Source organism: Ruoffia halotolerans (assembly GCF_014049385.1).
GTDB lineage: Bacteria > Bacillota > Bacilli > Lactobacillales > Aerococcaceae > Ruoffia > Ruoffia halotolerans.
In genome coordinates, this window is record NZ_JACAOA010000007.1 from 1 (window position 1) to 57,671 (window position 57,671).

General features: G+C 36.9%; 57 protein-coding genes, 1 tRNA gene, 1 pseudogene and 1 other annotated feature (1 of these 60 running past the window's edge). Of the genes and pseudogenes, 24 read left to right on the forward strand and 35 right to left on the reverse strand.

Features of this window, described 5'->3' with window-relative positions:
- Positions 1 to 101: 101 nt before the first annotated feature.
- The 7 genes from fba to HW423_RS03710 form a co-directional block, all read right to left on the reverse strand.
- Positions 102 to 959: a class II fructose-1,6-bisphosphate aldolase gene (gene fba, locus HW423_RS03680; RefSeq protein WP_218930600.1), complete on the reverse strand. Its 858-nt coding sequence runs from the start codon at positions 957 to 959 to the stop codon at positions 102 to 104.
- Positions 960 to 1,478: 519 nt separating this feature from the next.
- Positions 1,479 to 2,756 (reverse strand): MFS transporter, encoded by a 1,278-nt coding sequence (locus HW423_RS03685; RefSeq protein WP_218930601.1) that lies wholly within the window; start codon positions 2,754 to 2,756, stop codon positions 1,479 to 1,481.
- A 78-nt stretch (positions 2,757 to 2,834) separates the two neighbouring features.
- Positions 2,835 to 3,473 (reverse strand): orotate phosphoribosyltransferase, encoded by a 639-nt coding sequence (pyrE, locus tag HW423_RS03690; protein WP_218930602.1) that lies wholly within the window; start codon positions 3,471 to 3,473, stop codon positions 2,835 to 2,837.
- A 25-nt stretch (positions 3,474 to 3,498) separates the two neighbouring features.
- On the reverse strand, positions 3,499 to 4,215 hold the full coding sequence (gene pyrF, locus HW423_RS03695; RefSeq protein WP_218930603.1) for an orotidine-5'-phosphate decarboxylase: 717 nt from the start codon (positions 4,213 to 4,215) through the stop codon (positions 3,499 to 3,501).
- 257 nt (positions 4,216 to 4,472) lie between these two features.
- Positions 4,473 to 6,086, reverse strand: a complete 1,614-nt coding sequence (locus HW423_RS03700; RefSeq protein WP_218930604.1) for a CTP synthase — start codon at positions 6,084 to 6,086, stop codon at positions 4,473 to 4,475.
- Between the two features lie 155 nt (positions 6,087 to 6,241).
- A complete protein-coding gene (rpoE, locus tag HW423_RS03705; RefSeq protein WP_218930605.1) occupies positions 6,242 to 6,907 on the reverse strand; it encodes a DNA-directed RNA polymerase subunit delta in 666 nt (221 codons plus the stop codon).
- 40 nt (positions 6,908 to 6,947) lie between these two features.
- The gene (locus tag HW423_RS03710; RefSeq protein ID WP_218930606.1) at positions 6,948 to 7,367 is read right to left on the reverse strand and encodes a DUF1934 family protein; all 420 of its coding nucleotides are present in this window, start codon (positions 7,365 to 7,367) and stop codon (positions 6,948 to 6,950) included.
- A gap of 99 nt (positions 7,368 to 7,466) precedes the next feature.
- Between HW423_RS03710 and HW423_RS03715 the strand changes: the two genes are divergently transcribed.
- A complete protein-coding gene (locus HW423_RS03715) occupies positions 7,467 to 8,321 on the forward strand; it encodes a lipoate--protein ligase family protein (protein WP_218930607.1) in 855 nt (284 codons plus the stop codon).
- Positions 8,322 to 8,331: 10 nt separating this feature from the next.
- Complete coding sequence (locus HW423_RS03720) at positions 8,332 to 9,729, forward strand: HD domain-containing protein (protein ID WP_218930608.1); 1,398 nt, start codon at positions 8,332 to 8,334, stop codon at positions 9,727 to 9,729.
- A gap of 253 nt (positions 9,730 to 9,982) precedes the next feature.
- Here HW423_RS03720 and HW423_RS03725 read toward each other — a convergent pair whose 3' ends face one another.
- From HW423_RS03725 to HW423_RS03745, 5 genes are all read right to left on the reverse strand, one after another.
- On the reverse strand, positions 9,983 to 11,173 hold the full coding sequence (locus HW423_RS03725; RefSeq protein ID WP_218930609.1) for a M20 metallopeptidase family protein: 1,191 nt from the start codon (positions 11,171 to 11,173) through the stop codon (positions 9,983 to 9,985).
- Between the two features lie 38 nt (positions 11,174 to 11,211).
- Positions 11,212 to 12,084, reverse strand: a complete 873-nt coding sequence (locus HW423_RS03730) for a MetQ/NlpA family ABC transporter substrate-binding protein (RefSeq protein WP_218930610.1) — start codon at positions 12,082 to 12,084, stop codon at positions 11,212 to 11,214.
- A gap of 104 nt (positions 12,085 to 12,188) precedes the next feature.
- On the reverse strand, positions 12,189 to 13,097 hold the full coding sequence (locus tag HW423_RS03735) for a MetQ/NlpA family ABC transporter substrate-binding protein (RefSeq protein WP_218930611.1): 909 nt from the start codon (positions 13,095 to 13,097) through the stop codon (positions 12,189 to 12,191).
- A gap of 23 nt (positions 13,098 to 13,120) precedes the next feature.
- Positions 13,121 to 14,038, reverse strand: a complete 918-nt coding sequence (locus HW423_RS03740; protein ID WP_218930612.1) for a MetQ/NlpA family ABC transporter substrate-binding protein — start codon at positions 14,036 to 14,038, stop codon at positions 13,121 to 13,123.
- A gap of 25 nt (positions 14,039 to 14,063) precedes the next feature.
- Positions 14,064 to 14,990 (reverse strand): MetQ/NlpA family ABC transporter substrate-binding protein, encoded by a 927-nt coding sequence (locus HW423_RS03745; protein WP_218930613.1) that lies wholly within the window; start codon positions 14,988 to 14,990, stop codon positions 14,064 to 14,066.
- Positions 14,991 to 15,089: 99 nt separating this feature from the next.
- Positions 15,090 to 15,354: a binding site (T-box leader), on the reverse strand.
- 101 nt (positions 15,355 to 15,455) lie between these two features.
- On the opposite strand from HW423_RS03745, the gene HW423_RS03750 reads away from it, so the two are divergent.
- Entirely contained in the window at positions 15,456 to 16,625 is a 1,170-nt protein-coding gene (locus tag HW423_RS03750) for an aminotransferase class I/II-fold pyridoxal phosphate-dependent enzyme (RefSeq protein ID WP_218930614.1), read from the forward strand.
- A gap of 161 nt (positions 16,626 to 16,786) precedes the next feature.
- Here the strand turns inward: HW423_RS03750 and HW423_RS03755 are convergent, their stop codons facing one another.
- A complete protein-coding gene (locus HW423_RS03755) occupies positions 16,787 to 17,938 on the reverse strand; it encodes an NADH-dependent flavin oxidoreductase (RefSeq protein WP_218930615.1) in 1,152 nt (383 codons plus the stop codon).
- A gap of 30 nt (positions 17,939 to 17,968) precedes the next feature.
- Positions 17,969 to 18,973 carry an MsnO8 family LLM class oxidoreductase gene (locus tag HW423_RS03760; protein WP_218930616.1) on the reverse strand — a complete coding sequence of 335 codons (1,005 nt, stop codon included), beginning with the start codon at positions 18,971 to 18,973 and terminating at the stop codon, positions 17,969 to 17,971.
- Positions 18,974 to 19,149: 176 nt separating this feature from the next.
- Between HW423_RS03760 and HW423_RS03765 the strand changes: the two genes are divergently transcribed.
- The 3 genes from HW423_RS03765 to HW423_RS03775 all read left to right on the forward strand — a co-directional run bounded on the left by HW423_RS03765 (position 19,150) and on the right by HW423_RS03775 (position 21,235).
- Complete coding sequence (locus tag HW423_RS03765; RefSeq protein ID WP_218930617.1) at positions 19,150 to 19,869, forward strand: YebC/PmpR family DNA-binding transcriptional regulator; 720 nt, start codon at positions 19,150 to 19,152, stop codon at positions 19,867 to 19,869.
- A 158-nt stretch (positions 19,870 to 20,027) separates the two neighbouring features.
- On the forward strand, positions 20,028 to 20,480 hold the full coding sequence (locus HW423_RS03770; protein ID WP_218930618.1) for a hypothetical protein: 453 nt from the start codon (positions 20,028 to 20,030) through the stop codon (positions 20,478 to 20,480).
- 158 nt (positions 20,481 to 20,638) lie between these two features.
- On the forward strand, positions 20,639 to 21,235 hold the full coding sequence (locus HW423_RS03775) for a nitroreductase family protein (RefSeq protein ID WP_218930619.1): 597 nt from the start codon (positions 20,639 to 20,641) through the stop codon (positions 21,233 to 21,235).
- 44 nt (positions 21,236 to 21,279) lie between these two features.
- On the opposite strand, the gene HW423_RS03780 is transcribed toward HW423_RS03775, so the two are convergent.
- Positions 21,280 to 22,614 carry an MATE family efflux transporter gene (locus HW423_RS03780; protein ID WP_218930620.1) on the reverse strand — a complete coding sequence of 445 codons (1,335 nt, stop codon included), beginning with the start codon at positions 22,612 to 22,614 and terminating at the stop codon, positions 21,280 to 21,282.
- A gap of 154 nt (positions 22,615 to 22,768) precedes the next feature.
- Positions 22,769 to 23,794 (reverse strand): alpha/beta hydrolase, encoded by a 1,026-nt coding sequence (locus HW423_RS03785; RefSeq protein WP_218930621.1) that lies wholly within the window; start codon positions 23,792 to 23,794, stop codon positions 22,769 to 22,771.
- Between the two features lie 117 nt (positions 23,795 to 23,911).
- Here HW423_RS03785 and HW423_RS03790 point away from each other — a divergent pair.
- The 3 genes and pseudogenes from HW423_RS03790 to HW423_RS03800 form a co-directional block, all read left to right on the forward strand.
- Positions 23,912 to 24,031: pseudogene (locus HW423_RS03790) on the forward strand (30S ribosomal protein S14); the annotation flags it as partial.
- Between the two features lie 18 nt (positions 24,032 to 24,049).
- On the forward strand, positions 24,050 to 24,163 hold the full coding sequence (locus HW423_RS03795) for a putative metal homeostasis protein (RefSeq protein WP_218930622.1): 114 nt from the start codon (positions 24,050 to 24,052) through the stop codon (positions 24,161 to 24,163).
- A 197-nt stretch (positions 24,164 to 24,360) separates the two neighbouring features.
- Positions 24,361 to 25,971 (forward strand): peptide ABC transporter substrate-binding protein, encoded by a 1,611-nt coding sequence (locus HW423_RS03800; protein WP_218930623.1) that lies wholly within the window; start codon positions 24,361 to 24,363, stop codon positions 25,969 to 25,971.
- 101 nt (positions 25,972 to 26,072) lie between these two features.
- Here HW423_RS03800 and HW423_RS03805 read toward each other — a convergent pair whose 3' ends face one another.
- Positions 26,073 to 26,918: a glycerophosphodiester phosphodiesterase family protein gene (locus HW423_RS03805; protein WP_218930624.1), complete on the reverse strand. Its 846-nt coding sequence runs from the start codon at positions 26,916 to 26,918 to the stop codon at positions 26,073 to 26,075.
- Positions 26,919 to 27,426: 508 nt separating this feature from the next.
- On the opposite strand from HW423_RS03805, the gene HW423_RS03810 reads away from it, so the two are divergent.
- Positions 27,427 to 28,596, forward strand: a complete 1,170-nt coding sequence (locus tag HW423_RS03810; RefSeq protein ID WP_218930625.1) for an ABC transporter substrate-binding protein — start codon at positions 27,427 to 27,429, stop codon at positions 28,594 to 28,596.
- A gap of 115 nt (positions 28,597 to 28,711) precedes the next feature.
- Here the strand turns inward: HW423_RS03810 and HW423_RS03815 are convergent.
- A tRNA-Leu gene (locus tag HW423_RS03815) sits at positions 28,712 to 28,797 on the reverse strand.
- A gap of 163 nt (positions 28,798 to 28,960) precedes the next feature.
- Between HW423_RS03815 and HW423_RS03820 the strand changes: the two genes are divergently transcribed.
- From HW423_RS03820 to HW423_RS03845, 6 genes are all read left to right on the forward strand, one after another.
- Positions 28,961 to 29,920: a Rossmann-fold NAD(P)-binding domain-containing protein gene (locus HW423_RS03820; protein ID WP_218930626.1), complete on the forward strand. Its 960-nt coding sequence runs from the start codon at positions 28,961 to 28,963 to the stop codon at positions 29,918 to 29,920.
- 275 nt (positions 29,921 to 30,195) lie between these two features.
- Positions 30,196 to 30,786 carry a DUF624 domain-containing protein gene (locus HW423_RS11525; protein WP_408014882.1) on the forward strand — a complete coding sequence of 197 codons (591 nt, stop codon included), beginning with the start codon at positions 30,196 to 30,198 and terminating at the stop codon, positions 30,784 to 30,786.
- Positions 30,783 to 32,087 carry an ABC transporter substrate-binding protein gene (locus HW423_RS03830; RefSeq protein ID WP_218930627.1) on the forward strand — a complete coding sequence of 435 codons (1,305 nt, stop codon included), beginning with the start codon at positions 30,783 to 30,785 and terminating at the stop codon, positions 32,085 to 32,087. Before HW423_RS11525 ends, HW423_RS03830 begins: the two co-directional genes overlap by 4 nt.
- 127 nt (positions 32,088 to 32,214) lie before the next feature.
- Positions 32,215 to 33,156, forward strand: coding sequence for a carbohydrate ABC transporter permease (locus tag HW423_RS03835; protein WP_218930628.1), 942 nt, complete (start codon positions 32,215 to 32,217; stop codon positions 33,154 to 33,156).
- 1 nt (position 33,157) lies between these two features.
- On the forward strand, positions 33,158 to 34,066 hold the full coding sequence (locus tag HW423_RS03840) for a carbohydrate ABC transporter permease (protein ID WP_218930629.1): 909 nt from the start codon (positions 33,158 to 33,160) through the stop codon (positions 34,064 to 34,066).
- Between the two features lie 130 nt (positions 34,067 to 34,196).
- Positions 34,197 to 35,141 (forward strand): magnesium transporter CorA family protein, encoded by a 945-nt coding sequence (locus tag HW423_RS03845; protein WP_218930630.1) that lies wholly within the window; start codon positions 34,197 to 34,199, stop codon positions 35,139 to 35,141.
- Between the two features lie 90 nt (positions 35,142 to 35,231).
- Here the strand turns inward: HW423_RS03845 and HW423_RS03850 are convergent, their stop codons facing one another.
- The 4 genes from HW423_RS03850 to HW423_RS03865 form a co-directional block, all read right to left on the reverse strand.
- Positions 35,232 to 35,612 carry a PH domain-containing protein gene (locus tag HW423_RS03850; protein ID WP_218930631.1) on the reverse strand — a complete coding sequence of 127 codons (381 nt, stop codon included), beginning with the start codon at positions 35,610 to 35,612 and terminating at the stop codon, positions 35,232 to 35,234.
- Positions 35,613 to 35,676: 64 nt separating this feature from the next.
- Positions 35,677 to 36,324 carry a pyroglutamyl-peptidase I gene (pcp, locus tag HW423_RS03855; protein ID WP_218930632.1) on the reverse strand — a complete coding sequence of 216 codons (648 nt, stop codon included), beginning with the start codon at positions 36,322 to 36,324 and terminating at the stop codon, positions 35,677 to 35,679.
- A gap of 16 nt (positions 36,325 to 36,340) precedes the next feature.
- Positions 36,341 to 37,267: a DUF979 domain-containing protein gene (locus HW423_RS03860; RefSeq protein ID WP_218930633.1), complete on the reverse strand. Its 927-nt coding sequence runs from the start codon at positions 37,265 to 37,267 to the stop codon at positions 36,341 to 36,343.
- Between the two features lie 12 nt (positions 37,268 to 37,279).
- Positions 37,280 to 37,960, reverse strand: coding sequence for a DUF969 domain-containing protein (locus HW423_RS03865; protein WP_218930634.1), 681 nt, complete (start codon positions 37,958 to 37,960; stop codon positions 37,280 to 37,282).
- A gap of 177 nt (positions 37,961 to 38,137) precedes the next feature.
- On the opposite strand from HW423_RS03865, the gene HW423_RS03870 reads away from it, so the two are divergent.
- Both HW423_RS03870 and HW423_RS03875 read left to right on the forward strand, forming a co-directional pair.
- Positions 38,138 to 38,677: a GNAT family N-acetyltransferase gene (locus HW423_RS03870; protein WP_218930635.1), complete on the forward strand. Its 540-nt coding sequence runs from the start codon at positions 38,138 to 38,140 to the stop codon at positions 38,675 to 38,677.
- A gap of 17 nt (positions 38,678 to 38,694) precedes the next feature.
- Positions 38,695 to 39,339 carry a phosphatase PAP2 family protein gene (locus tag HW423_RS03875; protein WP_218930636.1) on the forward strand — a complete coding sequence of 215 codons (645 nt, stop codon included), beginning with the start codon at positions 38,695 to 38,697 and terminating at the stop codon, positions 39,337 to 39,339.
- A 64-nt stretch (positions 39,340 to 39,403) separates the two neighbouring features.
- Here HW423_RS03875 and HW423_RS03880 read toward each other — a convergent pair whose 3' ends face one another.
- Positions 39,404 to 40,765 carry a polysaccharide deacetylase family protein gene (locus tag HW423_RS03880; protein ID WP_218930637.1) on the reverse strand — a complete coding sequence of 454 codons (1,362 nt, stop codon included), beginning with the start codon at positions 40,763 to 40,765 and terminating at the stop codon, positions 39,404 to 39,406.
- 179 nt (positions 40,766 to 40,944) lie between these two features.
- Between HW423_RS03880 and HW423_RS03885 the strand changes: the two genes are divergently transcribed.
- Positions 40,945 to 41,847 (forward strand): diacylglycerol/lipid kinase family protein, encoded by a 903-nt coding sequence (locus HW423_RS03885; protein WP_218930638.1) that lies wholly within the window; start codon positions 40,945 to 40,947, stop codon positions 41,845 to 41,847.
- A gap of 77 nt (positions 41,848 to 41,924) precedes the next feature.
- On the opposite strand, the gene HW423_RS03890 is transcribed toward HW423_RS03885, so the two are convergent.
- From HW423_RS03890 to HW423_RS03905, 4 genes are all read right to left on the reverse strand, one after another.
- Positions 41,925 to 43,100 (reverse strand): MalY/PatB family protein, encoded by a 1,176-nt coding sequence (locus tag HW423_RS03890; protein WP_218930639.1) that lies wholly within the window; start codon positions 43,098 to 43,100, stop codon positions 41,925 to 41,927.
- 40 nt (positions 43,101 to 43,140) lie between these two features.
- Positions 43,141 to 44,229 (reverse strand): aminotransferase class I/II-fold pyridoxal phosphate-dependent enzyme, encoded by a 1,089-nt coding sequence (locus tag HW423_RS03895; protein WP_218930640.1) that lies wholly within the window; start codon positions 44,227 to 44,229, stop codon positions 43,141 to 43,143.
- 1 nt (position 44,230) lies between these two features.
- Positions 44,231 to 45,157 carry a homoserine O-succinyltransferase gene (locus tag HW423_RS03900; RefSeq protein WP_218930641.1) on the reverse strand — a complete coding sequence of 309 codons (927 nt, stop codon included), beginning with the start codon at positions 45,155 to 45,157 and terminating at the stop codon, positions 44,231 to 44,233.
- 412 nt (positions 45,158 to 45,569) lie between these two features.
- On the reverse strand, positions 45,570 to 46,127 hold the full coding sequence (locus HW423_RS03905) for a GNAT family N-acetyltransferase (protein WP_218930642.1): 558 nt from the start codon (positions 46,125 to 46,127) through the stop codon (positions 45,570 to 45,572).
- A gap of 352 nt (positions 46,128 to 46,479) precedes the next feature.
- On the opposite strand from HW423_RS03905, the gene HW423_RS03910 reads away from it, so the two are divergent.
- From HW423_RS03910 to HW423_RS03925, 4 genes are all read left to right on the forward strand, one after another.
- Positions 46,480 to 46,803, forward strand: coding sequence for a rhodanese-like domain-containing protein (locus HW423_RS03910; RefSeq protein ID WP_218930643.1), 324 nt, complete (start codon positions 46,480 to 46,482; stop codon positions 46,801 to 46,803).
- 169 nt (positions 46,804 to 46,972) lie between these two features.
- Positions 46,973 to 48,250, forward strand: a complete 1,278-nt coding sequence (locus tag HW423_RS03915; RefSeq protein WP_218930644.1) for a M20/M25/M40 family metallo-hydrolase — start codon at positions 46,973 to 46,975, stop codon at positions 48,248 to 48,250.
- Positions 48,240 to 49,049, forward strand: a complete 810-nt coding sequence (locus HW423_RS03920) for a DUF3100 domain-containing protein (protein WP_218930645.1) — start codon at positions 48,240 to 48,242, stop codon at positions 49,047 to 49,049. The genes HW423_RS03915 and HW423_RS03920 overlap by 11 nt, the downstream gene beginning before the upstream one ends.
- Positions 49,039 to 49,527, forward strand: coding sequence for a hypothetical protein (locus HW423_RS03925; RefSeq protein ID WP_218930646.1), 489 nt, complete (start codon positions 49,039 to 49,041; stop codon positions 49,525 to 49,527). The genes HW423_RS03920 and HW423_RS03925 overlap by 11 nt, the downstream gene beginning before the upstream one ends.
- 50 nt (positions 49,528 to 49,577) lie before the next feature.
- Here the strand turns inward: HW423_RS03925 and HW423_RS03930 are convergent, their stop codons facing one another.
- The 7 genes from HW423_RS03930 to HW423_RS03960 form a co-directional block, all read right to left on the reverse strand.
- The gene (locus HW423_RS03930; protein ID WP_218930647.1) at positions 49,578 to 50,591 is read right to left on the reverse strand and encodes a CehA/McbA family metallohydrolase; all 1,014 of its coding nucleotides are present in this window, start codon (positions 50,589 to 50,591) and stop codon (positions 49,578 to 49,580) included.
- Positions 50,588 to 51,037, reverse strand: a complete 450-nt coding sequence (locus HW423_RS03935) for a hypothetical protein (RefSeq protein WP_218930648.1) — start codon at positions 51,035 to 51,037, stop codon at positions 50,588 to 50,590. The genes HW423_RS03930 and HW423_RS03935 overlap by 4 nt, the downstream gene beginning before the upstream one ends.
- 83 nt (positions 51,038 to 51,120) lie before the next feature.
- On the reverse strand, positions 51,121 to 51,777 hold the full coding sequence (locus HW423_RS03940; RefSeq protein ID WP_218930649.1) for a glycerophosphodiester phosphodiesterase: 657 nt from the start codon (positions 51,775 to 51,777) through the stop codon (positions 51,121 to 51,123).
- A complete protein-coding gene (locus tag HW423_RS03945; RefSeq protein ID WP_218930650.1) occupies positions 51,762 to 52,601 on the reverse strand; it encodes an ABC transporter permease in 840 nt (279 codons plus the stop codon). Before HW423_RS03945 ends, HW423_RS03940 begins: the two co-directional genes overlap by 16 nt.
- Positions 52,602 to 52,612: 11 nt before the next feature.
- Positions 52,613 to 53,584, reverse strand: coding sequence for an ABC transporter ATP-binding protein (locus tag HW423_RS03950; RefSeq protein ID WP_218930651.1), 972 nt, complete (start codon positions 53,582 to 53,584; stop codon positions 52,613 to 52,615).
- Between the two features lie 11 nt (positions 53,585 to 53,595).
- A complete protein-coding gene (locus tag HW423_RS03955; protein WP_218930652.1) occupies positions 53,596 to 54,426 on the reverse strand; it encodes an ABC transporter permease in 831 nt (276 codons plus the stop codon).
- A gap of 82 nt (positions 54,427 to 54,508) precedes the next feature.
- Positions 54,509 to 55,651 carry an extracellular solute-binding protein gene (locus HW423_RS03960; RefSeq protein WP_218930690.1) on the reverse strand — a complete coding sequence of 381 codons (1,143 nt, stop codon included), beginning with the start codon at positions 55,649 to 55,651 and terminating at the stop codon, positions 54,509 to 54,511.
- A gap of 296 nt (positions 55,652 to 55,947) precedes the next feature.
- On the opposite strand from HW423_RS03960, the gene brnQ reads away from it, so the two are divergent.
- The gene (gene brnQ, locus HW423_RS03965) at positions 55,948 to 57,306 is read left to right on the forward strand and encodes a branched-chain amino acid transport system II carrier protein (RefSeq protein WP_218930653.1); all 1,359 of its coding nucleotides are present in this window, start codon (positions 55,948 to 55,950) and stop codon (positions 57,304 to 57,306) included.
- Positions 57,307 to 57,381: 75 nt separating this feature from the next.
- On the opposite strand, the gene HW423_RS03970 is transcribed toward brnQ, so the two are convergent.
- On the reverse strand, positions 57,382 to 57,671 hold the end of the coding sequence (locus HW423_RS03970; RefSeq protein ID WP_218930654.1) for a hypothetical protein. 466 nt of this gene lie beyond the right edge of the window; 290 of the gene's 756 nt are visible here — the last part of the coding sequence; the start codon falls outside the window, past its right edge; the stop codon is at positions 57,382 to 57,384.

Genomic DNA, 57,671 nt, shown 5'->3' on the forward strand with positions numbered 1-57,671 from the left:
GCAATTTATTCTCTATCTATAAATTATCAGACAGAAAAACCCGTTCTAACCAAGATAAATCTCGGTTAGAACGGGTTTAGTTTAGTATTGGGAATGAATTATTAAGCTTTGTTTGAAGATCCAAACATATCCATTGTTTCTTTAGTTGTCGCAATAATTGCATCTTTACCAGGTGCGATTACTTTACGTGGATCATATACTTTATCATCCGTGTTTAATTTTTCACGAACAGCTTTTGTCCATTGTTGTTGTAATTCAGTGTTAACGTTAATTTTAGCGTGTCCAAAGCTAATTGCTTTTTTAACTTGGTGTTCTGGAATTCCTGAACCACCGTGTAATACTAAAGGCATACCAGTTGCTTCAGAAATTTCTTCCATTTCTTTGAAGCCTAATTTTGGTTCGCCATCGTAAGTTCCGTGAACTGAACCTAATGCTGCTGCTAAAGCATCAACGTTAGCTTCTTGTACTAAACGTACACATTCAGCTAAATCAGCATAAGCAACTCCACCGATAACTCCGTCTTCTTCTCCACCAACAGTTCCAACTTCACCTTCAACTGAAGCACCGTGTTGATGAGCATATTCAACAACTTGTTTTGTCATCGCAATATTGTCATCGATTGGGTGATGAGATCCGTCAATCATTACTGATGAGAAACCAGCGTCAATTGCGTCTTTACATGTGTCAAATGAAGATCCGTGGTCTAAGTGTAGAGCAACTGGTACTGTAATGTCCATTGTTTCCATTAAAGCGTTAACCATTGCTGCAACAACTTTAGTTCCACCCATATATTTAGCTGCACCTTCTGATACACCTAAGATAATTGGTGAGTTGTTTTCTTTTGCAGCTGTTAATACAGCTTGAGTCCACTCAAGGTTGTTAATGTTGAATTGTCCTACAGCGTACCCTTCTTCTTTTGCTTTGTTTAACATATCTGTCATACTTACTAAACGAGTCATGCTTAAAATTCCCCCTATAATGTTATATTATGCGTTTATTATACTCCAAAAACAGCGCTATTGCTAGTAAATAAGCACATTGGCGCTATGGCGTGGTTTGTAGGCATTTTAATTGAACTTTTTTCACTTATTCATATAGGGGGTTAAATTTGGTTAGAGATTATTTTGTAATTTTTGATGATTTGAAAATATAAAATACTCACGGTTGGTTTTATTTTCACTAAATATTAAAAAACAGCGTTTAGCTTATGACAGAGTGTTAGTAGAGGTACAATAGTATCAGGACGACGGATCGCACATGATACCGTTGGAGCGAAGCGACTGACGGAATCAGTAGATCAGCGAGACGGAAGCTCAATCACAAGGTAACGCCGAAGTGATTAGCTGGAGCCGTTCCACTACGGTCACCGAAACTAACGCTCTGGAATAAGCGGGGTTACCATTATATTCTTTGCAATATTAACCCCCAAAAAACATAAAAAGAACCTAGCTTTTCAACTAGATTCCTTTAATAAATTTTTATGCTTCAGCTAAGCGTTTGTTGTTTTTAACTGTTGTCGTACTTGTGTCGATATCCACTTTATTGTCCAATGTTTTATAATTATCAGCCTTCAATTGAGGTAATGTAATCATGAAACCGAAACTAATAATGTACAGCCCCGCTAAGAAAAGCATTACTAAAGGTACACCTGACATATCTAAGATGTAACCAATGATGACTGACGAGAATCCTCCAACAGCACGTCCCACATTCAAGATTGTGTTATTCGCAATCGCACTGATTTTGTAAGAGTATAAGCGTGTAATAACCGCTCCGTAACCTGCGAACATTCCGTTCACAAAGAATCCAACGATAGCTCCACCGATTAAGATAGATGTTGCGCTATTAGCAAAAGTGAATAAATATACTGCCACGGCAGAACTTATTAAGAAGATTCCGTAAGCTAAGCGCGGGCCAATTCGGTCTAAGATTTGCCCGAAGACAAACATTCCGATACACATACCGATGATTGTTGCGATCATCCAAGTTGAAGAACCACTGACACTGACGCCAATATTTTGTTGCATCATTGTTGGTAACCAGTTCATCATACCGAAGTAACCTGCGATTTGAACAGTTGTCATAACCATTAAAACGATTGTTTGATACGATGTTTTTCGGTCTTTGAATAAATCTTTAATGCTACCTTGTGCTGATTCATCATCTTCATCTGAATAACTTTCAATATGTAATTCTTCTTCCTTAACTGTACGACTCACCCAAACCACGATTAAAATTGGAAGTAAGCCGAACAGGAATAGTCCGCGCCACCCGAACATTGGAGCAATCAATCCTGCAAGTAGGGCTGAAGAAATGGAACCGATTTGGCCAACTATTCCGTTTAATGAACTGATGCGTCCCATTTTTTCATTTGGCACGAGTCCGGCCATGATTGAGATCGCCACACCATATTCACCACCGACACCAATCCCGGCAATAAAACGCATTGCGTATAAGTAATAGATATTATTTGTAAAGAAGATTAACCCTGTGGCAATTGAAAAGATTAAAATTGTCCATTTAAAAACTTTTAGTTTGCTGTAACGGTCTGCTAAGATTCCAAATAAAATTCCTCCGAACAACATACCGAAGTTTGTAATAGTCGCAATCCAGCCTGCTTGTGCTCCTGAGATACCTAATTGAGAAATGATTGTAGACATCGAAAAGGCTAGGAACATGACGTTTAAATCATCGGTTCCTGACGCGACGATGGCTGATATTAAAGCGTTACGTTGTGATTTGTTTAAGTTTTTCATTTTGTATAATCTCCTTTAATGAATGCTCTCGGCATTCTTTATTAAAATTGTTATAGATGACTATAGGGACAGAGTTTTCTATGCTTCAAACTGTTTTGACCATTTTGCAGGATCTTGATACCACTCGACTAATGTGTCATAGTAGGCTTTTAATTTCGGATCGCTGACAGCATATTCTACTAGTTCGCGGTAGTTTGTTAATGTTTCAAGTGAGTATTCAACTTCACTAAACGCTTGTTGTCCGCTTTCTAACATGTAGTTAAAGATTGCGGCGCAACCGATAACTTCACCTCCAGCCTGTTCTACTTTTGAAGCGGCATCCAATACACTTCCACCTGTACTAATTAAATCTTCGACCATGACAACTTTGCTGCCTGGTTTAAGGTAGCCTTCGATGGCATTTTCCTTTCCATGGTCTTTCGCACTTGATCTGACATAAATCATTGGTAGGTTTAAGATATTAGCAACAAAGGCCGCATGCGGAATACCGGCAGTGGCAGTTCCGGCGATGACTTCAACGCCTTTAAATTGAGTTTTAATTAAATCTGCTAAAGCTTGTTCGATAAAGTCACGTGTTTCTGGGAAACTCATGATTAAACGATTGTCACAATAAATTGGGGCTTTGAGTCCACTTGCCCAAGTATAAGGTTGGTCTGGTTTTAAGTTTACGGCTTCAATCGCGAGTAATTTTTCTGCTACGTGTTCTGATACTGACATATTCAAATGATTCATTCCCTTTCAATTATTTTAATTCGGCTTGCCATTCTTTTAAGATATATTGATAGGCTTCTACCGGGTCAAGCGCTTGCGTGATCGGTCTTCCCACAACGATATAGTCACTGCCGTTTTTGGCTGCATCTCTAGGTGTCATAATCCGTGTTTGGTCGTCGTTTGATTTTGAAGTCAGACGAATGCCAGGCGTGATAGTTAGAAATTTGTTTGATGTTGCCTCTTTAATTAACGATGCTTCTAAGGGCGAACAAACAACGCCATCTAAGCCAGCCTTTTGAGTGAGTGTCGCATAATTTTGGACACTGTCTTGAATGGCTCCTAAGATTTGTTGTTCTTCATTCATCTGAGTTTGAGAGGTTGATGTAAGTTGTGTCACAGCGATTAGTAAGGGTTTGTGGTTATTCAAAGCCCCTTCCTCCAGGCCTTCTTTGGCTGCTTGCATCATCTTTACTCCGCCACTGGCATGCACATTTACCATATCAACACCACTTTGAGCGAGTACTTTCATGGCACTTTTGACGGTGTTTGGAATATCATGTAATTTTAAATCTAGGAACACGCTGTGTCCTTCCTCTTTTAAGTATTGCACAAAATCCATCCCAGTTTTGTAAAATAGTTCCATACCGACTTTTAAGTTTAAAGATTCGTTTTTAAATAGATTTAGAAAAGCAATGGCTGCCTCTTTAGTGGCGAAATCTAGTGCAATGATTGGTTTTTGTTTATTCATTATCTCACCTTTCATTCATTATTTTAATCGAGAGTACAAAAAAACGACCGATAACAGATCATGTTACCGGTCGTTTACGACGTGAAAGAGTGCATAACGATAGTGTTCCCTTGCATTGTACAAAATGGGTTCACTATTAATCTCTATAAAATGCATATAAAGAAATCAGTTAGCAACACTTTCGCGTCTCACGGAACACGATTAAAGCTTTACTACTTTTATGGAATTATAGTGATTATTTACACCAATGTCAATTGTTATTTGCGATTGTTTTGATGTTCTAAACTTGCTTCAATAAAGCCTTTAAAAATTGGTTGTGGACGGTTTGGACGTGAAGTGAATTCTGGGTGGAATTGAGGTGCCACAAAGAATGGGTGGTCTTTCAATTCAATAATCTCAACTAACTTCCCGTCGGGACTCACACCTGAGAATGACATACCGTGTTCGCTTAAAGCTTCACGGTACTCATTATTAAATTCGTAACGGTGACGGTGACGTTCTTCAATCATTTCGCTTCCGTCGTATAAGTCACGAACTAATGAGCCTTCTGATAATTTTGCAGGGTAAAGACCTAGACGTAATGTTCCACCTAAAGTCATATCTTCTGTTTGATCTGCTAATAAGGCAATGATTTTGTGTGGTGATTCTGGGTCTAATTCTGAAGAATGTGCCCCTTTTAAGCCAACAACATTACGCGCAAACTCAACTGTCGCTAATTGCATACCTAAACAAATACCAAAGAATGGTACTTTTTCTTCACGAGCGTAACGAATGGCTTCAATCTTACCTTCAACACCACGTTCACCAAAGCCACCTGGCACTAAAATACCATCAACATCTCTCAAGTATGAATCTACGTTGTCTGCGTTAATATCTTCAGCATTAATCCAAGATAATTCGATATCACTATTGTGGTAGAATCCAGCATGTTTTAATGCTTCTACTACAGATAGGTATGCGTCAGGTAATTCAACGTATTTACCTACTAGACCGATTTTTACTTTGTTCTCTAGATGTAGAACGCGTTGTTCTAATTCTCTCCAACCAGTCATATCTGCTTCAGGTAAATCAAGACCAAAGTAATCTAAGACTAATTGGTCCATTTTTTGCTCTTGTAAGCTTAATGGGATTGTATAAAGAGTTTCAACGTCACGTGATTCAATCACCGCGTCCGTTGTTACATCACAGAATAGAGCTAATTTATCTTTAATACTTTGTGGTAATGCCTCTTCAGTTCTCACTACTAAAATGTTTGGCTGAATACCTAATGATCGTAATTCTTTCACACTATGTTGTGTTGGTTTTGTTTTTAATTCTCCTGCTGCTTTTAAGTAAGGAATTAAAGTTGTATGAATGTAAAGAACATTTTCGTGTCCGATTTCTGTACGCATTTGACGTAGTGCTTCAATGAACGGTAGTCCTTCAATATCTCCAATTGTTCCACCGACTTCAGTGATAACAACGTCAGCGTCAGTTGTTTCTGCTGCACGCATAATTTTGTCTTTAATTTCGTTTGTCACGTGTGGTATAACTTGGACGGTTGCGCCATTATATTCACCTTGACGTTCTTTACGTAGAACTTCATCGTAGACTTTACCGGCTGTGACACTTGAGTATTCATTAACATTAATGTCGATAAATCGTTCATAATGGCCTAAATCTAAGTCAGTTTCTACTCCATCATTTGTTACAAAAACCTCTCCATGTTGATATGGACTCATTGTACCTGGGTCAATGTTTAAGTATGGATCGAATTTTTGAATATTAACTTTCAATCCTCTGTTCTTAAGTAAACGTCCTAAAGACGCAGCGACGATACCTTTACCAATTGATGACACAACGCCACCTGTAACAAATATATATTTTGCCATTATTGTAAGCTCCTTTTTATATATTTTCGGGATATAAATAGAAAAGCCCCCTATTCCGATGGAATAGGGGTGCTAATTAAGTAGATTGACCTTCCTCTTGAAAGGTGCCCAATTTAGATAATACGATAACTTTGTCGTTTCGTCAATAAAAAATTTTAGTCTTCGTCTTCTTCCTCGAAAACTTCGTCTTCTTCATCTTCAAAATCATCATCATCGATATCTTCATCATCGATATCTTCATCAAAGTCCTCGTCGTCTTCATCAAGTTCTAGATCATCGTCACCTAGTTCAGATAAATCACGTGCATAGACACCAAGTTCTTGGTTGTCGTCTTCGTCATCTTCTTCGTCTTTAGCGATTGGAACAACTTCTTCGACTTCATCTTCTTCATCGTCAAAGTCTTCTTCATCATCATAGATATCATCTAGATCTTCTGGATCATCATCGTTGTAGTCAATCATGTCGTCATTTTCGTCAAACGCATTTAGTTTGCGTTTTTTCTTGCGTCTGCGACGACGTGGTAAATCTTCATCATCAATTGAACTTACAATTTCTTCATCGATTGAATCGATGGGATACCAAGCGCGTAGTCCCCAACGGTTATCTCCTAATGAAATGAAGCGTCCATCAATATTGATGTCTGTATAAAAGCGTGTCATTTTCGCTTCCATCTCTTGTTCGCTTACATTTAAATAATCTTGAATCGCAACCATTAATGCAGTGAAATCATAGACATCACCTGTCTCTTCAAGGATTGCATGTGCAACTTCAATCGAAGAAAGTTCTTCAATATTTTCATTCTCAAATTGTTTTAAAATCAAAGCTTCCACTTCCTTCCTCGTATTCTAATATATTACCGATTTAATTACGATAATGCAATTGAAATTCATAGTCTCCGAGCGGTTCTTCGTTAATTAATACTTGGTATTGAATCATTAACTTCACACCTGTTTCTGTTTCAGAAAATTGAACTTTTTCGGTCTCAACTGCTAATTCCCATAGTCCTTGCGGTGTCATATAGAATGTATATGTTTGTTTAGATGGATTAAACGTTAATGTATATTGCGGTTGTTTAATCTCTGCTATCAGATGCCCTGCGTCACGTTGAGTATACCACTTTACTTCAATTGGAATATCTTCGCGGTCGACGTAGGAGATTTTTGAAAAAGTCTTTAAATCAACTAACTCTCCTTTAGTCTCTAACAACCATTCATCTTTATGAGCTTGCTTATGATAGCGAATCTTTTGATCAACTTCAAGATAAATATTTTTTCTCTGCACATTTTCACCACACAATCTATAGTTATTTACTATTATAATCGATTTTTTGTTATAATTATACATAACTATAAAATAATTACAAAATGAAGGAAGGTTTCTATGCTTTCAAATCAAGAATATATATCATCCCAACAATGGCTTGTATTTTCAGAACAAGACAATCCATCAAAAATGGATCCAAACAGTGCACTCAGTTACCAAGACAGCTTCATCCGCTGGGTTCCAACTCTAAACGATGACGCTCGTAAACCTTATGGTGTCGTACACTTCTATCCATTTGACTATCCAACTATCCTACTTGGGGCAAAAGATACTCGTCTGCCAGAACTGGGCAATGCGAATAATTATCTCGTTGACCTTGGATACACACTAGTTCAACGTCCTCATGGTGGCTTAGCTGTTGTTAATGACCCGGGTGTCATAAACTTTGGACTGGTGAGTGATAATCGTCATTTTGACTTATCGATTGATCATGCTTACGAGCAAATGGTTGCTTTAGTGGCGCAGTCCTTAGAGCCATTCGGCGTCAAAGTAGAAAGCTATGAAATTCCAGATTCTTATTGTCCTGGAAAATACGACTTAGTTGTCAACGGGAAAAAAATTGGTGGCATTGCGCAACGTCGCTTCAAATCTGGTGTCACAACGGCTGCTTACTTAAGTGTCAATGGTGACCAACAGGCACGCGCTGAATTACTCCAGGCTTATTACCGTACAGGTGAAGCGGGTAGTGACTATCCTTTAATCAATCCTAACTCAATGACAACGATTGAAGCAGTCATCGGTGAACCAATTCAAGTCGCTGGATATCAAAAATTATTAATTTCAACGATGGAGAAATACGGTTCACTCTCTCAAGGCGACTATGAAGACCCTGAATTAAAAGCTTTATACGAAAAAGCATTCGACAAGACAGCCGCTCGGTCATACAAAATCCAACCGAATCAATTACCTTAAGGAGTTAATGATGGCTACTAATAATGAAAAATATCAATTACAAATCTTGCCTCGAGAGAAAGTGTTTCGCGATCCCGTTCATGACTACATTCATATTCAAGATTCGATTATCTTAAAGTTAATTGATACGGTCGAATTCCAACGTCTGCGTCGAATTCGTCAACTTGGGACGTCTTCTTACACCTTCCACGGTGCAGAGCATAGCCGTTTCAACCATTCTTTAGGTGTGTATGAGATTACACGTCGCATCATCAACAATTTTGTACGAAATTATCCTAGTCTCGAAGCCGGTGATGGCTTATGGGACGATAGCGAACGTCTTGTTGCCTTATGTGCGGCACTTCTGCATGATATTGGTCACGGGCCCTTCTCACATACGTTTGAAGGGATTTTCGGTACCGACCATGAAGTAGTCACTCAAAAAATTATTATGTCACCCGATACTGAAATTAATCATGTATTGAAGTTAATGGGTGATGATTTTCCAGAAAAAGTTGCCAGCGTCATTAATAAAACTTACTCTAATCAGCAAGTCGTTCAATTAATTTCCAGTCAAATTGACGCTGACCGAATGGATTATTTAATTCGCGACGCCTATTATGCTGGCGTGAGTTACGGTGCTTTTGATATTACTCGAATTTTGCGTGTCATTCGGCCATTCAACAACCAAATTGTCTTTGATTTCTCAGGGATGCACGCAGTTGAACACTATATTGTGAGTCGCTATCAAATGTATATGCAAGTGTATTTCCACCCCGTTTCACGCGGAATGGAAGAAGTGTTACGTAACTTACTTGCTCGTGCAAAATATTGTTACGACCAAAAACCGGAAACAATGACACATTCCATTGATTTGTTGATTCCTTTCTTAGAAGGTGAATGGGATTTAGATGACTATTTACGTCTAGATGACTACGTTTTAAGTAGTTATTTCTCACATTGGTTACTTGAAGATGACGACATATTGAAGGATTTAGCATACCGTTTCTTAAACCGGAAACCGTTCAAGTCACTCTTATCAAGCGATGACCAGCGTGATGAATTAACGTCTTCAATTCAAAACGAAATGCGGGCTGAAGGCTTTGACCCAGAATATTACTTTGGTGAAAATAGTTCCTTTGACTTGCCCTATGATTTCTATCGCCCTGACTCAACAAGTACGAGAACACAGATTGATTTCTTAACAAAGCAAAATCAAGTTGTCGAATTATCACAAGTCAGTGCCTTAGTGCAGTCGTTAACCGGAGTACCGCGTGGAGAGCAACGCTTGTATTATCCTCGCGAAGTCTTACACACGATACTTAAAATCCCTGAAGCAGATTTAACACCTGATCAGGAAAAAATAATCGCTGCTTATAATGAAGAGACAAATGATGTCACGTTTAATATTCAACAGAGATTATTTTAAGATTTATGGCTTGGATTAGAGCATATTCCCCAGCACTTTTGGTTGTATAACCGGAATTGTTGGGGATTTTGTTTGTGGTGGGGCGTGAGCGTGTCCCTGAGATTTTCTCAAGGATAGTTTGGTGCCCTGAATAGTTCTTAGGGATCCTTTTCGGCGTTTCGTGTCCCTGACTTTTTCTCAAGGAAACATTTTCCATACACCTGATTTCCCCTACCAAAAAAAGGATACGCCACAATGACGTATCCTGTATAATCTAAGCTTGATTCAAATAATCTAATGCGAATTCAACGTGGAAGGATGCCATGATTGGTAATACATCTTCATCTAAATTGAATTTCTCGTGATGCAAACCGTATGAAGTTTCTTCAGAACTACTTACCCCAACGCGAGCATATGTTCCTGGGATTTTTGTTAAGAAGTCCGCAAAGTCATCTGAGCCCATACTTGGCTGGCTTTGTTTGATGACGTTTGCTTCTCCGACAATTTTCACTCCCGCACGTTGGGCACGTAATGTTGCATCCTCGTCATTAATGTTTGGCGCTGCAGCCGGATAGTTTTCAAACTCAATCGTTGCACCAAATACTTTCGCAATATCATGAGCAGTTTCTTCTATCTTAGCTAAAAAACGTTCGCGTGTTTCATGACTTAATGTACGTAATGTCCCCTCGATTTTTGCATGATTGGAAACAATATTATAACGCGTACCTGAAGTGAATTTTCCAATTCCGATCACTGCTGGTTCTAAGGGATTCAGTAAGCGGGATACTAAGTTTTGTAATTCCGTTACAATATTTGCTCCGGCAGCTAAAGCATCAACGCCAGTATGTGGGCGGGCAACATGGGCACTTTTACCTATGACGTTAATTGTAAAGATATCACAAGATGCCATAGTAGGTCCTGACACTGCTTGAATGGTACCGACTGGTAAGGCTGGGTCTACATGCATACCAAACACTTGACCTACGCCATCTAATAGACCACTTTCGATAAATTGGTACGCACCGCTCCCAATTTCTTCTGCTTGTTGGAAAGCCACTAAGACAGTTCCAGCAAACTGTTCACGGTGTGATGCTAAATAAGCAACCGCACCAAGAAGCCCTGAGTTGTGGGCGTCATGACCACACGCATGCATTATCCCTTCATTTAATGATGGGAAATCGTGACTAGTCGCTTCTGTGATTTCTAAGGCATCAATATCCGCACGCAGTAATACTTTTCGCTCGCGTTGGCTTTGGGTCGCATCATTCTTTGTTCCTGTAATCGTCCCTAAAGTTCCTGTTTCACCTACTTTTTCAAAAGGAACATTGAGATCCGTAAGTATTTCTTGGATTTTCTCAGCTGTCTTAAATTCTTTTAAACTAGGTTCAGGATGTTGATGGAAATGACGACGCCATGTTACGATTTGTTCTTTATTTGCTTGAATTTCTGGAATAACTTGTACCAATTTAGTTCCTACTTTCTATTGCCTTTATTACTAAGTTTCTACTCTGCCACTTCTGTGACCGTTTGATTCTCAATATCAACGTCGTATTCTCTGAATACTGGGATTAATGAACCGTCACTTGATTCTTTAATAATTTCAGCGATTTCATCTGTTTGGAATAACTCAACGATTTTTAAATATAATGGGTTGTCTTTGTCTTCTTCACGGGCTGCAATCACATTAATATACATCGGATTCACATTATCTAAATTATGAGCATCCGCAAAAATCGCATCTGAAACTTTAAGTCCTGCATCTGAAGCAAAACCAGTATTAATAATTGCCGCATCAACATCTTGCAGTACTACAGCTGCCATCGCTGGGTCTAATAATTCAAACTGTAAATTTTTGGGATTATCTAAAATGTCTTTCTCTTCTGGGAAAATGCCCGCCGCCTCATCGACATCAATTAACCCAGCAATTTCTAAGGCTTGAAGCGCGCGTCCATAAGTTGATGGATCGTTTGGAATCGCTATCGTTCCGCCATCTGGAATATCTTCCACTGACGTGTGTTTATCAGAATATAAACCTAAAGGCGTAATTAATGTATTCCCTATCGGTGTAATTGTTCCATTATTTTCATCATTCCAAGAAAATAAAAACGGATACCCTTGCGTAGCGTTTAAATCTAATGAGCCATTTTGTAAGGCTTCATTTGGTTGATTGTAATCTGAGAATAGCACCAGTTCAATTTCAATGCCTTCTTGTTCTAGCGCATTTTCAACGACAACATCCCAATAATCATAAGCATTTGAACTGGCTAAGCCTATCGTTACTTTCTCACCTTCAAATTTCCCTTGGGCAGAGGCTTGAATTGGTAAAAAGCTTGCGATAGTAATGATTGTTAAGGATGAATATAATAATTTTTTCATTGCAAACCTCCATTTTTTATTAAAAAAGCGTAAGTAATATCTACAACCACTTTCTTCATTGTAGCTTACTTACGCTTTAAGTTTGTTCCTTTTAAAGTGTTTGACTATTCAGCTGACTCTTCTGATTCTTCCGTTGTTTCTTCTGATTCAGATGAATCTGATCCTTCTTCTTCGCCTTCTTCAGTCCATGCTGGAACATCTCCACCGTTACTTGCTTCAGCTAATTTCTCAGCAACTTCGTCTGTTTGGTATAATTCTACAACTTTAGCAAATAATTCGCTGTCTGCGTTGTCACCATTTACTGCGATAATGTTTTTGTAATCATCTGGTAAGTCTGCAGGATTTTCTGCATCTAGGAAGATAGCATCTTCAACACTTAAACCGGCGTCTAAAGCAAATGTGTTATTAATAACTGCCGCATCCACATCTGGTAAAGCTTGCGCAATTTGTGCTGCTTCTAATTCTTCAAATTGAATATTTAATGGGTTATCAGTTACGTCTGCAACCGTTGGTAAAATACCTGCTTCATCATCGACTTCGATTAAGCCAGCTAATTCTAAACCTAATAATGCACGTCCACCGTTTGTTGGGTCATTAGGAATTGCGATCACTGCATCTTCTGGGATCTCTTCAATTGAAGTAATTGATTCAGAATACACTCCTAATGGTGTAACATATGAGAAACCTAAAGCTTCTAGGTTACCATCATTTGCTTCATTCCATTCGTTTAAGAAAGCTACGTGTTGGAAAGCATTTAAATCTGTTGATCCGTCTTGTAAAGCAACGTTTGGTTGCACATAGTCTGTAAATAATACTAATTCTAGTTCAATACCTTCTTGCTCTAAGGCTTGTTCTGAAACAAATTCCCAAACTTGTTCTTCTGCTTCACTTACGACACCAACGGTTACTCTTTCGCCTTCAAATTCACCTTGAGCTTGAACTGCTGAAGTTGCTCCAACTAAAACACTACCCGCTAATGATAATACACCTAATGATTTTAAGAATTTTTTCATGATAAATCTCTCCTTTTTTATGATTATTCAGTATCTTCTGTTGATTCTTCACTTGATTCTTCTGATCCATCTGTACTTTCAGCAGGCTCATAGCCTTCCCATGCTGGAATACTTCCACCGTTACTTGATTCAATAATTACTTCTGCTACGTCAGCCGTTTGGTATAGTTCTACGATTTTTAATAGTAATGGACTTTCAGCATCTTCAGAACGTGCCGCAATAATATTACGGTAAGTATCACTTAACTCTTCGGGTGTATCTGTATCTACGAAGATAGCATCTTCTGTTACAGATAAACCTGCGTCTTCTGCATGACCTGTGTTAATAATCGCTGCCGCAACATCTGGTAATGATTGTGGAATTTGAGCTGCATCTAATTCGATAATTTCTAGATTTAATGGGTTTTCAGTAATATCATCAATCGTTGGTAATACGCCTACAGCGTCATCTACTTCGATTAATCCTGCGATTTCTAAGGCTAATAAGGCGCGACCACCGTTTGTTGGGTCATTAGGGACTGCGATACTGTCACCATCCACAATTTCTTCAACTGATGTAATTTTGTCTGAGTATAAGCCCATTGGTGTAACTAAAGTAAAGCCTAAGTTCACTAAATCTTCGTCGTTCGCTTCGTTCCAGTTTTCTAAAAAGGCAACGTGTTGAAAGGCATTTATATCTAAAGACCCATTCGCTAAAGCTTCATTGGGCTGGTTATAGTCAGTTAATAGTGTGACATCAATCTCAATACCTTCTTGTTCTAAAGCTTTTTCGGCAACATAGCCCCAAACTTCTGCACCATTATCTCCAACAACACCAACGTTGACTTGCTCGCCTTCAAATTCTCCCGAACTTTCTTGTGCAAATGCCACTTGAGTAGCTGGCGCTAGAATGAGTGAACTTGTCAGGGCAACTTTTCCTAACTTCTTAAGTAATTTTAACATAGCACTTTTCTCCTTTTATCTTTGACTATTCAGCATCTTCTTCCGTTGACTCTTCGCTACTTTCTTCTTGACTTGTTTCTTCGCTGCTTGCGTCTTCAGCGTTTTCTCCAATTACTGGCGCATTTTCCCAGGCTGGTTTGTCACCATTGTTAGTTGTGTCATATAAAGCTTGAGCGACTTCTTCAGATTGGTAGTACTCAACAATTTGTAAATATAGGGCATTGTCTTGATTTTCTTCAAGGGCTGCGATGACATTTCGGTAAGCTTCATTTAATTCTTCTGGATAATCCGCGTCAACGAAGATAGCTTCGTCTAAGCTCAGTCCCGCATCTGTCGCAAAGTTAAGGTTGATGAATGCCGCCGCAACATCTGGTAATGATAAAGCTAATTGGGCTGCGTCTAATTCTTCAAATTCTAAGTTTAATGGGTTATCTGTAATATCATTGACTGTTGCTAAAGGCCCCACTTCATCATCTACTTCAATGACACCCGCCAATTCTAAACCAAGTAAAGCACGTCCACCGTTTGTTGGATCATTTGGAATAGCAATTGTATCGCCTTCTTGTAAGTCATCTAAAGATTCGATGTTTTCTGAATATGCACCCATAGGTGAAACAAAGGTATAACCAATTCCAGTTAAACTTCCGCCATTCGTTTCATTCCAGTCATCTAAAAAAGCGACGTGTTGGAAGGCGTTTAAATCAAGGGAACCGTCTTGTAATGCAATGTTTGGTTGAACATAGTCATTGAATAAAACTAAATCAATGGTGATTCCGTCCTCTTCTGCTTTCTCAACAACGACATTCCAGACTTCTTCTGAGGGTCCAGGAACAATCCCGACCGATACTTCTTCCCCGTCAAATTCACTTTGTGCGTGTACCGGAGCACTTGAACCGACAAATAAACTCGCTGCTAATCCGACAACACTTAAACCTTTTAACCATTCTCTCATTTTACCCTCTCCTTGTTTACTAATATATTGACCATTCTATTATTTGACAAAAATATGACTTGCGACATAAAATTAACTACAAAAAAACCCCCATCCTATGAAAAGGACGAGAGTATAAACTTCGTGTTACCACCTTAATTTGTCATTTCATCACTGAAATAACCTCTACCAGTACATGTGTTTAAAATACAATAACCATATACTGTGGCATCTCTAACGGGTGCATCCGTTCATCCTTATTGCGTTACGCATTCAGAATGACCGCTCAGTAGCCATTTTCAACCGATCGTCACTTACTCACTTTCACCAAGCGTGAGCTCTCTAAAAAGTTTGATTGATTTACTTTCCACATCAAAGCGTTTTATTTATCTGTTGAGACTATAATAGTACACAAATTTTACTTTGTCAAACATTTTATTAAAAAATATGTTAGACTTAAGCATATCATTAGAGGAGTTGATGAGAATGGATTATAAAAACATTAATAAACACTTACTAAACACGTCGGAGAATCTCATCCGTCTTTTTAACGACCAAATCAGTCACATTGAAGATTTGTTATTTTTTAATGTTGGTGAACCGGATTTTCCGACACCAGAAAATATTAAACAAGCAGCGATCAAATCAATCAATGCTGATCAAAGTTTCTATGCCCATTCTCGAGGGGTGTATGAACTGCGTGAAGCGATTCAGCGTTACTTGAAACGTAAATATGATTTGGATTATTATCCAGATAATCAAATCATCGTCACAGCTGGCGCAACCCAAGCTTTATACCTGGCGGTGACTGGCTTAGTTAATCAAGGAGACGAAGTGTTGGTCGTTGATCCTAATTATGTTATATATAATACTCAAATTTCTTTATCGGGCGCAAAAGCTGTTGCCATTGATGTTAGTTCAACTCAATTTAAGTTAACACCTCAATTATTAAAAGAAAACATTACTGATAAGACAAAAGCACTGTTTTTAAATCACCCGACAAATCCTACGGGAGTTACTTATACTGACGATGAGATTAAAGCCTTAGCTGAAGTCATTAAAGAGCAGCAAATTTATGTCATCTCAGATGAAGTGTATTCAGAATTTAGTTACGGATCTAAACATACGTCGATGGCAAAATTTGTACCTGAATTAACTTTATTAATTAATGGAACGTCAAAATCTCATGCAATGACTGGCTGGCGTTCCGCTTTCTTAGCCGGACCTGCAGAATTAATTAACTCAATCTACCCACTACATCAGTCAGTTCTGACAGCGATTAGTACTCAAATTCAATACGCTAGTATCGAAGCTTACGACAATAGCGATGCCGAAATTCAACGCATGTTAGAAGATTATCAAGCACGCCGTGATTTTCTTATCGAAGGGTTAAGTGAATTGGAATATGACTTCATTATTCCTGAAGGTGCTTTTTATCTTTTCAGTAAAATTCCAGCTTGGTATGAAGGTGACGATTACCAATTCTGTCTAGATTTAGCCCATGAAGTTAAAATCGCTGTCACACCTGCTCAAATATTTGGTGAGGCAGGTCGCGGACACTTTAGAATCAGTTATGTTTCAAGTATGGCCAATTTAAAAATATTACTCGAACAACTTAAAGTCTTCGAAACGTCTTATAAAGAAAAGAAAGCATAGATATAGCAAAAGCACTCAACCCGGGTTGAGTGCTTTTTTGTAATTTTATACTGGTCCTATAATCATGGACAACACGATATAAACGGATTTCATTCGTTTACTAAATTAATTTCTATCATAATAAACGCAGTCATGCTATGCCACTATCTTGGAGTTAAATCTTACTTTTCAATTTGTTCGATTGTTTCTTTGGGAACGGACCCATTTCCTTTCAATGCCCCAACCATCATATAAAATCGCTCTGGCAAGGCTAAGTCAGAAATATCATCCACGTGCAAGGTAACAGCGTCCTCAGCGCCTGCTTTTAATTTCTGCATTAAATCTGGTTCGACAATCGCTGCTGATCCCATCGCAAGAATATCTACATAATTTAGCGCTTCTAACAACTTATCAGGACTTGTTAAATCCCCAGCGCCAATAAGTAATGTGCGATCGGCCAATAATTCGCGGACAACTTCATTAATTACTTCACCTTTATGCTCACCGAGACGGGCTTTGTTTTTAAAGCCTGTAGGTCCAAATTGAGACACATGAATATAATCCACACCCAATTCAGCTACTTGGTCAATTAAATATAAGGCGTCATCAAGGTTATAGCCGACGATCTCGCCATGAATTTCTTCCGGACTTATACGGTAACCTATGATGAAATCATCTTTAGCGTGTTCATTTGCTACTTCTCGAACGGCTTTAACTACAGCTAAAGGAAAGGCTGCTCGTTTCTCTCGACTTCCGCCCCACTCATCCTCACGTTCGTTCGATAATTCTGAGAAGAATTGTTGAATTAAATAATGATTCGCCCCATGAATTTCAACACCATCAAAACCTGCTTCGATCGCACGTTTAGTAGCATCTGCAAAGTACTGTACAAATTCATAAACTTCTTCGTTTGTCATACCAGTGACTGGATAATCTAAGAAAACAAAGTCTTTTGTACTAGGCCCATACACTTTTTCTTCATCTTGATAGGAATACTTAGCTTGGCGACCTGGATGAAAAATCTGAAGCATTGCTTTTGCACCCTGTGCTTTCATGGTACTGGCTAATTTCTTCATACCAGTTATGTGCTCATCTGATTGGATGCCTAAACCATAACCAAAAGCATTACCAAATGGTCCTACATTCGCTGCTCCAGTTAATAATAAGGCTCCTGTTTGATTGCGTCGTTCAAAATATTTTAGATCATCTTCACCAACAAAGCCGTCGTAAGTTGACCCTGCTGCCACCATTGGTGCCATCGCAAATCGCGATGAAAGCTGACTACCATTAGGAAGGTTTACAGCTTGGAATAGTCTTTCATATTGCTGATTCATTAAAATTGGATTCCTCCTTTAGGGATTGCTTTATATTTTATTGAACATTTTCGCGAGGTGTTTGTATGAATTTAAGCGTTCATTCTCACCATGAATTGGTGCATAAACCATTAATTCATCGATACCTAATAATTGTTGTTCTTCCTCTAAGATAGATTGAACTTTCTCAGGTGTTCCTTTAATTATGAAGCGTTTATCATAACGATTATTTAAGTAATTTAATTCTTGTTCAGAAAATTTATAATCTTTCAGCTCTTCGGGACTGACATTTTTAATCATACGTCCGCGTGATAAGGCCAATTGTGATAGTTCCATAGGTTTGGCCAAGTAATCAGCTTCTTCTTGTGTATCAGCCACGACAATTAAATAACTGACCATCACAGATGGTTTTTCAAAGAAACGGCTCGCTTGAAACTCATTGCGGTACTGTTTGAATACTTCAGGGTCTGTTTCTAAACCAAAGAATTTCGCAAAACTATAGCCTAAGCCCATTTCTCCCGCTTTACTCGCAGATTGACCAGAAGATCCTAACATCCATGGCTGCGTTAAAGTTGATGTCCCTTGTGGCATCGCGTTCGTTCTTCCGTAATAGCCATCTGCTTGTTGGTCTGATAAGTAATCCAGAATGATTTCAATCTTGTCGTATTGATCATCAAAAGAGTTAGGTTTACCTTGTGCCAGTGCAACAATTTCATTCGGACCACTTCCGGGTGCACGTCCGAGTCCAATATCAATGCGGTCGGGAGCTAATGCTGTTAACGTTTTGAAGTTTTCTGCTATTTTCAACGGTGAGTAGTGCATAATCATTGTCCCACCCGTACCTAAGCGGATTTTTGACGTCACCGCAGACATATAAGCTGCCAATAATTCTGGCGATGAACTTGCGTGGGTCGGTGAGTTATGATGCTCTGCAAACCAATAGCGTTTGTAATTTAACTTTTCTATCTCTTGAACAAAGCGCTTTGTTCGCTCAAATGCTGCCTCAGGGGTTTCTCCGTCATTTAATGTAACTAAATCGTGTACGCCTAATTCCATATATATCGTCCTCTCATATTAAATATTCTTATCTTTATTGTAACAAGTGAATAAAGAAAAAGATTGTTATATGCTTTAAATTTAAGGGAATACTGCTTTATCCTAGGTAGTTATTTTACAATTAGGTGGTTTCATTATATGATTACTTAGATGATACTAACAAAAGGAGTGATTAGGTGGCTGGGCATTCAAAATGGAAAAATATACAAAAACGAAAAAATGCACAAGATTCTAAAAAAGGGAAAATCTTCCAAAAGCTATCCCGTGAAATTTATGTAGCTGCAAAAAATGGTGGCGATCCAGATTTGAATCCGTCATTACGTCTCGTACTTGATAAAGCAAAAAGTGCGAATATGCCAAACGATAACGTTGAGCGAGCAATTAAGCGCGCAACGGATTCGGCTGATGGCGCAAACTATGATGAAGTTGTTTATGAAGGTTATGGACCGGGCGGGATTGGTGTCTTAGTTTATGGACTAACAGATAACCACAACCGTACAGGAACAAATATCCGTACAGCTTTTAATCATAATGGTGGTAACTTAGGTGAGAAAGGTTCTGTCGCTTTTCAATTTGAACGTAAAGGCTATATTGCAATTGAACGTGAAGGTTTAGAAGACGACGAAGATACTTTAATGATGAATATTCTTGAAGCGGGAGCCGAAGATATGGAGATGTCAGAAGACGTTGTTGAAGTTTACACAGCTCCAACTGATTTTACTGCTGTTCGTGATGCTTTAGCTGAAAACTACACATTAGCTCAATCTGAATTAACGATGAAACCAAATATTTCTGTGCCACTTGATGAGGCACTTGTAGAAGAATTTGAAGCTATGATCGATATTATTGAAGATGACGATGATGTCACAGATGTTTATCATAACGCAGAGTATTAATAATCTTTAAATCATTAGGCCAGTGAGGTGCGCATGCATGTTGCTGGTCTATTTCTTTACTCATTTTAAATGGTTAATTGCACATTTATCTATATCATTAGCAGTCTACTTGGATTAGCTTTATACTTTACTAAAGCTATTCGAAAGAGGTGTTTGTAATGGGAACTTACTTTAAAATCAAAAGAGGGAAATTAGCTACAGCTATTTTCTTAATTATCGGCTCAGTCTTTACTTGGAACGGAGCCACATTTTCCCTTGTCCTTTTCCCGATGCTCGGCCAAGACAACTTTGATAATCAGTTAAGCATCATTGCGTTTATCCCCCTGATTTTTTTAATTATCGGACTCATTCTTTTGGGTTACTCGATTTATTCAATTGTCAACGCAACGTATATCACGGCTAGTGAGGATACAATTCAATATCATAAGGAGACTTATGATGTTAGTCGTATTCACCGTTTTGTCTATCGTTCTCGCTTTATTCGAAGAAAACGCGGAAATGATCATACTGAAGAAATAGTCATCGAAGTTGATGATGGTGCGATGATTATGAATATAACGAATAAAAACATGCGGACTAAGAAAGTCTTAGAGTTATTCAGACAGCATTAACCAAATATTCCCCTCATTACGGAATAAAATTTACGAACTAATCGACAATTTCGCCTTTGTGTCTATTATCTCGAATTAGAGGTTTACATTCATTCAAACACCCTTTATAATATGAAAAGTAAGTTAATTATTTAGAAATAGAGGAGAATTTATTTGTTATGGCAGAATTTAAAAATGTAATCAAAAGCCGTCGCTCAATCTACGCTTTAGGTACAAACAGCGAGTATTCCATCGAAGAAATCGTAGCTACAATCCGTGAAACTCAAAAAGATGTTCCTTCAGCTTTCAACAGCCAAACATCACGTTTAGTTGTTTTAACTGGTGAAGCAAACACTAAACTTTGGAACTTAATCTTAGATGTTCAAAAAGAAGTTTTAGACCAAGCAACTTGGGACTTCATGTCACCAATTATGGAAGGTGCTAAAAACGGTATCGGTACAGTATTATTCTTCGAAGACCGCGATGCAGTAGCTAAAATGCCTACTCAAGGTCAACGTACTGAAGCTTACAAACAAAACAACTCAGCTAACTCACAATACGCTACTTGGTTAGCATTAGCTGAAATGAACTTAGGTGGATCACTACAACACTTTAACGTAGGCTACGAACAAGGATTTGACAAAGGAATCCGTGAATTATTCGACTTACCAGAATCATACGAATTAGTGGCTCAAATGCCATTTGGTTCAGTTGAAAAAGGTGCTGGTGAGAAAGAATATATCGATTCAGAAGTACAAGTTCAATTAATTAAATAATTTAAATAACAAACCCCCATCGTTCAATTGATGGGGGTTTTTACTTACGCTAGTCTGCTAAGTGACTTACGTAAAATATATAATGCGAATATAAATGTCATAACTTCAACAATCATCATCGTGAGCCACACACCGATGAGGTCAAACCACAAGGCCATCACAAGTAGCACCGGAATGATTAAAATAAAACCACGCATTGCCGATAAGATGAGCGAAGATCTCGCTTGATTGATTGCTGCCAAGTAATAAATCACAACAAAATTCATTCCCGTAAATAAGAATGATATAAAGTATAACGGAATCCCTTGAAACGCAATCAGTGCCATCTCTTTATTTTGTTCACTATTAAAAATTGTCACTAACCCATCTGGGAAAAAGAAACCTATCCCAAAAATGATTAAACTAAGGAATACCGCCGCAATGAGCGCAAGTTTTAACACATGTTTTAATTCTTTCGAATTTCCTTGCCCTAAGAACTTACTTGCTAGTGGTTGAAAACCTTGACCTAAGCCTGTAAATAAAGCAATGACTATAATATTAATGTTGGCAATAATTGCATAGGCTGATACAGCAATATTTCCAACCAATCTTAATAAGACAATATTGAATAAAAACATCACGACGGCTGAAGAGAACTCGTTAAAGAATGAAGAAAAGCCCAGACTCACAATATCTTTAAGTTTCCTAATTTGCATACTTACTTTATTAAAGTGCAAGTGATGATCAACCCTGCGCCAGTGTAAAGTTGCCACTAGAATCGACGTTACTGGAGAGAACACTGTCGCCATTGCTGCTCCTTTTAACTCCATTTGTAAAGGGAATATAAAGAGGTAGTCTAATACGATATTCACTAAGCCTCCTGTTAACATCGCAAACATCGCAAGACGTGGATTATTATCATTTCTTAAAAATGAAATAAAGACAAAATTGACCATAAACAGTGGTGAAAAGAACATCAATATATCATAATAGCTTTTCGCTAGAGGATACGTCCCTTCATTCACACCTAAAAATCGCAAAATGGGTTCCGAGAACAGACTCGTCATCGCCACAAATACAATTGCAGCACTAATTGTAAACATTAAAGTCATATTAAATAAACGGTTCGCATCAGCAAATTGCTTCTTACCAAGGGCAATCGCAAATACAGTTGCCCCACCAATTCCAAACATCCAACCAATCCCATTAAACACATTAACCATTGGTAATACAATATTTAAAGCGGCTATACCCCGTGAACCGACACCATTTGCGATAAAGAATGTATCCGCAAAGATAAACAGCGATTGTCCCATCATACTCAACATCGCTAAGGAAACATAGTGCATAAACTGCTTTCGCGTCCTTGACGCTTGATTACTCAGACCTACCAAATTCATTTCCCCCTCAAAAAAGGCCCCCTCCCTTTTGTTTCCAAGACCTACACAAAAGGAAAAGAGCCTACTATTTCATCGGTGATAAAATAATTGCTTTGCTTTAATTACAAGCATTGTAGCAACTTAATATTTTAAAGTCAAACCTCTCCGGAATTTCTTAATTGGGTTGTTCTGAAAAGTAATTGTCGACAGCGTATTTGAATGTCGTAAGTAAATGAGCACGCGCTTCTTTCGCAATTGGCGTATTCGGTTGAATGATATCAAAGGCATGATACGCCCCTTCAAATAATTTAAAATGTACTGGCACACCAGCCTCAAGTAAATGACTAATATAGTTGACTGTTTCATCGAAGAAAGGCTCCATTGTTCCAACATGCGTATAAGTTGGCGGTAAATTTGAATAATTTGTCGCTTGTGCTGGTGAAGCGTAGATAGGTAGGTTTTCTGCTTGATAATCAGGACCTAAATACATCTTCCAAGCAACTTCATTATATTGGCTGTTCCATACTGGGCTATTCTCTATTTGCGCTGAAGCAGTCTGTCTACTTGCATCTAACATAGGGTATAAAGGGATTTGAAAGGCAATATTCACTTCGCCGCGGTCTCTTGCTAAAAGTGATAGAGCTGCAGTGAGTCCGCCACCCGCACTATCACCACCAATAAATAGTTGATCAGGCCGGACACCGTACTCTGATACATGATCTTTTAGCCATTGTAATGCCAAGTAAGCATCTTCTAATGCCGCAGGATAAGGTGCATCGCCAGATAATGTGTAATCAGGTGCAACGACAACAGATCCGCTTACTTCAATAAAGTCATCAATAAGACTTGCATCCTGTTCAGGTGCACCTAGTGAGAAGCCACCACCATGAAGCCAGAGTAGCCCGGGTGCTTTATCAATTGAAGCATCCCATTGTTTACCTGAATGATTTAGAAAGATTTCTTTATCTGATGACATTCGTTCACGGGGTCGAAAGACGCATAATCGAAGCAGTGACCCGTCTTTACGTGGAATCCATACTTCTCTTAAGCGGTTGGGTCCCGAGTATTTACCATATAAAGCTTTTTGAGAAAAGCGCCCTAACTTTTTCATTTTTCGTTGATTCATCTTAGGTTGTAAACGACGAATCCATTTTCCTACTTGACGTAATTCTGGATGGAGCATATCTGTCGTGATTTTCATAAACTTCGCCTCCTTGTAAGTTTATTGTACTGCACTTTATCCCAAGTTGCATTTGATACGATTTATTCGTTTGAGGAAATGTTATAGTGAACGTGTTTTTCTAATGGATGTCCACTACGCGATAATATTGACGATAGGCCAAGAGGATATATGCGTAAATTTGGTATGTTCCGTGTAAACTTTAATAAATTGGCCCACCTAGGACAAATACCTGGACTAGATAAAGCGAGTTGGTAAAAAAGGAGTTAACTTTTTATGTCAAAAATAACTCTCTCGAGTGCTTATCGTGATTTAAAGTGCCTTAATGTTAAAACACGTAAACGAGCATTGAAATTAGTTAAAGAAGCTAAACGAAAAAAGAACCATTAAATATAAGTATTTTCCCTATGAAATAAAACTTTTATAGGGTATTTTATAACTAATGTACTAAGATAAGGGCTTATATTACAGATAATTTCACTTTTATTGACTTATATTCTGAATAAGGATATTATTATATCAAAATAAGTGTATTGAAATAATCCTTACATATATGGGATGACCTCGTACAAAGGAGAAAATCTAAGATGAAAATGAAAACGCTTTTAATATTTGTCGTCGCATTATTATCCATTGGTCTCATTACTCCAGTCAGTGTATCTTATGCACAGGGGGAAAAAATTCTGAATGTGGCTATCGCTTCAGAACCTCCGTCGATTGATCCGGCTTTAGGTAACGAGAATATATCTGGGGCTGTTATCCGTAATACCTTTGAACGATTGACATGGTTAGACACCGAAGGTGTTCCTCAACCTGCTGCTGCTGAATCTTGGGAGACAAGCGAAGATGGTTTGACTTACACCTTTCACTTAAGGGAGGGTTCCCAATGGACCAACGGTGAACCTGTAACGGCTCATGATTTCGAATATAGCTGGAAACGGACATTGAATCCAGAAACTCTATCTCAATCTGCAGCGTTATTCTATATTATAGAAGGCGCAGAAGAATATAATGTTGGCGATGGATCTGCTGAAGATGTAGGTGTAACAGCTTTAGATGATTACACTTTAGAAGTGTCTTTAATTAACCCTGCCCCTTATTTTTTAGATTTAATTAACGGACAAGCTTTCTCACCAGTACTTCAATCTGTGGTAGAAGCCGATCCCAGTTGGGCAACCGAGGCGGGTGATGGATATGTATCAAATGGTCCATTCACTTTAATTGAATGGGTTCATAATGGCCATATTACATTAGGTAAAAATGATACTTACTGGGATAAGGAAAACGTTCATTTGGATCAAGTTAATATGCAAATCATCGAATCACAATCTACAGCGAACAACGCTTTTCAAGCTGGTGAGATTGACTATGTTGGTAATCCATTTACCTACGTATCTTTGGATGCGTTAGAGATATACCGGGATAATGGTCAGTTAACGATTGCGGATGAAGGTTCTGTCTACTACTACACTGTCAACACTCAAGATGAGATTATGTCTAACTTAAACATGCGTAAAGCACTAGCATTGGCCATTGACCGTCAGGGTTTGATTGATAACGTCTTAAAAGGTGGCGAGAAACCTGCAATGGGACTTGTTCCTCCTTCAATTAATGGGTTTGAAAATAAAGAACCTTACTTCTCAGATAACGACCCAGAAGCCGCAAGAGAGTTTTTGAGTCAAGCTTTAGAAGAATTAGGTCTATCTGATCCGGGTGAGTTGACCATTTCACTCGATTTTAATACGAGTGAAGCGCATTCAGCTATTGCTCAATTTATTCAAAATAATTGGATCGAAAATTTAGGTATAAACGTTGAACTTTCTAATGCAGAATGGCAAGTACATCTCGACAATCTAGGTGCGCAAAATTACCAAGTAGCCCGTTTAGGTTGGTCTTCAAGATATAATGATGGAACATCACTGTTAAACATGTACTTAACCCCGGCTACTGGGAATAATTATACAGGATGGGATAGCGAGGAATATCGTAGACTACTGGAACAAGCAGATAGTGAATTAGATTCGGAAAAACGAATTGATTTGTTAAAGGAAGCAGAGGCTCTCTTTATCGAAGAAATGCCTATTATTCCAATCTACTACTACAGTAATCCATATGTTGTGCAAGACCACGTACTGAATATGGTTCCTGACTCACTTGGGCATGTTAACTTAAAACCAGTGGACATTATTCTTGAATAGCTCGTTAGAACCGGTTCTTGGTTTCATTGGATATAACCGTCTTGATTTGAAAAATTAATAGTAAAAAACCGCTAAAGTTAAAAATTACTTTAGCGGTTTTTCTAGTTTCTTTCTCTAATACGGTTACGGTAATCATTCACAAAGTTAGGCCAATCTGTCTTGATGACGTTGACTCCGTATTTTCTCATAATACTCCAGACATAAGTTTCACTACCAAGAATTGCGGCTGTATCGTCCAGCACATCGAATAGTTTATACTCTCTACCAAGGTGTTCAGAATTGGCAATAATCATCATATCTTGGTGAATCAGTTTATTTAACCAATTACTTTCTAGCAATGAATGATGATTTAAATCATCAATTCTTAAATCAACACCAATTAATCGAATATTTTCATAAGACTTTACTCGTTCAAAGTCAGCTTGTTCGTAGGCAATCGCAACGAATGGTATATTCACATTCGCTTCGTTTAACAACTCTAATGACTTTGGTTCGGCTGGTGCTTTTAGGAATAATAATTCTTTCTTACCTGATTTGATTAATATGTCAAAAAAAGCTTCGTCATCCCAGTAATCTGACGTTCGATCTATATTTACAATATAGTTCATTGGAAGCCAATCTAGAAAGTCTTCTAACTTTTCTACTCGGTAGCCAGATTTTTGTCCATTTGAATTGAGTAACATTAGAGAATCAATCTCTTCAGAGGTCATCTCTTCAAACTCTTTATCAACATCTAGTAACATTCTTACGACTAATTTATGAAATAAATAATACACGCCGTCAGCTGAGCGACATACGTCGACCTCTATAATATCTGCCCCCGCTTTTTTAGCAGTAATTGCAGCTTGACGGGTATTTTGAATTACATTCCCACCCCAGAATCCGCGGTGGGCCATAATTAAGAACTTTTTATCATCTTTGGTTTGTTTAATAATATTTCCACTCATTTTATTCTCTTTCTTTTAATTTTTCTATTAACTATTTTTTTAATTATATTTTCGATTAAGGCTAAAAATACCTGTCAGTTTGTAAAAGGTATACATTGCTACTAAAATAACATTGTAATCGATTACCTACATTTGTAATTATAACACCGACTTGAGGGTATTGATATGCCTTTTCTATGTTTTTTCCTTAATGATACTAATAATATTCATTATTTAGTATTTAATAACGCTTGCACATTTTAATTCTGTGTGTTATCTTTGTATAACATTAGAAAAATTAAAATTCAAGGAGAAAACCGAATGATTCTGTTAACAAACACAAAATTAAACAACGTCGTCGTCGACGCTGTCAGGACTTAGCTTATTCGATAAAAATTCGAATATATGCCAAGTCCTATTCGTGTTTGTTGACAGAATAGGATTTTCTTTTTAAAAGTCCTATTCTATCCGCAAGATAGAATAGGGCTTTTTATTTTTCTATTGAAACTTAAAAAAGGGGATTATTATTATGAAACTAAGAAAAATGGGACTAACATTACTATCAATGCTTACTTTAGGGGCTATCTTAACGCCTGCTATGTCCACTGCCAACGCACAAGAACAGGAACCAATTCGCATTGGTGCGAATTTAGAACTCTCTGGATACGGATCAGCTTATGGTGTACCTATCATCGATAATCTGACATTAGCTGCTGAAGAAATCAATGAAGCGGGCGGTTTATTAGATGGCCGCACGATCGAAATTATTGACTATGACAATACTTCGAACAAAACTGAAGCAACATCCATTGCGACACGCCTAGCCGGTGAAGATGTAGTAGCAGTTCTTGGCCCAGCAACATCAGATATGATTTATGCATCACGCCCTTCTGCCATTCAAAGCCAGTTACCGACAATGTATCCAGTTGGAACGTCTGATGATCTGACAATCGATGAGAATGGTGAGGTAATAAGCAATATCTTCCGTTTAGCTTTTACGTATTCTTTCCAAGGTAAAGCTGCTGCTAGATATGCTATGGACGAATTAAGTGCAACAAACGCAGCAGTTATTACTGACCAATCCAATGATTATTCGGTTGGTTTAGCCGATCCTTTTAAAGCAGAATTCGAAGCTTTAGGTGGGACAATTACTGAAGAACTCTTCTACAACGCTGGCGAGCAAGACTTTATGGGTCTATTGACTTCATTGGCTGCCCTTGATTTTGATGTTTTATATATACCTGGTTTCTTTAGTGAAGGTGGAATCATTGTTCGACAAGCGCGTGAAATGGGTCTAATGCAACCAATTCTAAGTGGACACGGCTTCGCAAGTGATACATTATTAGAAATTGCTGGCCCACAAAATGTCACAGAACTTTACATTACCTCTCACTTCCATACTGGTAGTGAAAACCCAGGCGCTCAAGAATATGTTGCGAAATTCGAAGAACGTTACGGTGAATCACCTGACACATTTGATGCTTTAAGTTATGACGCTGCCCACTTAATCTTCCAAGCTATTGAAGAAGCCGGAACAGATGACCCTGAAGCAATTCGCGAATCAATGGAAAATATTCAGTTTGAAGGAATCACTGGTGCATTCCAATATGATGAATACCATAACGCCGTAGAAACTGCCCCAATGTTACATTATATCGATGGAGAAGTAGCTGAAGTATTTGAAGTTAATGGGAACTAATAAATTGACCGATAAACGGAGCTTACTTCTAGTGAGTTCCGTTTTTTTAACGAACTAAAAAAATAACCCTCACTCTTTACTAGAGTAAGGATTATTTAAAACCGATATCTTGTTATGCCGAGGGCCGGAATCGAACCGGCACGGTAGTCACCCACCGCAGGATTTTAAGTCCTGTGCGTCTGCCAGTTCCGCCACCCCGGCAATAAAAAAGTGGTTGGTCGTGACAACGACAAACAGAAGTATACCATCTAATTATATTATATGTCAATACTATCTTCATAATTTTATTATAATAATTTATTTCACTGAAATATTTACTAGTAAAGGTTATAATAGAATGTAAAAAGGACATAGGAGGTATTATATGAAATTAGGGATATTAAAACCCAGTAATGCTGGAGAAAAGAGACTTACTCTACTTCCAGAACACATCGAAGGCTTTGAAAATGATATATTAATCGAAGCTGGCTTTGGGAAGAGTTTAGAAATTACAGATAAAGAATATGAAGATAAAGGCTGTACAATACTTTCACGTAAAGAGGTCTATGAGCAAGCAGATGCTCTTTACTCGATGAAAGGTATACCGGAAGAGGAATATGATTTATTACAAGATAACCAAATTATTATTGGCTGGATCCACCCACAAGCCAAAGGTAAAGCATTCATGGAAGGGGTCGCAACTGATAAACATTTAATCATCTTAAATATTGATAATACACAACCAACCATTGCTTTTGAAGATAAGATTGAACCTATTCCATTTATCCGAAGTAACTTCACTTACAAAAACAGCGTTACCGCAGGTTATGTAGGTACCATTCATTCAATGTTAAGTTACGGTAAACTGTTCAGTTCGACAACGAATATCGCGATTCTTGGTTCGGGAAATGTATCTCAAGGTGCGATGAATGCTGCATCTAAACTTGGTGCTATTGATAATATTCGTATGTTCTACCGTAGTAATTTAGATGAATTTTATAAAACTTATAGTGAATACGATGTGATTATTAACGGAATTGCGGTAACTGATCCAACAAATCATATGCTAACTTATGACCATGTTAAAAACATGAAAAAAGGAACGCTTGTTGTTGATTTAGCCGCTCAACCTGGTGAAGCCGTTAAATTCAGTAAAGAGACAACTTATGATGAACCATTACTTAAAGTGGACGATATCTTTGTCTACTGTATTCGTAACATCCCTTCATTAGTGTATCGTACAGCAAGTGAAGTACTTTCTGAATCATTCACAAATTGGGTATTTAAACGCGACTTACAAGAATACATTGATTTAGCAAAAGAACATGGTTATAACATTAAATAAAGTATAGATACCTTAAACTGAGTAACGATAAGTTATTCAGTTTTTTTGTGGTCAATTAATAATCGGTCATTTTATTATATTGCTATAATTAATAGAGTATAATTTGACTAATTATCATAAAGGTGATTTAATAAAATTAAAGTATTTGTTTGAGTGATTCTTATTTTAATTGTATTCGCTTTACGCTATGTTCCAATAGTGATGCTTATCTTTTAATAGGTATTTTTTTGGAAATCTAATCTTCGAAAGGGGTAGGTCTAATTAAAAATAAACTTATTAGTTTTTTACATTTTTTACCTTTTCTAGTTTCCGTTAATTTACTATTTATTTTATTCAGTATACCTTTAATAACTCTTTTCCCTAGTCTTTTCGCATTAGTTCATGTGATCGATGGCTATTTTTCCAATGATGAAATACAGAATTCATCATTATTTTTTCGCTTTAAAAGCGCTTTTAAACAACTGTGGAGAAAAAGCCTTAAATTTGGTTTGATATATCTCTCTTTTGCTTTAATCATTGGATTAGATTTACTCATTCTTAATTCAATTACAACTCAGAGTCCGCTCGTTATCACATTTAAATATGCTTTAATTTTTCTTAGTCTCATAATTTACTGTATTTTTCATTTTTCACTTTATATTTTTGCAAATCATTCAGTTACATTGAAGAAATCTATAATAATTGGATTTTTACTAACGATTAAAAATCCTGTTATGTCATTACTGATAATACTAGCGCATTTGATTATAATAGTGACCGCATTTTTCCAGCCTGGTCTAGGTTTGTTATTAATGTTCAGCGCACCGATTTATATCGTAAATTATGTCTGTCACCGTTTCATAAACTTTAAGGAGGATTTACAATGAAAAAAATTATTAATTTATTAATCACCTTTGTAATGGCTTTTTCATTTATTAGTATAAATATAAGCTCCCCCGTTTCAGCACAAGAAAATGGGGAAGTGGTTGAATTAGATTTCTGGACATTTTGGGGTTCAGAACCACGTCGGAATTTTGTTGATCATCTGGTAGAAGAATTCAATAATTCACAAGAAAACATTCATGTTACCCACACTTACTTACCTTGGGGTGATATCTTTACAAAGAACTTAGCATCAATTGCAGCTGGAAATCCAGCTGACGTGATTGTTAATGATATTAATACTGTCGCTCAACGTGCTGAAAAGAACCAAAATACTAACCTTTCAGAGTTTATTGCTCAGGAGGACGATGACTTTGCTGATAAATATTATGAAAATCTTTGGGAAGTAACAACTTTTGAGGGTGAGAATTATGCTTTACCCTTCACCACAGACACACGACTTCTATACTACAATAAAGATATCATGGAAGAAGTTGGCTTAGATCCTGAACAACCTCCTACAACATGGGCTGAATTACAAGAAATGGCTATAAAAATGGATGTAAAAAACGGAGATACTTATGATCGAATTGGATATGTACCAAGATATGGTGTACAGGGCGACTTTTATTATATGAATGCGACTGGTCATGGGTTCTGGGACTTTGAGAATAATGTTCCTACGATTAATGCACCCGATGGTATTGCTGCTTTAGATTGGGTAGTTGATTATGAGAACCTCTACGGAAGTGATGTATTAAATGCTTTTACAGCTGAGTTTGGAAATCAACAAGCTGATCCGTTTATGAATGGGAAGATAGGAATGATGATTAAAGAAGGAACTCATTATTCACAAATTGCTGCTTATGCTCCGGACTTAAATTTCGGTGTCACAGCCGTTCCTGAATTTGAGAATAGTTCAGGCGGGAAAACTTCTTGGGGTGGCGGTTTCGTTGTTGAAATTCCATATGGGGCAGAGCATCCTGCTGAATCTTGGGAATTTATTAAGTATTTAACTGATCGTACATCACAAGAGTATTGGGCTGTAAATAATTTTGATAATGTTGCTCATATCGAAGCAGCAGAAAGTGCTATATCGAATGATTCTTTATCTGAAAAAGGACAAGAAGTATATCAAATTGCTGTTGAAAATATGGAACACACAATCTTAACACCTCAACCTTTAGAATTACCTGATTTAATGACTTATGTAAACACGGAATTAGACAACATCTACCTTGGTTACAAAACACCTCAACAAGCGTTGGAAGATGCTCAAACTATGGTAGAGCAGATGTTACCTTAATACATAGATAGATTTATGATTGTTAACTAATCTTCCCTTAAAGTTCTATATATTAGAATTTTAAGGGTTGGTTATATTTAACAGTCATTCATATTTATTATGTGGTTACATGAAAGGAGTTATCAGCATGTCAAATACAAATCCAACCACCAAGCGAAAGTGGACAAAAAAACATACTTCAATTAAACGCAAAGAAGCGATTCAAGGTTATATCTTTATTCTACCTTGGTTAATTGGACTTATTGTTTTTACTCTTGGGCCACTTCTTTTTTCATTTATTGGTTCCTTTACAAATTATGATATTACTTCACAAATGGATTTTGTTGGGTTAGAAAACTATAAACGATTGTTTAGTCGCGACCCTCTCTTTTGGAAGGCGTTAGGGAATACGATTTATTATGTTGCAATTTCAGTTCCAGCTACTTTAGTAGCAGCAGTCATCATCGCTTTATTAATGAACCAGAAAATACCTGGGATTCGTTTCTTTAGAACGATTTATTACTTACCTTCCGTTTTATCTGGTGTCGGCGTTTATTTCTTATGGATGCAATTATTAAGTCCCCAATCAGGACTCATAAATGTTGTTCTCTCATGGTTTGGTATTGAAGGTCCCGTATGGTTATTCGATCCAAATTGGACAAAACCAGCATTAATTTTTATGAATCTTTGGAAAGTCGGCGGATCAATGTTACTATATCTAGCTAGCTTACAAGGAATCCCCACTCAACTTTATGAAGCAGCTGAAATTGATGGAGCTGGTCACATTCGTAAGTTCTTAAATATCACATTGCCTATGATAACTCCGATTATTTTCTTTGATTTAGTCACAAGTATCATTGGCTCTTTTCAAGTATTTCAAGAAGCATATGTTATGTCTCAAAATGGATCAGGCGGTCCCGCAAACTCAATGTTATTCTTTAACTTACATATGTGGAATAAAGCTTTCGTTAACTTTGAGATGGGATATGCAATGGCGATGTCTTGGATACTATTCTTAATTGTCTTCGTTATTACACTGATTAATCTAAAACTCGCGCCTCGTTGGGTTTACCGCGAAGGAGGCAATTAAGATGCAACAAACAACTCAATCTAAACAAACAGAGTTAACTGCAAAGATACCTTTGAAGAAACATCCTAAAAGTAAACAGCGACGCAGTGAGGTGATTACTAAACTCATTATTTTCATCATTTTAATTGCTGGAGCAATTTTATTAATATCTCCAATTTGGTGGATGGTTATTACTTCCTTCAAATCAATGCCAGAAATAATGAGGTACCCACCTACTTTTTGGCCGGAGGAATGGCATTTTGAAAACTATGCAGTTACTTGGGAAAACGGAAATTTTACTCGATACACACTTAATACACTATTTATTGCTACAGTTTCTGTTATTGCAAATGTTTTATCGAATTCTTTCATTGCTTATGGCTTTGCTAAAATAGAATTTCCTGGTAAGAATATCTTATTTTCGATTTTACTTGCCACAATGATGTTACCTGGGTTTGTGACTTTAATTCCAACTTATGTATTCTATGCTAAATTAGGTTGGTTAAATACTTACTTACCTTTAACCATTCCAGCCTTTTTCGGAAGTGCCTTCAATATCTTTTTAATCCGGCAATTTTACTCGACTATTTCTGATGAGTTAATTGAGGCAGCAAAGATTGATGGAGCTAGTCACTTTAAGATATGGTGGCAAATTATGATTCCTTTATCTAAGCCAGCCCTTGCAACGATTGCTATATTCAGTTTCAATGGCGCTTGGAATGATTTCTTGGGTCCGTTATTATATATTAATGATCAAGAATTATACACTTTACAATTAGGGCTTCAAGTATTTCAAGGGCAAATAGCGACTCAGTGGAATTATTTAATGGCTGGTTCACTCCTTGTCTTATTACCTGTAATCATTTTATTCTTTGCTTTTCAACGTTACTTTATAGAAGGAATGGATATTACTGCAGGTACAAAAGGCTAAATGAATGTTTTAGAGATGAGAAATTTTCTCATCTCTATTTTTGTTTAATATAATAAAGTCCTTCCAATCGTATTTAATATCAAGACGTGCTAAAGTAAAGTTAAATAATTCAACTTAAGGGGGAAGCGACATGCTAGAACATTACACAATGACTTATGAGAAGAATCAAGAAGATAAATCGTATGATTTCTATCATTTATGGCAAGCGAATGAACAGGAAATTCAACAGATGCTTGATCAATTTGATATTCCTGAGGATTTTATAACGAGTGGTCTAGATTCTTACGAAGTTGCCCGGTGGGAGTCGTATAAAGGCGATGATGGAGATTTATACACCTTGGTACTCTTTAACTACCCCTTTAAAGAGCGAACACAAGACTTCCGTGACGTGTATCGTACTGCCCCTATCGCCATTGTATTTAAACCTGGTTTAGTCATTGTCACTAGTATCGATTCCTTAAAAACTCTCAATCACATTACAGAAATGAGATTGAATTCTTTTAACGGCTTAGATGAGTTGGGCCTAGTATTGAATATACTATGGTTTATCGCCCGATTATTCATTATTCTTTTAGAGGAAATCGACCGAGAAATTTGGGATTTAGAATCATATGTCACAGAGTCTACTAAAAATGAAATATTTTACAAGCAAATGAAATTAAATAAAGCGCTCGTCTTCTTTAATTCAGCCATTAATAATGATCGGGATGTACTAGAACATCTAAAAGAACAGTTTAACCAGTTAGATATTGAGGATAATGACTTGCACCATCTGCGTGATGTTAATGTTGAATTGCATCAAGCGAGTGGCATGGTGCATGAATTGAAGCAACTCAATGAAAAAGTGAGCGATATCTTATCGAATGTGGTCAATAATAATATGAACCAAGTTATGCGCGTATTAACTGTATGGTCCATTATTTTAACAATTCCAACCATTATAACTAGCGCTTGGGGAATGAACGTTCCTGTGCCAGGTGAAGAGGCTACGTCTTCGATGTTTATCATTGGTATTATTACTCTTATTTTAGTGTTAATTGGTTACTGGCTGTTTAAACGGAATAAATGGCTGTAGAAGTAAAGTAGTCACGGTGATTAAAGTGATTAAATTTTAAAAAAAGGACTCATTACCCGTTTAACCAGGTAAATGAGTCCTTTTGTTTGCCTAACCTAATATTTCTTCAGCTAAGGTACGAGCTATTTCATTTAAGTTGTCACGATTACGACCTAATTCTAAGCGAATAATCGGTTCTGTAGCGCTCGAGATGAAGATATCAATTTCAGCATCTAAATCAGTTGTCCCTGCCGTTTCGATTGAGAAACGACTAATTGATTTATACGGAACACTTTGGATGTCTCGCTTGCTTCCGACTCCTTGGATGTCAATTAAGATAAGACGTTTGTTAGTGAACACAATAAAGTCACGAATCAATTTGTATGTTGAAACAACTTCTTCTGCTGACGTTAAAATATCTTGAATCACATTCATAGCACTCGTGTTATTGACTTTACCTGCTTTTCCTGTTAATCGATCAAATATTGACATGCCCATTCCTCTTTTCGTAAGTTTGTTAATCTAAGTATATCAGATTGCCTTACCGAGTTAAAAATTAATGCGTCGCTCCACCGATCACTTGAATATCGTCTTTATCATTGTATTCAACAATTGCTTCGATCGCTGCTTCAATTCCGCGAGCCATATCAGTTAATGACATTGCGGGTTGATTTGGTTTATCTAATACTTGTTCAGTCATGAATGGAATATGCATAAATCCTGCTTTTACTTCTTGGAACTCTTTATCAACTAAGTAAAGTGTTTGGTACATTATGTGATTACATACAAAAGTTCCTGCTGTGTTTGATACTGAGGCAGGAATGCCTGCATTTTTCATCGCTTCTACCATTGCTTTGATTGGTAATTTTGAGAAGTAAGCTGGTTGGCCGTCTTCTTGAATAGCTAAATCTATCGGTTGGTTTCCTTCATTATCAGGAATACGGGCATCATCTTGATTGATTGCGACACGTTCAGGTGTTAAGCCCATACGTCCGCCCGCTTGACCGATATTTAAAACAACATCAGGTTTGAATTCGTTCATTTTCTCACGGACAACCTCTGCAGATTTGTGGAAAACTGTTGGGATTTCTAATTTTTCAATCTCTGCACCTTTAATTGTATCTGGTAATAATTTTACTGCTTCAATGGCAGGGTTAATTGCTTCGCCACCAAATGGATCGAATCCTGTTACTAAAATTTTCATATATAAACTCCTCCTGTTAGATAAATGGTAAGTAGTACATTAAGACAACATGCACTACAATCATAATAAGCGCGAATGGAACTTGGTCTTTAATGACTCCGAATTCACTCTTCATCTCTAATAATGCTACAGGTAATGCGTTAAAATTACCAGCCATAGGGGTCATTAAAGTTCCACAAAAACCAGCAGTCATTGCTAAAGCTCCTGCAATAATTGGATCCGCACCGAGTGAGAATACGAATGGCACACCAATTCCTAACGTAATAACGGTAAAGGCCGCAAAGGCATTCCCCATAACCATTGTGAATAACACCATACCTAAGACATATACTAAAACTCCCCAGAATCGACTTTCAGCTGGGATGACTCCTTGAACAAGTCCAGACACAACATCTCCAACACCTGCTGCAGTAAATACTGTACCTAAAGCACCAAGCAATTGAGGTAAAATACCTGTTGTTGATACCTGTTGAATCATGCGATCGCTTTCTGGAAGCAATGTTTTTGGTCCACGACGAATAGTGAATAATAGTGTTATCGTCCCAATTAAAGCTCCAATACCTAAGACCGATTGACTTAATGCTGGGAAAATTTGGGCAATCAATAATGAAGATATCGCTAAAGTCATGACGGGTAAGAAGATACCATTACCTGTATTATCAGCATTCTCTTTAACTTCTTTTTCCGGTGTGGCTTTGATTTCTCCGATCGATACTTGTTTGAATAAAGTAATTACCCCAATGATCAACACTAATACTCCATTAATGATATTGGGAATATAACTACCACCAACGAATAGGACTCCTAGAATCGCCCAAAATAATGTCGTTCCGATACGTGTAGGATTCGTCTCATCGTTGAATACACGGTAAGCTGTATAAAGTAATTGTAAACCAATGACGATATACATAATTTCTAAAACTGTACTTGCAAATTGTTCCATTGATTTCTCCTCCTACTTTTTAGCCTTCGCTTTTTTACGTAATTGACGGTCAAAACGCCAGTTGAATATGGCACCTAATACTAATGCAATCACTGCAATTGGGATTGACGCAATGGCTAATGAGCTTTGGTTACCGTTTAAACCTAAGTCAATCAATGTTGCACTGATTAATTGAATTCCGGCAGATCCTGCGAATGTATTTTGCGCAAAGAAATTACCATAGTTATCCGCTGCAGATGCGCGTGCTTTAATTTTCTCAACATCGTCTTCATCTAATTTACCATCCGTATCTGACTCCGCTGCTGCTTCTGCCATTGGATAGATCAATGGACGCACAAACTGTGGATGCCCACCAAGTCGAATTGAGAAAAATCCCGATAATTCACGAATCGCTTGATACACTGTAAACAAGCCACCTGTTGAGAGTCCTTTAATCTTTTCAATAAATCGAATCGCTTGTTCTTTTAGACCAAACGTCTCTGACAAGCCGATCATCGGTAAAGTTAAGAAGAACAAGGTTACAAAACGCTGGTTCGTAAATGCCTCTCCGAGTATCGTTAAAAATTCTATGAATGAAATGCCTGATACTAATGCAGTAACAAGCCCTGCGACAACAACAGTTGCGATTGTATCAAATTTTAGAATAAAACCTAATATGATAATGACAATACCTATTAATTTAATCCATTCCATATCTATACCTCCTTAAACAATTTAAATTTATTAAAATGTTCACCTATTTTACCATACATGAAACAAATTTGATCCCCTTGCTGATTATCTTCATGAAAATATAATAAAAGTAGACTCTTTAAATCCTTTTCAATTAAAGATACAATAGAATAAGTATATTAGAAAAGAGTTTATAACATGAAAATCCAACGTATCAATTCCATTCACTCACCTTTGGCAGATGATTTGGAAACTTTATATATTAATGCCTTTCCTTCGTATGAACGCAAACCTTTTGAAACTTTATTCTCACATCAAGAAACTGGTTTTGCTGAAGTCTTCGCAATTACTGAAGACGAACGCTTTATTGGTATGATTTCAACTTTAAAAAGTTCTCAATTAATTTTTGTTGAATACTTTGCAATTTCTCCTGAATATCGCAACCTAGGTTACGGTTCAAAAGTTTTATCACTTCTTAAAGAAAAATATCCTGACGTGAATATTTGCTTAGAAATTGAAGTTGTTCAAACGGATGAAGGTATCATAGAGGAACGTTTACGACGCCTGAAATTTTACGAGAAGAATGGCTTCCAACAATTAAATATGATTGTGAATTTATTTGATGTTGAATTTGAATTGCTAGGTACGAGTTCGGAGATAACTTTTGAAGAATATTTTATTTTATATGAACAAATTCATGGAGATTCATTTAAAGACAAGCTTTATTTAATTAAATAAAATACCGAGGTGCTTTTATGAATAAAAAATATTTAAATTACTCATTACTTGCTCTGATACCCTTTTTGATTATTATTGCAATTGTTATTTTCAATATGAATGCAATTCAACATTTGGATAATCTTATTACGCTTGAAATTGTTTCTTGGCGGACACCCCTATTAAGTTCATTTTTTAATGCCGTGACAATTCTTGCGAATCCAATGAGTGTCGTTTCGACGGTCGTCATTTTGGCGGTGATTGCTTACCTTTTAACTAAGAGAATTGATTTACCACTATGGATCTTAATTACAAATGTGATTGGGAGTTTGACATTGAATCCACTGGTTAAAAATATTGTTCAACGAAGTCGTCCAAATGAAGCGATTCGAATGGTGCAAGAAAGTAGTTATTCTTTCCCGAGTGGTCATGCGTTTTCTTCGATGGTTGCTTTTGGTTGCGTCATTGTGTTACTCATTCTGTTTCTCAAACCAAGCGTGTTTCGTCATATTCTGATTGTATTCGCCTTTTTAATTATTTTATTCATCGGTTTTAGCCGAATTTTCCTTGGAGTGCATTATTTTAGTGATGTATTGGCTGGTTTTTCTTTTGGCTTATTCTGGTTGTTGCTGTCACTTAGCTTCTTTCTGGCAAGAAGACCAGAAATTAAAGCTAAAAAGTAAATGCGACAAGGTTGTCTAGTATAAATATGCACAAAAAATCCTCGGATATTCTCCGAGGATTTTTTTATAGCCGATATGAATCTGCTTCTGGAATTTGAGTAGGTGAGACAAAAACGTAACCTTGCTCTTTTAAGTGAGGTATGAGTGTTTTAATTGCCTCGGTGGTTGATAATTGAGTGTCATGCATTAAGATAATTGATCGATGTTGTAAGTGATTAGCAATATGCTCATTAGTTATTTGTTCATCTTTACTTAACCAGTCTTCTGAATCAACATTCCAATATATAGGTTCCATATCGGGATAAAGTTTCAACATTTTCTGACGACCATTACCATAAGGCGAGCGGTAGATATTTGGCGTTACACCTGTAGCATCCGCAATGATTTCTTGTGTGATTTCAGTCTCGTGTTCAACGTCTCCCAAATTTAATAAATCAAAATTTGCGTGGGAATAGGAATGGTTTCCAATTTGATGCCCTGCTTCAACCACTGCTCTGGCAATATCTGGATTGGCCTCGACTGAGCGCCCTAAAAAGAAAAAGGTGGCTGTAACATCATGTTCATCCAATACTTCTAGGATCTCTAAGGTATTCTCAGTGGGGCCATCATCAAACGTAAGAGCAACCAACGGCCGCTCGTCAATGGGAGAGCCCGTTAAAGGAGCAGATAAACCACGTGAATTAAAAATCGCGTCTGATATTGTCTGATTGGATTCAAGTAATTCAGAATGTTCAATTAAATCTTCGGCGTAAATACGACATTTTTCCATATATTTATCAATCACTGCTTTAGTTTGTGGATGTTTTTGGTTTTTTAAAAGCACTTCTTCCACTTTAGAATAAGTTTGGATTTCTTGATCTAAAGAATCTAAATGAACTTCTTCAGATAAGTGTTGAATCTGGTCACTTGCTTTTTCGATTTCATTAAAGGTTGTTAGAATCTGATCATAAAGAGAATAGATTATTTCTGTGAGAGCATCTTCATCGGAAAAAGGTAATTGCTCTTTTTGTTCGGCTACTAATTGGGGCGTCACTGCTTCATTTAAAGGAAGCCCTTCTTTAATTTGTTCACCGACAATGATTGGTTCATCACCTTGGTAAAGCTCAGATAAGTTGGCGATTGCCACTTGCTTATCCTCTGCTAATTTTACTAAATGTTGAAGCCTGTTTCCTTGAACGCCTCCAACTTCTTTAGCGGTCACTTCAGCATTTTTTATTAGTTCTGGAGATATTTTTGGGTTCAAATACGTATTTCCCTCATCTAAATACAAGTCTTGTATGGCACTTGTCGCCAAATCAATACTTTGCACTTGTTGCTGATGATGTCTGGCAAATAATGCCGTAATTAAAACCGCAAAAATAACCGTCCCGATACTAATTAGCGTTGTTTGTGATTTTGTATCCATGTCTTTCAAATTCAGTCTCATTCAACTACAACTCCTTTAATGCGATAATTCAATTGTAACAGATATAGTCTTTTTTTCAGGTATTATTTAAAATTTTAACAATTAATTCACATTTGAAGTAGAGTCCTTTCCAAATAGTTGTTATTCATAAAAACGAGCGGTATAGTATAAACATAAATTTTCTAAAAGGAAGAGATAAAATGAAAGATGTCATGATTATTGCAAATCCATCTTCTGGCCAAAAACAAGCAGAAGACTATGCTCAACAAGCGAAAGAAATCCTTGAAGCAAATGGACGTTTTGCAACAATAAATATAACGGAATCCGGCGATGATGTTGTCAAGTTCGCTCAAGAAGCTGCGCGCGAAACATATAATACTATCGTTATTTTAGGTGGTGACGGAACGGTTTCACTTCTTGCCTCGGGTCTTAAAGATGAAGATTATCGGCCAGAGATTGCCATTTTGCCGACTGGAACGGTAAATAATGTTGCGCGTGCGTTAAATATCGAAATAAACTTGGATAAAGCTGTTAAGGATTTACCAAACCTTACTCCACAATCCATTGATGCAGGGCTTGTGAATGATCAAGTTTTCTTAAGTTTAGTTTCTACGGGAACAATTCCTGAAAGTGTCTTTGAAGTAAATGAAGAAGAGAAGGAACGCTTAGGTCCTGTCGCTTACTTAGTTGAAGGAATTCAAGCGTTAAACGAGCAAAAGAGTTACCGTTTCAGCTTAAATATTGATAATAAAGTCGATGAATTTGAATTAGATTTATTATTAATTGGGGTATCAAGTAGTGTGGTTGGTTTAACTAACTTCTTCAAAGATGCCAGCTATAATGATGGTAAATTACACATCTTTGGTTTAAAGAAAACGACTTTAGGAGATAGAGTTGGAAGTATTGCTAACTGGATCTTCGATACTGAGAAAGTTCAAAACAACGGTGTGTTAACGGTAGATGCCAAAAATATCAAGATCGAATTACTTAATCAAGATGGTAGTACACATGTGGCCGTTGATGGAGATAAAGGTCCTTCTTTCCCGGTGGAAATTAGCGTCTTACCTAACTATATCAATGTGCTAACTCCTGAACAAAAATAATTCGGATTCATTATTTAAATCAGATCTATAATAGGCAATAATAAAAGACCTTCACTGACGGAAGGTCTTATTTTGCATTATCCTAGCTGTTCAACAATTGTTTGGACAGCTTTTTCGATATTTTCTGGTTTTGTCGCAAGATTTAAACGAATAAAACCTTCGTAACCTTCACCAAACCATTCTCCGTAATCCACTGCGAGCCCGCATTTTTCCTGAATGAATTCGACCATCTCATCACTTTTTACTACTTTGCGTAAATCTACAAAGACTAAATATGTCCCTTCGAGTGGTGATACTGTAATTTCTGGTGCAAATTTTGTGAAGTAATCGCGGACGATTTCATAATTATTGAAAATGACATTCTTCAATGAGTCTATCCAATCCATACCATCCACATAAGCAGCCTCAGTAGCAAATAGCCCCATAATATTTGCTTCTGTTTTAATCATGGAATTTGCGAAATCATCATATTTTTGACGCAACTCATCGTCTGTGATTACGATATTACAATGAGTTAAACCAGCGATGTTAAAGGATTTAGACGCTGAGTTCACAGTAATGACTCGTGGGCGGTGAACTCCTTCAGAAACATTTGCTGCTGGGATATGTTCACGTTCAAAAGTAAAATCTTGATGAATTTCATCAGAGATAATTAACACATTGTGCTTTTGGCAAATGGCGAATAAATTCGCTTGCTCTTCTTCTGTCCACACTCGTCCAACTGGATTATGCGGTGAACAATGGATGTACAATTTCACCGATTGATCGATAATTGCCTGTTCAAACCGTTCAAAATCAATGGTGAAATATCCATCGTTATTCACTAGGTCGACATTGACTAATCGACGATTTGTGTCTTTAACCGCGTCACTAAAAGGATAATAAACAGGTGTTTGAATAATCACTGAATCATTTTCGTCGGTGAAAGTGTATAATAGGTGGTAAATCGCTTGAACGACACCTGTTGAAAAGCGAACCCATTCTTCTTTTATCGGGAAAGAGAAATATGTTTCCATCCAGTTATTATATGCTTGATAATATGATTTACCTGCAAATGTATAACCATAAACACCATGTAATATTCGATCTTTTAATATTTTTGTAATAGCTTGACTCACCTTAAAGTCCATATCAGCAACCCATAAAGGGAGTAAATCTGCTTGACCAAAGCGTTCTTCTAATAGGTCCCATTTTAATGAATTTGTATGTTGACGCTCAACATAATACTTTTCTACAAACTCTTCTATTTCCACTCACATCTACCTTCTTTCTTCTAAAATCATCTAATCATTTTTACTCCTTCAAAGCAACTTCTAAGTCTTGAATTAAATCGGAAGAATTTTCTAAGCCGATAGACAACCTTAATAAATCAGGCGTTAAGCCATAGGATTCACGCAATTCTTTTGGTATGTCTGCATGTGTTTGTGTTGTTGGGTATGTAATTAAACTTTCAACCCCACCTAAACTTTCGGCATATGTAAATACTTGTAACTTCTCTAAGAATGGTCCCACTTTCGCTTCACCTTTTAAGCGGATGCTTATCATGGCACCTTTTCCAGCATATAACACATCTTTAACTTGTTCCTGCTGCTTTAACCAGGTCACAATTTCTTGCGCAGTTGCTTCTTGTCGATCTAAACGAATCGGTAAAGTTTTCAAACTACGAATAAACAACCAACAGTCAAAGGCTGATAAAGTAGGACCGGTTGTATTCGATAACCAGCCTAACTTTTCACCCATACCTTTATCATTTGTCACGACCACTCCAGCTAAGATATCATTATGTCCCGTTAAATATTTTGTTCCTGAATAAAGTACAATGTCTGCACCTAATTCTAAGGGTCTTTGGCGAAGTGGCGTTAATAAAGTATTATCCACGAGTAATAGTGCTTTATGTTGATGCGTTAAATCTGCGATACGTTGAATATCAACCTCTTGCATTAATGGATTTGTCGGTGTTTCAATGAATACCCCTGATATGTCATCGCTGATTAGTTTTTCAAAGTCTGCTTCTGTTTCAAAGTAAGTAAATTGTGCTAAATTCTCTGCTTCAAGGTGATTAAAGTATCGGAAACTTCCACCGTATAAATCGCGTAAAACTAAAATATGACTACCTTGTTTAAAAAGTTGAAATGCTAATTGTATAGCACTCATGCCTGAACTTGTAACAACCGCTCTCTCGCCACCTTCTAAGGCCGCTAAGCCTTCTTCTAAGATATCTCGGGTTGGGTTATTCGTTCGTGTGTAATCATATCCGGTACTTTGCCCTAAACCTGGATGAGCGTATGTTGTCGCTAAGTGGATAGGGGCAACGACGGCACCTGTTGATGGATCTTTGCGATTTCCTAATTGGACAAGTTTAGTATTGATGTGTGTTGTCATTTTATTTATCCTCCTTTAAAATATCTTTCAAATTATAATAGGTATGTTGGTAAACCTCATTAAGCCAATTATTGTATAGAAGAAAGGCATTGCTTTTCCACGTAAATTTTGGCGTTTTCGAATCATCGTCTCCTGGATAATAATTTTCTGGTAGAGCTATTTTACTTCCTGCCTCTTTATCGCGTTGATATTCCTGATGTAATGTTTCTCGGTCATATTCCAAGTGCCCTAATAAAAATATGTCTAGATTGTCGGTTGTTGTAATAATATCTGGTCCAAATTCTGGATGTTTTGTTGTGATTCTCAAATCTTTTTGAGCTTGTATAGTCTCGATAGAAATTGAAGTATGGCGTGATTGTGGCACTTGATATGTGTCGTTAAAACCACGAAGTAAGGGCTGATCTGCTTCTAATACGTCATATTCATAAATACCAAATAACTTTTGTTCAAGCTTATAATTGTCGATGCCGTAAAAATAATTTAAGGCATATTGAGCCCCCCAACAAATAAATAATCGGGAGAAGGCATTTTTTTGAGACCAATCTAATATTGTCTTCAGCTCATCAATATAATTGACTTCATTGTATTCAAATTGCTCTACAGGAGCACCTGTAATAATAAGTCCATCATATTGTTGGTCTTTAATTTCATCAAAGGTTTTGTAATATTGATTTAAGTGACTGATCGGTGTATTGGACGCTTCGTAAGTTGCTGTATACATTAAATCTACTTCTATTTGAAGCGGTGTATTACCTAATAATCGCAATAACTGCAGTTCTGTCGTTTCTTTTTTAGGCATGAGATTGAGAATGAGTATTTTAAGGGGACGAATGTCTTGAGTACGTGCCGTGCTCTCATCCATTGTCACTATTTGTTCTCTCTTTAATTCTTTGCATATGGGTAATCCTTCAACAATTTTAATTGGCATACTCAACTTCCTTTCTTTTTTTAAATAAAAAAATCGCCCCTAATCAACTCTCTGATTAGGGACGACAATATCGTGTTACCACCCAAATTTACACTTATCTCACAATAAGTGCCTTAATACGTCTATATAAACGTTGGCAAGGTATCGGTTGCTACCGTTAGAAAAGCTTTCACTTAGCTAATACTCAGAGTTCATCTTCACAAATTTTTTCTGTGACTTTCACACCAACCGGGCTCTCTTAAACAAAGTCAATTTGCTACTCTTCTCTTCGTCGATTTTTATCATTAAATTCTCATCTTTAATTAACATTTTAACGAAGTCTTTAATTAAAGTCAACTCAATACTGGTTTTAAGAATATTCATTAATACATTTTTTATTAAATGCTGACGATATTTTTTATGATACGTTCTACTATATATCTTCTTTTAAAATGGCGTACTGGGCTGTATCAATAATTCCTGTATTATTTAAACTGCCTTGGCGATGGATTCCCTCGAATTGTAAACCAGCCTTCAGCATGACTTTTCCTGAAGCTGGATTGGCCACATCGTGCCTAGCAATGACACGGTTAAAGCCTGCTTCTTTTAATAAATATTTAGTTACAGCCTTCATCGCTTCGCTCATGTAACCTTGCCCCCAATACTTTGGACTTAAGACGTAACCAATCTCGCATGCATCTATTTTTTCTAAATCATGAGGAATGCTAGCAGTAATGTCTCCCAGCGCTTCACCTGGTTGTTCCTTTAAAGTAATTGCCCACTTATATTGAGATAAGTCACCATATCCTTCTACCCATGTATCAAGAATCGCTTCAGTAACTGAAACATCCTGGTGGCTCGGCCAAGTTAAGTATTTAGTTGCTAGATCATCACTTGCATAGTTAGTATAAACAGCTTGAGTATCTGCTTTTGTAAATCGTCTGAGTAAAAGTCGATCCGTTTCTATTTCTTTTGTTCCTATATGGTGCATTTTTTCATCTCCTCTAGCCAAATCATGTGCGCTCTTCGTTTGGAAGCGCATTGAGTGGTGTTTCTTAGGTTATATATTAGCAAATTTATTATGAAACGCCTAGTTATCGGGTGGAGTTGGGTGGTTCGGAGCGTCGTGCGGCGTCGCGACGTACCGCATTTTGATTTGCGGAGTGTCGTGGGCAGTCTCGACGTACCGCAAGCCGATTTACGGAGTGTCGAGCCACTCCATGACGCTCCTTAAGGTTAGATTTTCAAAACATCATTCCTAAAGAATTCTTAAATTGTTATTTCAATGAGTATATGCTAGCATTTAATGTATTAACTTGAACATATGGAGGCATTTTATAACAATGCATAGTAATATTGATATCGCTTCGTTTTATAATAAAGCGCAGGCTGAATCGTTAATTATTTTAGACGTTCGTAATACAGATGAGCATGAAATCGAACGTGTTCCTAATTCTGTAAATATTCCTCTAGATTATTTACCTAAGCATACGGAAGCTTTGAAGGAAGATGAAACTTATTATGTCATCTGTAAAAGTGGTAAACGGTCAGAAAAAGCCTGCCAATTCTTAAGTGAACATGGTTTTAAAACAGTGCGTGTTGAAGGTGGTATTCAAAGTTGGCCAGGAGAGCTTGAGCAATCGAATGATTTTACGGCTTTACTTTAATCACATTTATATAAACTTAATCACTCTACCAAATTCGGTAGAGTTTTTTTGTTGTTTAAAAATAAACGAACATTTCTGATGATAAGCAGTTTAATGTTTGTGATTTATATAAATATTCGCTTCTTTATGGTATATTCATTTGGTAAATATTTTATAAGGAGTTTTATCATTGAATTATTTCAAAGAAAATTTTAAAAAGATGAAAGCTATCTCAGACGACATCTTTACTCATCCAGAATTAGGTTATAAAGAATTCCGGACTAAGAAAACGGTGGAAGACTTTATTACTGAGACAAATCCAGATCAAGTGATTGAGTATTTTTCAACGACAGGTATGCGCGTTGATTTAAATCACCAACAGGATATAACAGTGGCATTCATTGCAGAATTGGATGCGGTTCGTGTTCCGAGTCACTTCCAAGCTGATTCGCAGTCAGGAGCGGCGCATGCATGTGGTCACTTTACTCAAGTGACAACTGCTTTATCACTCTATGGTTACTTAACAGAAGGTGAACGTTACAAAGATTTTGACTTTAATATTGCCTTTGTCTTCGTTCCTGCGGAAGAATTTATTGATTTAGAATACCGCCAACAATTAATCGACGAAGGGACGATCACTTATTTGGGTGGAAAACCTGAAGCAATGAAGTTGGGCATCTTTGATGATGTTGACTTTGCGATGTGTGTGCACACTATTGGTGGCGAAGAAGAGAAAACAGTTGAAATCAATTGTGATTTAGCTGGATTCTTATATAAACATTATAATTTCAAAGGTAAAGCAACACATGCTGGCTGGGACCCATTCAGTGGAATCAATGCTTACAGCATGTCGACCTTATTCAATACTGGTTTAGGCTTAATGCGCCAACAATTACGCGAGGATCTATACGTACGTATTAACCCGGTCATTGATCATGGAAGCTTCTCGACGAATGTAATTCCGAATCAAGTACAAGTTGGAACGGATTTACGCACGATCTCAGTTGATTATATGAAAACCGTAGCAGAACGCATGGATAAAGTGGCTAAAGGGAGCGCTTATTCATTGGAAGGTGACGTTGAGATACAAACTCAGATGGGTTACTTGCCATTTGTACAAGATCGTTATTTATCAACCTTCGTTGCGGAAGCGTTCAAAGAACAAGATACGATTACAAAATGGATTGACGACCGCGGTGCCGTTGCTGCTGCTGGAGATATTGGCGATTTATCATTTATGATGCCTAGTATTCAAATTAGTTACGGTGGTTTCGCTGGTGTCATTCATGGTGATGATCTACGCATGGTTGATGACGAATTTGTTCTTCAAGAATTTCCAGAATTTTTAATTAGTGTCTTAAATAAAATGAACGGCCGTATCGATAAAAACCTACTATACAGCCGTTCTTATAAAGAATATGAAAGCTATATCCAAGCTATCACTCAAGGAGAATCGAATGAAAAATAAGAAACATTTACTTTACTTAATTTGCTTTGCTTTTGTTGTTATTTTCTTAGCTGAAATAATTGGTTTCCAAAGTATTAGCTTTGGTTCATTTTCTGTATCCATTTTACCACTTGTTTTTGCGGTCTTTTTCGGGATGATTTTTGCTGTTCCAGCTTTTCGAAAAGGGATTTTCAAAAAAGTATATAGTGTTGAAAATGTGCAATTCGCATCAAAAAACCTTTTATTCATTATGTTGCCACTAATGGCTTATTACGGCGCAAGTGTTGCCCCTCAAATTACTGAAATTCTTTCTGTTGGTTGGGTGTTCCTATTCCAAGAAGTCGGGAACTTAGGTACGATTTTATTCGCTCTACCTATTGCATTAATGTTAGGACTTAAACGTACAGCGATCGGTGCTACGCTTGGGTTAAGCCGTGAAGGGGAATTAGCTTATATTACTGAAAAATACACGCTCGAGTCAGCCGAAGGCCGTGGAGTTCTTTCAATGTACTTAATCGGAACATTATTCGGTTCTGTTTTCTTTAGTTTATTTGCACCATTGTTACTAAACTTTGGTTTTGATGTTCGTGCGTTAGGTATGGCTGCAGGAATGGGTTCTGCTTCAATGATGACAGCGGCTGCTTCAGCTGTTGCCGCACTTCGTCCGGAAAGTGAAGAAATCATCTTAGCTTATGCCTCTGCTAGTCAATTGTTAACCAGTTTCTTAGGAACTTACACAATGGTCTTCTTAGCCATCCCACTACAACGCTTTATGTATAACACTTTAACTAGAGGAGATAACTACGATCATGGAAAATAATAAAAGTTTAAATAAATATGTTCACTTTGGACTCGTTATTGTCTTAAGTTTAGTATTTATCTTATTTACACAACAAGTAAAATTATGGAAAAATCCTGACTCAACGCCTATTCAAGCACTCACTTTTGTCGGACTTGGTTTCTTATGGCTGTTCAGTATGTTAGGTATTTGGATCTCTGATCTAACGAAAAAAATCAAAATTCAGTTCATTCAAGACTTCCCGATCTTAGGTTGGGTATCGATTGTTTCAATTGTCTTTTGTTTAATGAGTAACTTTATTGTTGAAGCGATACTGGCAGTTGATTTCTTATCGATCACAACACCAGTATTGGCTTTTGCAGGTATCTCGGTCGCAAATCAATTAGTTGATTTAACTAAGACATCTTGGAAAATATTAATCGTAGCGATTTTTGTCTTCTCAGGTGCTTACTTATTAACAACGATCGTGGCACAATTTGGGCTAACATTAGCTGGATAAATATTTTTACAAAACCCGTCATGAGCGTTTTACGTTCATGACGGGTTTCTTTATTTTCTAAGATAAATTGGGTTTCCGACGACTATCAGTGTATCTTTTGTCCCTCTAAAATCCCCACGTATTTCAAACCGGAAGTAACCCGGTTCAATAGCGTCAGGTAAAGTACAGTTCCAAGACATTTCTTGGCTCACATCTTGTACTTCTTCACTTTGGTAAATTAACTGATCATTATTCCAAAGAGTTAAAGAACAATTCTCCACCGAAAATGCTTTTAAAGCCTCCAACTCCGTTGGTTTTAACGTAACTGATACTAAACCAGACTCAAGCATTGAATGGTGCACTCTATCCCCCATTAAAAACAATAAATTCTTGTTCTCAATATTAAATTGAACCACAGGACCTAATGTCACATAATAGCGACCGTTGCGAAGTGCATCTTTAAAATTGCTTTGTGTTAACTTTTCTTCAGTCAATTCTAAATAAGTCACACCCATATTCGCATCATCAGTATCTGGGCGATGCCAATCGCGTCCAGCTGAGCACGAAATTTCATAACCTTTAGTCAGTTTGTCTAACCAAAATTCATATGAAAGAATCGATTCAGATTTCTCTTGAGGTTGATTGCTGTTCCAAATTTCGATGTAATTGACGTGATTATAATCTTGAACTTGATAATCCCAATGACACCCCGTACAAATCGGACTTCCCATATCAAACGGGTGAGCAATACCGATTAAGCCGTTTGCAACTTGGACTTCTGCCATGTATTTATCAATGGTATTCGGTGTTGCCTCACGCCAATCAACATCGTAATCCGCATCATGAACTAACATATGACCAAAGTAAGTTGTCCATTCAATCCCGTGTAATGTAACTAGTTCTCTGTCCTTAACAGCCGGCACTGCAGGCATCTCTAAGTAACCTGCTGATGTGTTATGATCGGTTAGAATAAGCCCTTTATACCCAAAAGATACCGCAGATTCAACTAATTCCTTTACCGTAAATTGACCATCACTGTGAATGGTATGTGAGTGAACTTCGACTGGAAATTGGTATGCTATCATTTTATCGCCTCAATTCGGATATTTGCCTCAACTTCTTTACTCGCAATACAATGACAATTTAACTGTAATTCCCAATCAGCAGGTTCAACTTCTACAGGCCAAAATCCAAAACTGGCTGTTTCATTATTAATTGTAATTTCTTGATCATTGCTTTTATTGTGATGTGCTCCTAAGTACTTGCCATTCTTTGATAATGATAACGTGATTAAGTTATCAATCGGTAAATGGTCATATGCTAAGCGCTTTGCACTCGCAAAATCAGCTTGGTCGTATTTTCTTAAGGCATCTTCAACTTGCCTTCTGGCAACATCGTCCTTGCTTTTATCCGGATTGTAGCTGAAATGAATGATTAATTCTGAGTATTTATTTCTAATTTCAAAAGGGATTTTTACATTGGTTTGTGTATCATACTCACCTAATCTTAAATCTAATTCAAAAATGCTCATAGTGTCCTCCTTAGAATGAAGTAATAATAAAAGAAACTGCAACCTTAGTTCCAGCTCCTTTCTCGATACTCTGTTGAATTAGCTTACTTCTTATTTAAATATTGTAGAGCGACTCGAGTAGTCACATTAAAACAACCTAGTTTAAAAAAGTCATCAATTAAATCTTCTTCGTTTACTGTCCATACTGAAAGTTTCATTCCAAATTTTTTGACAACATCTACTATCTCTTGATTTACTAGACCATAGAATGATTGAATAATTGTTATACCATTCTTTCTTAATTTATCTAATACTATTTCTAAATCATATAGACTAGTATTTTCATCAAATGGTAAACTATTGTCTATATTATAAAATAATTGATTTCTATGTGTTTCATCATAATCTTCGATATTCAAGCTTCCTGAAAGAACAATTCGATGAGCTAAACTATATTTCTTAGCAAGCGAAATTGCTAGTGGGCCAATGTTATTATTTTTGCAGTCAATATTCATAATAATAGTTTGATTACTTGAATCACTCATCAATTTGAATACATCGTCTAATCCTAAACAATTCCGAGTATCTTCAACCTCATCGTGACTCAGATAAATACGTTGATTATCACTGATTTGACAATCAATTTCAAAGGCTTCAATACCTGATTCAAGCATAGCCACTATAAATTCTCGACTATTATCTATATAACCATCACTTCCTGAATGTGCTGTAATCAATTTATCTTTTACCCCTTTTCCCAACCTTCTTCTCGTAAATTTGACGCTATATATGCTACCGCAGCAAAGGAACATAGGACAAACATTATAACAGATAAAGCAGCTGCTCTTTCGTAGTCCATGTAACTATTAAATTGGTCATATAGCACTACACCTAACATTTTCGGATGATTTCCACCCATTAGGAACGGAGTTGTAAATGATCCAATGTTTCCCATAAAGACAAATGTCATTGACATGAACATGTCTTTGTATGTAATAGGTAATAACAGTTTTGTCAGTACTTGAAAGTTATTGCCACCGACATCTTTTAGACTATCAACATGGGAATCTTTAACGTTAGACAGGGCAGAAAGTAGTATTAATGTTGAGAATGGTATATTAAACCATAAGTTCATCAATACAATTCCTTCCATTTCATACATCCAACCTAGACTTAAATCATAACCAAAAAAATTTGCAATTCTGGATAATACTCCCGCATCTCGAATCATCAAAATCATACTGTAAACTGCCACTAAACCTGGTACAAAACGGGGAATCAAAACTAGCCATCCTATCCATCCTGCAACTTTTGATTTAGAAAATCTTAGAAAAATCGCCAAAGCATAACTCACTATAAAGGTAAGTACTACTGTTACAAGAACAATGACTAAAGTATATAATATATTTTCTTTTTGAACTTCATCCGTAAAAAAATATAAGTAGTTTTCAAAAGTAAAAGAGCCATCATCTGGATGTTCAAAACTTTGAAAAATTGAATTTATCATTGGAACTATGACAAATAGAACTACTATTATAAATGATGGAGCAACCAATAGATAAGGGAACCATTTTTTATCACTCATTGTCTTCCCCCTTACATCTCTGCATAAACTTGTTGCTTAGTAATATTAAAGCTAACTTTATCATCGATATTATATTTTGATACTTCAGATCTAGCAATATACGCTTGTAATTCTTTGTTATTATACAAATCTAAAGTAATTATTGCGTAGTGACCAATCAACATGATTTCTTTAATTGTCGCTTTATATTCATAATCATTTTCATTTCCAATTGAAATATCTTCTGGTCGTGTAGCAATAACTGAACCGTCATCATTTTCACTGAAATTCATCGTCCCAATAAATGATGCCACATATTTAGATGCAGGTTTATCATAAATTTCATGCGGTGTTCCAACTTGTGCAATAACACCTTTATCCATAACAACAATACGATCTGAAATTGACATAGCTTCTTCTTGGTCATGCGTTACAAATACAATTGTTAAATCTAAATTTTGTTTTATGCGCTTAATTTCTGAACGCATTTCTTGACGAATTTTTGCATCTAGTGCAGAGAATGGCTCATCAAGTAATAATACTTCCGGTCTAAGTAGTAAACTACGTGCAATAGCAACACGTTGTTGTTGCCCACCTGATAATTGATTTGGGAACTTTTTCTCTACTCCCGGCATTCTAACTAATGATAAAATCTCAGTGATTTGTTTTTTTATCTCTTTCTTATTGATTTTTCTTAATTTTAAACCAAAGGCTAAGTTTTCATATACAGTCATATGTGGCCATAAATTATAACTTTGGAATACCATTCCAGTTGGTCTATTTTCTGGCGATAAATCTGTCACATTATTATTATCGATAATAATCTCACCAGCAGTCGCTTTATTAAAACCACCTATTGCTCTCAATATTGTTGTTTTTCCACAACCTGAAGGGCCTAAAAGTGTTAGGATTTCACCCTGGTTAATTGATAAATCAACATTTTTTACACCATCTCCATTATCATAAATAACGCTTAAATCATTAATTTTTACTTTCTCTACCATTCAAATCTCTCCTATTTAAGTTTAAATCCTTGTCCTAGTGCATCTGCGCTTAAGTATTTTCTAAACATCCCTATTATTATTACTGAAGGTACCATTAATATTAGGGAGAATACCGCTCCAGCAGTAAGTGGATAATCTAAAATAACACCGTACATAGCTGTGGACATCGTATTAATATCAGGGAAACCAACTAATAATGTCCCTTGTGCCTCTTCCATAGACCCTAAGAAAGTATACACTGAAGCCACTGCAATCCCTGGCATTGCTAAAGGAAGTGATATTTTTCGAAATACTGTAAATGGTGATGCTCCTACATCTCTTGCAGCTTCTTCTTGTTGTTTATGAATTGCTCTAAATGATCCAGCTGGAAGCCAAATCATAAACATTAAAGTATTGATAAGATGAACAATGATTACTCCAGGCAATGTTCCCATTAGGTCTAAACGATAAAAAATAATTGCCATTGCTACATAAATTCCCATTTTAGGGAATGCATTTGAAATTAAGAAAGTTAGCATAAAAAACTTTTTCCCAAAAAAGTTATATCTTGCTATAGCATATGCTGCTGGAATACAAACAAGCAATGAAATAATAGTTGTTAAAGCAGCTACACCAAATGATGCAAATATAGAACTCACTAATTGATCTTGTTCAAAAATAAATTCCCACCATCGAAAACCAAATTCTTGTGGAATGACATCTGGGAATCGGTATGTGTTTGCAAAAGCAATCATAATATTATTAACTAACGGTGTATAAAAGAATAAAAGAAAAATACTGAAGACCACAAAATTCCAAAATTTATGGGCGCCGACAGCATGATAAAATCTTTTCGGTGACATGAATCAATTTCCTCCTTGAATAAAATAAATTATGCGTATCAAATAGATACGCATAATAGACTCTCTTTAAGTTAAACGAATATTATTCTAGCGTTCCAATCTCGTTATCCCAACGTTCATTTAATTGACCGCCAAGTTCACCTAAACTTGTACGACGGAAATTTGATACATCTAATTCTTCTAATAATTCAGCATTTGGACTTTCAAATCCTGAAGAATCTACTAAAGGAATAGCTGCCATGTCATCTAATAAGATTTGTTGAGCTTCTTCACTTAACATGAAGTTTATAAATGCATGAGCACCTTCTTGTTGTGATCCTATTTGAGGTACTGCATATACCATTAAGCTACCTGTAAATGAAGGGTCAATTTGAGTAATTTTTGTTGTCTCTGGTAAAATTCCTTGATTAATTTGCGAGATAATTTGATCTGCCCAAGCTGGAATCATATCTACTTGTTGGTCAATCAATAAATCAATTGTCCCTTGGTTTTTGTTAGGGTAGATTGTTGATCCACCTGATTGATACAATGACGGGTGTAATTCTTCTAACAGTGCAAATCCTTCATCCCATTGTTCTGCATTCGCAGGGTCGCTCGAAGTCAATGCTTCTTCATCTAAGAAATTATATACAGCAGTTGTTACGAATGAGCTTCCTGCTCCTCCAGAACCTGGAGTGTTATAAGAAAAACGTCCTGGGTTTTCTTGAATCCAAGTGTATAATTCTTCTGCTGTTGTTGGTACACTTTCAACACGTTCTTCATCATACGCTAAAACTACTGTCGTTCCACGGAAAGGCATCAAAAATTCCTGACCTTCAGCTACTTCAGCATTGATATTCTCAAGATTTGGGATTTGAGCCGTATCTAATGGGACAAACATTTCTTCTGCAGATAATTCTGCTGTATAAGACACATACTCATCTGCACCCATCTCGATAATGTCATAATCTGTATTTGTTTCACCTGCTAAAGTTGCTGCTACTAATCTATCTCTTAATCCTTGTGCTCCAGAACCTGATAAGATAAATTGTACTTCTAAATCATATTGCTCACCATAAGAAGAATTATCAAACGCTTCTTCAAGTGATTCATACACTTGTCGAACGTTATCTGATCCTCCAGCCCATAATGTGATTGTTTCTTTATCTTGTGCTGAAACAGTTGTTGTTGCCAATGATCCTACTAATGCTGCGATTCCTGCAACTCCTACTATCTTTTTAAGCATTTTTTTCAATTCAATTTCCCCCTGTTTTTCATTAGTTGTTTAACCATAATTGAGATTACCATACGCTTGTAAATTTAATATCAAATTTAAGTAAAGTTTGTGTAAATTCCATGACGCCTAATATTAACTTTATGTAAATAAAACTAAATTGCCCACCTAATATTCGGCTAATTGTATCCATAATAAGCGCTTTTATATAAAACTCTGTTTCACCTTTTAAAAAAACTATTGAAATATCTTCTTAATCCCATTACACTAGATTTTTATAAAACTATAACAATAGAAGTAGGTATATTATGAAACAACCTAAGTTAACACTTTCATTTAGGGAAACACTTGTTGTTGCTTCCTTATTATTTGGACTTTTCTTTGGGGCAGGAAATGTAATCTTTCCGGTTTCCCTTGGTCAAGCGGCAGGCGGATCAGTCTGGCCTGCAATCCTAGGCTTTAACATAACAGCTGTAGGTCTTCCTTTATTAGCAGTGATTTCTATGGGATTATCTCAAAGTGAGTCCGTGATTGATATGTCACAAAAAATATCTAAAGGGTACAGTTATTTCTTTACTGTTGCTTTATATTTGACCATCGGCCCATTTTTTGCGACACCACGTTTAGCTACTGTGTCTTATGAAGTCGGACTGTCTACCTTAATTCCTCAAGAATTTAATACTCTATCTTTATTTATATATTCATTGATTTTTTATTCAATTGTTTTATATTTCTCATTACGTCCTAGTGGGATTTTAGATTGGATTGGACGATACTTGAATCCACTTTTCTTAGTTTTACTAACAATTATTCTCATTAGAGCCTTTACTTCCGGTGATCCTTTAATTGGAGGTGCAGCCTCAGTCGAAACTTATCAAACTGTTCCTTTTTCAACGGGACTGCTTGAAGGTTACAATACGATGGATGGTTTAGCTGGTTTAGCTTTTGGAATTATAATTATTAAATCCATTCGTCAAATTGGAGTTACGGAACCGACCCGTTTAGCTTCTGAGACTGTTAAAAGTGGGATTTTTAGTTTAGCGGTCATGGCTTTAATTTATCTTTGCCTAGCGCTCTTAGGGACTCAAAGTCTTAATTTTGCGGAAGTTGCTCCTAATGGTGGAGTGGCGATGTCAATAATTACTCAACATTACTTTGGTCTGTTTGGCCAAATTCTACTTGCAGGTGTGATGGCTGTGGCGTGTTTGAAGACGGCGATTGGACTGGTTGTTGCTTTAGCGGAAACCTTTGCGGACTTGTTCCCGAGCTTTGTTACTCAACGGGTTTGGACAATCATTGCGACACTGATGGCCTTTTTAGTGGCAAATATTGGCTTAGATTTAATCATCTCGTATTCAACACCTGTCTTGATGTTGCTTTACCCATTAGCCATTACTTTAATCCTTTTACATCTACTCGAGCCCGTAATTAAAAGCCAGACAATCTACCGTAGTGTCACATTCTTTACATTACTTGCGGCGCTGTTTGATATGGCGGCTGCCTTACCACAGCCTTTATATCAATGGTTCCAAGCAGATATGTTTGTCAATTTTGCAAACTCATTCTTGCCTTTCTTTAGTATTGGCTTTGGTTGGGTCGTCCCTGCTTTAATTGGCTTTATTGTCGGTTTAATCCTTACGAAGATGCAACCACAACCAAATTATTAGTTCATACACAAAGAAACCCCGTCTATACCGTCATTTTCGCGGTATAAACGGGGTTAAATTTTTGTCTATAGATAACTATTTTTCGGTCGGTTCTGAAATTGAACCTGTCATAACGACTGCTTGCATTGGATCAATGTGTTTCACTTGATAAACTACATTGTCTTCTTGCCAAACAACCGTATTATCTTCGTACGTCTCGCCTTCTGCTGGGCTTAATCTCACTTGCCCTACGCTCGAAGGTTCAGGTAAGTAGACTTCTTCAAGATATTTAACAACCGATTCTGCTAAAGGTACTGGATCTTCTTCATTCATATTATTCGCTTGAATTAACAGACTCCAATTGCCTTCTTGCCAGTTTAAATACG

What these genes read in the sequence shown, in the direction of transcription:
- fba (WP_218930600.1), bottom strand. Translation starts at nt 959, where the DNA reads ATGACTCGTTTAGTAAGTATGACAGATATGTTAAACAAAGCAAAAGAA.
- HW423_RS03685 (WP_218930601.1), bottom strand. Translation starts at nt 2,756, where the DNA reads ATGAAAAACTTAAACAAATCACAACGTAACGCTTTAATATCAGCCATC.
- pyrE (WP_218930602.1), bottom strand. Translation starts at nt 3,473, where the DNA reads ATGTCAGTATCAGAACACGTAGCAGAAAAATTACTCGCGATTGAAGCC.
- pyrF (WP_218930603.1), bottom strand. Translation starts at nt 4,215, where the DNA reads ATGAATAAACAAAAACCAATCATTGCACTAGATTTCGCCACTAAAGAG.
- HW423_RS03700 (WP_218930604.1), bottom strand. Translation starts at nt 6,086, where the DNA reads ATGGCAAAATATATATTTGTTACAGGTGGCGTTGTGTCATCAATTGGT.
- HW423_RS03715 (WP_218930607.1), top strand. Translation starts at nt 7,467, where the DNA reads ATGCTTTCAAATCAAGAATATATATCATCCCAACAATGGCTTGTATTT.
- HW423_RS03720 (WP_218930608.1), top strand. Translation starts at nt 8,332, where the DNA reads ATGGCTACTAATAATGAAAAATATCAATTACAAATCTTGCCTCGAGAG.
- HW423_RS03730 (WP_218930610.1), bottom strand. Translation starts at nt 12,084, where the DNA reads ATGAAAAAATTATTATATTCATCCTTAACAATCATTACTATCGCAAGC.
- HW423_RS03735 (WP_218930611.1), bottom strand. Translation starts at nt 13,097, where the DNA reads ATGAAAAAATTCTTAAAATCATTAGGTGTATTATCATTAGCGGGTAGT.
- HW423_RS03740 (WP_218930612.1), bottom strand. Translation starts at nt 14,038, where the DNA reads ATGTTAAAATTACTTAAGAAGTTAGGAAAAGTTGCCCTGACAAGTTCA.
- HW423_RS03745 (WP_218930613.1), bottom strand. Translation starts at nt 14,990, where the DNA reads ATGAGAGAATGGTTAAAAGGTTTAAGTGTTGTCGGATTAGCAGCGAGT.
- HW423_RS03750 (WP_218930614.1), top strand. Translation starts at nt 15,456, where the DNA reads ATGGATTATAAAAACATTAATAAACACTTACTAAACACGTCGGAGAAT.
- HW423_RS03755 (WP_218930615.1), bottom strand. Translation starts at nt 17,938, where the DNA reads ATGAATCAGCAATATGAAAGACTATTCCAAGCTGTAAACCTTCCTAAT.
- HW423_RS03760 (WP_218930616.1), bottom strand. Translation starts at nt 18,973, where the DNA reads ATGGAATTAGGCGTACACGATTTAGTTACATTAAATGACGGAGAAACC.
- HW423_RS03770 (WP_218930618.1), top strand. Translation starts at nt 20,028, where the DNA reads ATGGGAACTTACTTTAAAATCAAAAGAGGGAAATTAGCTACAGCTATT.
- HW423_RS03775 (WP_218930619.1), top strand. Translation starts at nt 20,639, where the DNA reads ATGGCAGAATTTAAAAATGTAATCAAAAGCCGTCGCTCAATCTACGCT.
- HW423_RS03780 (WP_218930620.1), bottom strand. Translation starts at nt 22,614, where the DNA reads ATGAATTTGGTAGGTCTGAGTAATCAAGCGTCAAGGACGCGAAAGCAG.
- HW423_RS03785 (WP_218930621.1), bottom strand. Translation starts at nt 23,794, where the DNA reads ATGAAAATCACGACAGATATGCTCCATCCAGAATTACGTCAAGTAGGA.
- HW423_RS03795 (WP_218930622.1), top strand. Translation starts at nt 24,050, where the DNA reads ATGTCAAAAATAACTCTCTCGAGTGCTTATCGTGATTTAAAGTGCCTT.
- HW423_RS03800 (WP_218930623.1), top strand. Translation starts at nt 24,361, where the DNA reads ATGAAAATGAAAACGCTTTTAATATTTGTCGTCGCATTATTATCCATT.
- HW423_RS03805 (WP_218930624.1), bottom strand. Translation starts at nt 26,918, where the DNA reads ATGAGTGGAAATATTATTAAACAAACCAAAGATGATAAAAAGTTCTTA.
- HW423_RS03810 (WP_218930625.1), top strand. Translation starts at nt 27,427, where the DNA reads ATGAAACTAAGAAAAATGGGACTAACATTACTATCAATGCTTACTTTA.
- HW423_RS03820 (WP_218930626.1), top strand. Translation starts at nt 28,961, where the DNA reads ATGAAATTAGGGATATTAAAACCCAGTAATGCTGGAGAAAAGAGACTT.
- HW423_RS03830 (WP_218930627.1), top strand. Translation starts at nt 30,783, where the DNA reads ATGAAAAAAATTATTAATTTATTAATCACCTTTGTAATGGCTTTTTCA.
- HW423_RS03835 (WP_218930628.1), top strand. Translation starts at nt 32,215, where the DNA reads ATGTCAAATACAAATCCAACCACCAAGCGAAAGTGGACAAAAAAACAT.
- HW423_RS03840 (WP_218930629.1), top strand. Translation starts at nt 33,158, where the DNA reads ATGCAACAAACAACTCAATCTAAACAAACAGAGTTAACTGCAAAGATA.
- HW423_RS03845 (WP_218930630.1), top strand. Translation starts at nt 34,197, where the DNA reads ATGCTAGAACATTACACAATGACTTATGAGAAGAATCAAGAAGATAAA.
- HW423_RS03850 (WP_218930631.1), bottom strand. Translation starts at nt 35,612, where the DNA reads ATGTCAATATTTGATCGATTAACAGGAAAAGCAGGTAAAGTCAATAAC.
- pcp (WP_218930632.1), bottom strand. Translation starts at nt 36,324, where the DNA reads ATGAAAATTTTAGTAACAGGATTCGATCCATTTGGTGGCGAAGCAATT.
- HW423_RS03860 (WP_218930633.1), bottom strand. Translation starts at nt 37,267, where the DNA reads ATGGAACAATTTGCAAGTACAGTTTTAGAAATTATGTATATCGTCATT.
- HW423_RS03865 (WP_218930634.1), bottom strand. Translation starts at nt 37,960, where the DNA reads ATGGAATGGATTAAATTAATAGGTATTGTCATTATCATATTAGGTTTT.
- HW423_RS03870 (WP_218930635.1), top strand. Translation starts at nt 38,138, where the DNA reads ATGAAAATCCAACGTATCAATTCCATTCACTCACCTTTGGCAGATGAT.
- HW423_RS03875 (WP_218930636.1), top strand. Translation starts at nt 38,695, where the DNA reads ATGAATAAAAAATATTTAAATTACTCATTACTTGCTCTGATACCCTTT.
- HW423_RS03880 (WP_218930637.1), bottom strand. Translation starts at nt 40,765, where the DNA reads ATGAGACTGAATTTGAAAGACATGGATACAAAATCACAAACAACGCTA.
- HW423_RS03885 (WP_218930638.1), top strand. Translation starts at nt 40,945, where the DNA reads ATGAAAGATGTCATGATTATTGCAAATCCATCTTCTGGCCAAAAACAA.
- HW423_RS03895 (WP_218930640.1), bottom strand. Translation starts at nt 44,229, where the DNA reads ATGACAACACACATCAATACTAAACTTGTCCAATTAGGAAATCGCAAA.
- HW423_RS03900 (WP_218930641.1), bottom strand. Translation starts at nt 45,157, where the DNA reads ATGCCAATTAAAATTGTTGAAGGATTACCCATATGCAAAGAATTAAAG.
- HW423_RS03905 (WP_218930642.1), bottom strand. Translation starts at nt 46,127, where the DNA reads ATGCACCATATAGGAACAAAAGAAATAGAAACGGATCGACTTTTACTC.
- HW423_RS03910 (WP_218930643.1), top strand. Translation starts at nt 46,480, where the DNA reads ATGCATAGTAATATTGATATCGCTTCGTTTTATAATAAAGCGCAGGCT.
- HW423_RS03920 (WP_218930645.1), top strand. Translation starts at nt 48,240, where the DNA reads ATGAAAAATAAGAAACATTTACTTTACTTAATTTGCTTTGCTTTTGTT.
- HW423_RS03925 (WP_218930646.1), top strand. Translation starts at nt 49,039, where the DNA reads ATGGAAAATAATAAAAGTTTAAATAAATATGTTCACTTTGGACTCGTT.
- HW423_RS03930 (WP_218930647.1), bottom strand. Translation starts at nt 50,591, where the DNA reads ATGATAGCATACCAATTTCCAGTCGAAGTTCACTCACATACCATTCAC.
- HW423_RS03935 (WP_218930648.1), bottom strand. Translation starts at nt 51,037, where the DNA reads ATGAGCATTTTTGAATTAGATTTAAGATTAGGTGAGTATGATACACAA.
- HW423_RS03945 (WP_218930650.1), bottom strand. Translation starts at nt 52,601, where the DNA reads ATGAGTGATAAAAAATGGTTCCCTTATCTATTGGTTGCTCCATCATTT.
- HW423_RS03950 (WP_218930651.1), bottom strand. Translation starts at nt 53,584, where the DNA reads ATGGTAGAGAAAGTAAAAATTAATGATTTAAGCGTTATTTATGATAAT.
- HW423_RS03955 (WP_218930652.1), bottom strand. Translation starts at nt 54,426, where the DNA reads ATGTCACCGAAAAGATTTTATCATGCTGTCGGCGCCCATAAATTTTGG.
- HW423_RS03960 (WP_218930690.1), bottom strand. Translation starts at nt 55,651, where the DNA reads ATGCTTAAAAAGATAGTAGGAGTTGCAGGAATCGCAGCATTAGTAGGA.
- brnQ (WP_218930653.1), top strand. Translation starts at nt 55,948, where the DNA reads ATGAAACAACCTAAGTTAACACTTTCATTTAGGGAAACACTTGTTGTT.